Annotated in this window: 55 protein-coding genes and 1 riboswitch (2 of these 56 running past the window's edge); of the genes, 36 read left to right on the top strand and 19 right to left on the bottom strand. The window is 65.0% G+C overall.

Annotation, left to right across the window (positions count from 1 at the left end; translation table 11 throughout):
- The 5 genes from ctaD to H7828_RS13930 all read left to right on the top strand — a co-directional run.
- Positions 1-1990: the 3' portion of a cytochrome c oxidase subunit I gene (gene ctaD, locus H7828_RS13950; RefSeq protein ID WP_226781665.1), read on the top strand. The gene continues 569 nt to the left of window position 1, outside the view; 1990 of the gene's 2559 nt are visible here — the last part of the coding sequence; its start codon lies beyond the left edge, outside the window; the stop codon is at positions 1988-1990.
- Complete coding sequence (locus tag H7828_RS13945) at positions 1990-2397, top strand: hypothetical protein (RefSeq protein WP_226781664.1); 408 nt, start codon at positions 1990-1992, stop codon at positions 2395-2397. Before ctaD ends, H7828_RS13945 begins: the two co-directional genes overlap by 1 nt.
- Entirely contained in the window at positions 2394-2972 is a 579-nt protein-coding gene (locus H7828_RS13940) for a cytochrome c oxidase assembly protein (protein ID WP_226781663.1), read from the top strand. The genes H7828_RS13945 and H7828_RS13940 overlap by 4 nt, the downstream gene beginning before the upstream one ends.
- Positions 2969-4018, top strand: coding sequence for a c-type cytochrome (locus H7828_RS13935; protein WP_226781662.1), 1050 nt, complete (start codon positions 2969-2971; stop codon positions 4016-4018). The genes H7828_RS13940 and H7828_RS13935 overlap by 4 nt, the downstream gene beginning before the upstream one ends.
- Before the next feature lie 81 nt (positions 4019-4099).
- Positions 4100-4681, top strand: coding sequence for an exopolysaccharide biosynthesis protein (locus H7828_RS13930; protein WP_226781661.1), 582 nt, complete (start codon positions 4100-4102; stop codon positions 4679-4681).
- Between the two features lie 27 nt (positions 4682-4708).
- Here H7828_RS13930 and H7828_RS13925 read toward each other — a convergent pair whose 3' ends face one another.
- The gene (locus H7828_RS13925) at positions 4709-6091 is read right to left on the bottom strand and encodes an ATP-binding protein (RefSeq protein WP_226781660.1); all 1383 of its coding nucleotides are present in this window, start codon (positions 6089-6091) and stop codon (positions 4709-4711) included.
- The gene (locus tag H7828_RS13920) at positions 6088-6807 is read right to left on the bottom strand and encodes a response regulator (protein WP_226781659.1); all 720 of its coding nucleotides are present in this window, start codon (positions 6805-6807) and stop codon (positions 6088-6090) included. The genes H7828_RS13925 and H7828_RS13920 overlap by 4 nt, the downstream gene beginning before the upstream one ends.
- A 276-nt stretch (positions 6808-7083) precedes the next feature.
- Between H7828_RS13920 and H7828_RS13915 the strand changes: the two genes are divergently transcribed.
- Both H7828_RS13915 and H7828_RS13910 read left to right on the top strand, forming a co-directional pair.
- Positions 7084-8394, top strand: coding sequence for an efflux RND transporter periplasmic adaptor subunit (locus H7828_RS13915; protein WP_226781658.1), 1311 nt, complete (start codon positions 7084-7086; stop codon positions 8392-8394).
- Positions 8391-11507, top strand: coding sequence for an efflux RND transporter permease subunit (locus H7828_RS13910; protein ID WP_226781657.1), 3117 nt, complete (start codon positions 8391-8393; stop codon positions 11505-11507). The genes H7828_RS13915 and H7828_RS13910 overlap by 4 nt, the downstream gene beginning before the upstream one ends.
- A gap of 22 nt (positions 11508-11529) precedes the next feature.
- Here H7828_RS13910 and H7828_RS13905 read toward each other — a convergent pair whose 3' ends face one another.
- Genes H7828_RS13905 through H7828_RS13890 form a run of 4 tightly spaced genes read right to left on the bottom strand, consistent with a single transcriptional unit; the run spans position 11530 to position 14172 of the window.
- Entirely contained in the window at positions 11530-12186 is a 657-nt protein-coding gene (locus H7828_RS13905) for a CDP-alcohol phosphatidyltransferase family protein (RefSeq protein WP_226781656.1), read from the bottom strand.
- Entirely contained in the window at positions 12183-12581 is a 399-nt protein-coding gene (locus tag H7828_RS13900) for a hypothetical protein (RefSeq protein WP_226781655.1), read from the bottom strand. The genes H7828_RS13905 and H7828_RS13900 overlap by 4 nt, the downstream gene beginning before the upstream one ends.
- Complete coding sequence (locus H7828_RS13895) at positions 12578-13528, bottom strand: phosphatidate cytidylyltransferase (protein WP_226781654.1); 951 nt, start codon at positions 13526-13528, stop codon at positions 12578-12580. The genes H7828_RS13900 and H7828_RS13895 overlap by 4 nt, the downstream gene beginning before the upstream one ends.
- Positions 13525-14172, bottom strand: coding sequence for a lysophospholipid acyltransferase family protein (locus H7828_RS13890; protein WP_226781653.1), 648 nt, complete (start codon positions 14170-14172; stop codon positions 13525-13527). Before H7828_RS13890 ends, H7828_RS13895 begins: the two co-directional genes overlap by 4 nt.
- 263 nt (positions 14173-14435) lie before the next feature.
- On the opposite strand from H7828_RS13890, the gene H7828_RS13885 reads away from it, so the two are divergent.
- From H7828_RS13885 to H7828_RS13855, 7 genes are read left to right on the top strand one after another with little or no spacing between them, the layout of a single operon-like run.
- Positions 14436-16007: an ABC transporter substrate-binding protein gene (locus tag H7828_RS13885; RefSeq protein ID WP_226781652.1), complete on the top strand. Its 1572-nt coding sequence runs from the start codon at positions 14436-14438 to the stop codon at positions 16005-16007.
- A gap of 60 nt (positions 16008-16067) precedes the next feature.
- Entirely contained in the window at positions 16068-17039 is a 972-nt protein-coding gene (locus tag H7828_RS13880; RefSeq protein ID WP_226781651.1) for an ABC transporter permease, read from the top strand.
- Between the two features lie 10 nt (positions 17040-17049).
- Entirely contained in the window at positions 17050-18024 is a 975-nt protein-coding gene (locus H7828_RS13875) for an ABC transporter permease (protein WP_226781650.1), read from the top strand.
- Positions 18025-18029: 5 nt separating this feature from the next.
- Complete coding sequence (locus H7828_RS13870; RefSeq protein ID WP_226781649.1) at positions 18030-19232, top strand: amidohydrolase family protein; 1203 nt, start codon at positions 18030-18032, stop codon at positions 19230-19232.
- Positions 19229-20716: an amidohydrolase family protein gene (locus H7828_RS13865; RefSeq protein WP_226781648.1), complete on the top strand. Its 1488-nt coding sequence runs from the start codon at positions 19229-19231 to the stop codon at positions 20714-20716. Before H7828_RS13870 ends, H7828_RS13865 begins: the two co-directional genes overlap by 4 nt.
- Positions 20716-21696 (top strand): ABC transporter ATP-binding protein, encoded by a 981-nt coding sequence (locus H7828_RS13860; protein ID WP_226781647.1) that lies wholly within the window; start codon positions 20716-20718, stop codon positions 21694-21696. Before H7828_RS13865 ends, H7828_RS13860 begins: the two co-directional genes overlap by 1 nt.
- Positions 21693-22676 (top strand): ABC transporter ATP-binding protein, encoded by a 984-nt coding sequence (locus H7828_RS13855; protein WP_226781646.1) that lies wholly within the window; start codon positions 21693-21695, stop codon positions 22674-22676. The genes H7828_RS13860 and H7828_RS13855 overlap by 4 nt, the downstream gene beginning before the upstream one ends.
- On the opposite strand, the gene H7828_RS13850 is transcribed toward H7828_RS13855, so the two are convergent.
- Positions 22631-23380, bottom strand: coding sequence for an aspartate/glutamate racemase family protein (locus H7828_RS13850; protein ID WP_226781645.1), 750 nt, complete (start codon positions 23378-23380; stop codon positions 22631-22633). The genes H7828_RS13855 and H7828_RS13850 overlap by 46 nt on opposite strands.
- 3 nt (positions 23381-23383) lie before the next feature.
- Complete coding sequence (locus H7828_RS13845) at positions 23384-24022, bottom strand: flavin reductase family protein (protein WP_226781644.1); 639 nt, start codon at positions 24020-24022, stop codon at positions 23384-23386.
- Positions 24023-24201: 179 nt separating this feature from the next.
- On the opposite strand from H7828_RS13845, the gene H7828_RS13840 reads away from it, so the two are divergent.
- Together H7828_RS13840 and H7828_RS13835 are read left to right on the top strand one after the other, a co-directional pair.
- Complete coding sequence (locus H7828_RS13840; RefSeq protein WP_226781643.1) at positions 24202-24888, top strand: GntR family transcriptional regulator; 687 nt, start codon at positions 24202-24204, stop codon at positions 24886-24888.
- 190 nt (positions 24889-25078) lie between these two features.
- Entirely contained in the window at positions 25079-26008 is a 930-nt protein-coding gene (locus H7828_RS13835) for a LysR family transcriptional regulator (RefSeq protein WP_226781642.1), read from the top strand.
- Here H7828_RS13835 and H7828_RS13830 read toward each other — a convergent pair.
- The 5 genes from H7828_RS13830 to H7828_RS13810 form a co-directional block, all read right to left on the bottom strand.
- Positions 25996-27351 (bottom strand): lyase family protein, encoded by a 1356-nt coding sequence (locus H7828_RS13830; RefSeq protein ID WP_226781641.1) that lies wholly within the window; start codon positions 27349-27351, stop codon positions 25996-25998. The genes H7828_RS13835 and H7828_RS13830 overlap by 13 nt on opposite strands.
- Positions 27348-29174, bottom strand: coding sequence for a dipeptide ABC transporter ATP-binding protein (locus H7828_RS13825; RefSeq protein WP_226781640.1), 1827 nt, complete (start codon positions 29172-29174; stop codon positions 27348-27350). The genes H7828_RS13830 and H7828_RS13825 overlap by 4 nt, the downstream gene beginning before the upstream one ends.
- Positions 29171-30088, bottom strand: coding sequence for an ABC transporter permease (locus H7828_RS13820; protein WP_226781639.1), 918 nt, complete (start codon positions 30086-30088; stop codon positions 29171-29173). Before H7828_RS13820 ends, H7828_RS13825 begins: the two co-directional genes overlap by 4 nt.
- The gene (locus tag H7828_RS13815) at positions 30085-31002 is read right to left on the bottom strand and encodes an ABC transporter permease (RefSeq protein ID WP_226781638.1); all 918 of its coding nucleotides are present in this window, start codon (positions 31000-31002) and stop codon (positions 30085-30087) included. The genes H7828_RS13820 and H7828_RS13815 overlap by 4 nt, the downstream gene beginning before the upstream one ends.
- 69 nt (positions 31003-31071) lie before the next feature.
- On the bottom strand, positions 31072-32601 hold the full coding sequence (locus H7828_RS13810) for an ABC transporter substrate-binding protein (protein WP_226781637.1): 1530 nt from the start codon (positions 32599-32601) through the stop codon (positions 31072-31074).
- Positions 32602-32812: 211 nt separating this feature from the next.
- A riboswitch (TPP riboswitch) is annotated at positions 32813-32918 on the top strand.
- On the opposite strand from H7828_RS13810, the gene H7828_RS13805 reads away from it, so the two are divergent.
- The 4 genes from H7828_RS13805 to H7828_RS13790 all read left to right on the top strand — a co-directional run bounded on the left by H7828_RS13805 (position 32887) and on the right by H7828_RS13790 (position 36038).
- Positions 32887-33525, top strand: a complete 639-nt coding sequence (locus H7828_RS13805) for a YkoF family thiamine/hydroxymethylpyrimidine-binding protein (protein WP_342592300.1) — start codon at positions 32887-32889, stop codon at positions 33523-33525. It overlaps the preceding riboswitch by 32 nt.
- Positions 33526-33563: 38 nt before the next feature.
- The gene (locus H7828_RS13800; protein WP_226781635.1) at positions 33564-34331 is read left to right on the top strand and encodes an ABC transporter permease; all 768 of its coding nucleotides are present in this window, start codon (positions 33564-33566) and stop codon (positions 34329-34331) included.
- Positions 34318-35052, top strand: coding sequence for an ABC transporter ATP-binding protein (locus H7828_RS13795; RefSeq protein ID WP_226781634.1), 735 nt, complete (start codon positions 34318-34320; stop codon positions 35050-35052). The genes H7828_RS13800 and H7828_RS13795 overlap by 14 nt, the downstream gene beginning before the upstream one ends.
- Before the next feature lie 2 nt (positions 35053-35054).
- Positions 35055-36038 carry an ABC transporter substrate-binding protein gene (locus H7828_RS13790; RefSeq protein WP_226781633.1) on the top strand — a complete coding sequence of 328 codons (984 nt, stop codon included), beginning with the start codon at positions 35055-35057 and terminating at the stop codon, positions 36036-36038.
- A gap of 151 nt (positions 36039-36189) precedes the next feature.
- Here H7828_RS13790 and denD read toward each other — a convergent pair whose 3' ends face one another.
- Positions 36190-37170 (bottom strand): D-erythronate dehydrogenase, encoded by a 981-nt coding sequence (gene denD, locus H7828_RS13785; protein WP_226781632.1) that lies wholly within the window; start codon positions 37168-37170, stop codon positions 36190-36192.
- Between the two features lie 236 nt (positions 37171-37406).
- On the opposite strand from denD, the gene H7828_RS13780 reads away from it, so the two are divergent.
- The 5 genes from H7828_RS13780 (at position 37407) to H7828_RS13760 (ending at position 41868) form a co-directional block, all read left to right on the top strand.
- Positions 37407-37967 (top strand): TRAP transporter small permease, encoded by a 561-nt coding sequence (locus H7828_RS13780; RefSeq protein WP_226781631.1) that lies wholly within the window; start codon positions 37407-37409, stop codon positions 37965-37967.
- Entirely contained in the window at positions 37964-39241 is a 1278-nt protein-coding gene (locus tag H7828_RS13775) for a TRAP transporter large permease (RefSeq protein ID WP_226781630.1), read from the top strand. Before H7828_RS13780 ends, H7828_RS13775 begins: the two co-directional genes overlap by 4 nt.
- Before the next feature lie 45 nt (positions 39242-39286).
- Complete coding sequence (locus tag H7828_RS13770; protein WP_226781629.1) at positions 39287-40291, top strand: TRAP transporter substrate-binding protein; 1005 nt, start codon at positions 39287-39289, stop codon at positions 40289-40291.
- 68 nt (positions 40292-40359) lie between these two features.
- Complete coding sequence (locus H7828_RS13765; RefSeq protein WP_226781628.1) at positions 40360-41268, top strand: DMT family transporter; 909 nt, start codon at positions 40360-40362, stop codon at positions 41266-41268.
- A gap of 390 nt (positions 41269-41658) precedes the next feature.
- Positions 41659-41868: a hypothetical protein gene (locus tag H7828_RS13760; RefSeq protein ID WP_226781627.1), complete on the top strand. Its 210-nt coding sequence runs from the start codon at positions 41659-41661 to the stop codon at positions 41866-41868.
- Between the two features lie 68 nt (positions 41869-41936).
- Here H7828_RS13760 and urtE read toward each other — a convergent pair whose 3' ends face one another.
- From urtE to urtA, 5 genes are read right to left on the bottom strand one after another with little or no spacing between them, the layout of a single operon-like run.
- On the bottom strand, positions 41937-42632 hold the full coding sequence (gene urtE, locus H7828_RS13755) for an urea ABC transporter ATP-binding subunit UrtE (protein ID WP_226781626.1): 696 nt from the start codon (positions 42630-42632) through the stop codon (positions 41937-41939).
- Positions 42633-42635: 3 nt separating this feature from the next.
- The gene (urtD, locus tag H7828_RS13750) at positions 42636-43376 is read right to left on the bottom strand and encodes an urea ABC transporter ATP-binding protein UrtD (RefSeq protein WP_226781625.1); all 741 of its coding nucleotides are present in this window, start codon (positions 43374-43376) and stop codon (positions 42636-42638) included.
- Complete coding sequence (urtC, locus tag H7828_RS13745) at positions 43373-44605, bottom strand: urea ABC transporter permease subunit UrtC (protein ID WP_226781624.1); 1233 nt, start codon at positions 44603-44605, stop codon at positions 43373-43375. Before urtC ends, urtD begins: the two co-directional genes overlap by 4 nt.
- A 4-nt stretch (positions 44606-44609) precedes the next feature.
- Complete coding sequence (urtB, locus tag H7828_RS13740) at positions 44610-46586, bottom strand: urea ABC transporter permease subunit UrtB (RefSeq protein ID WP_226781623.1); 1977 nt, start codon at positions 46584-46586, stop codon at positions 44610-44612.
- A 59-nt stretch (positions 46587-46645) separates the two neighbouring features.
- Positions 46646-47929 (bottom strand): urea ABC transporter substrate-binding protein, encoded by a 1284-nt coding sequence (gene urtA, locus H7828_RS13735; protein ID WP_226781622.1) that lies wholly within the window; start codon positions 47927-47929, stop codon positions 46646-46648.
- A 411-nt stretch (positions 47930-48340) separates the two neighbouring features.
- On the opposite strand from urtA, the gene H7828_RS13730 reads away from it, so the two are divergent.
- From H7828_RS13730 to H7828_RS13680, 11 genes are all read left to right on the top strand, one after another.
- Positions 48341-49153, top strand: a complete 813-nt coding sequence (locus H7828_RS13730) for an urease accessory protein UreD (RefSeq protein WP_425354949.1) — start codon at positions 48341-48343, stop codon at positions 49151-49153.
- Between the two features lie 3 nt (positions 49154-49156).
- Positions 49157-49459: an urease subunit gamma gene (locus H7828_RS13725; protein ID WP_226781620.1), complete on the top strand. Its 303-nt coding sequence runs from the start codon at positions 49157-49159 to the stop codon at positions 49457-49459.
- A gap of 20 nt (positions 49460-49479) precedes the next feature.
- Positions 49480-49785 carry an urease subunit beta gene (locus H7828_RS13720; protein WP_226781686.1) on the top strand — a complete coding sequence of 102 codons (306 nt, stop codon included), beginning with the start codon at positions 49480-49482 and terminating at the stop codon, positions 49783-49785.
- Positions 49782-49931, top strand: coding sequence for a hypothetical protein (locus tag H7828_RS13715; RefSeq protein WP_226781619.1), 150 nt, complete (start codon positions 49782-49784; stop codon positions 49929-49931). Before H7828_RS13720 ends, H7828_RS13715 begins: the two co-directional genes overlap by 4 nt.
- A 14-nt stretch (positions 49932-49945) precedes the next feature.
- A complete protein-coding gene (gene ureC, locus H7828_RS13710) occupies positions 49946-51655 on the top strand; it encodes an urease subunit alpha (RefSeq protein WP_226781618.1) in 1710 nt (569 codons plus the stop codon).
- A 9-nt stretch (positions 51656-51664) separates the two neighbouring features.
- On the top strand, positions 51665-52114 hold the full coding sequence (gene ureE / locus H7828_RS13705; protein ID WP_226781617.1) for an urease accessory protein UreE: 450 nt from the start codon (positions 51665-51667) through the stop codon (positions 52112-52114).
- Positions 52098-52751, top strand: a complete 654-nt coding sequence (locus H7828_RS13700) for an urease accessory protein UreF (protein ID WP_226781616.1) — start codon at positions 52098-52100, stop codon at positions 52749-52751. The genes ureE and H7828_RS13700 overlap by 17 nt, the downstream gene beginning before the upstream one ends.
- On the top strand, positions 52748-53368 hold the full coding sequence (ureG, locus tag H7828_RS13695; RefSeq protein ID WP_226781615.1) for an urease accessory protein UreG: 621 nt from the start codon (positions 52748-52750) through the stop codon (positions 53366-53368). The genes H7828_RS13700 and ureG overlap by 4 nt, the downstream gene beginning before the upstream one ends.
- A 143-nt stretch (positions 53369-53511) precedes the next feature.
- Positions 53512-54540, top strand: coding sequence for a LacI family DNA-binding transcriptional regulator (locus H7828_RS13690; RefSeq protein ID WP_226781614.1), 1029 nt, complete (start codon positions 53512-53514; stop codon positions 54538-54540).
- 135 nt (positions 54541-54675) lie between these two features.
- Complete coding sequence (locus H7828_RS13685) at positions 54676-55698, top strand: hydroxyacid dehydrogenase (protein WP_226781613.1); 1023 nt, start codon at positions 54676-54678, stop codon at positions 55696-55698.
- A protein-coding gene (locus H7828_RS13680) for a sugar phosphate isomerase/epimerase family protein (protein ID WP_226781612.1) crosses the window boundary here: on the top strand, positions 55695-56105 show its 5' portion. Its footprint extends 405 nt past the window's final position; 411 of the gene's 816 nt are visible here — the first part of the coding sequence; the start codon lies at positions 55695-55697; its stop codon lies off the right edge, out of view. The genes H7828_RS13685 and H7828_RS13680 overlap by 4 nt, the downstream gene beginning before the upstream one ends.

Genomic DNA, 56105 nt, shown 5'->3' with positions numbered 1-56105 from the left:
GTTCATCGAGATTGCGTCAATCGCCGCCGCCGTCGAACTGATCGTCGGGGCACTGAAATGCCGCCCGCCCGGGATGCGCGTGAACATCATGCCGCTTTACGCGTGGTATGTGCTGGTGGTGGGCGGGATGATCCTGTTCGCCTTTCCGCCGCTGATCGCCGGCGATTTCCTGTTCGAGCTTGAGCGCAGTTTTGACTGGCCCTTCTTCGACCCCACCCGCGGCGGCGACCCGATGCTGTGGCAACACCTGTTCTGGATCTTCGGCCACCCCGAGGTTTACATCGTCTTCCTGCCCTCCATCGCCATCGCCGCCATGGTGGTGCCCACGGTCGCGCGCCGCCCCATCGTCGGCTATTCCTGGATCGTGCTTTCCGCTGTCGGCACCGGGTTCCTGTCCTTCGGGCTCTGGGTGCATCACATGTTCACCACCGGATTGCCCAACATCAGCCTCGGCTTCTTTTCAGCCGCGTCCGAGGCGGTGGTGATCCCGACCGGCATTCAGCTTTTCGCCTTTGCCGCCACGCTGATCGTGGGGCGGGTGAAGATGAGCCTGCCGATGCTCTGGATCGCGGGGGCGCTGGCGATCTTCACCGCCGGGGGGCTGACCGGTGTGATGCTGGCCATCGCGCCCTTCAACTGGCAGGTCCACGATACCTATTTCATCGTGGCGCACCTGCATTACACGCTGTTCGGCGGCATGGTCTTTCCGGTGATCGCGGGGGTCTATTACTTCTTCCCCTTCATCCGCAAGAAGATGCTGAGCGAACGTCTGGGTCGCTGGGCCTTCTGGCTGATCTTCACCGGCTTCAACGTCACCTTCCTGCCGATGCACCTGACCGGATTGCTGGGCATGCCGCGCCGGATTTTCACCTATCCCGACTCGGCGGGCTGGGGCTGGCTCAACCTGGTTTCGACACTTGGGGCCTTCGTGATCGCCGCCGGGTTTGCCGTTTTCGTCTGGGATCTGCTGCGCCCGAAAGGGAACCAGAAACAGGTGCCGCGCAACCCCTGGGACGCGGGAACGCTGGAGTGGAGCCATGACGTGCCCGAGGAATACTGGGGCGCGCGGTCGATCCCGCATATCACATCGCGCTATCCGCTGTGGGACGATCCCAAGCTGGTCGAGCGGATGGACGCCGGGCGCTACTACTTGCCCGACAGCCCCCATGGCCACCGCGAAACCATGGTGACCAGCGTGATCGACGCCAGCCCCGAACTGGTGCAGCGGGTGACGGGGCCGACCTGGATCACGCTTTGGGCGGCGGCCTTCACCGGTGGCGCCTTCATCTTTCCGACCTTCCACATGTATCCGCCCGCCATCGTTTCGGGGGCCTTTGCCGTGGTCTGCATCCTCTACTGGCTCTGGACCTCGACCGCGCGCCCGCCCGAACACGACATGCGCGAGGCGGGCCTGGGCCTGCGCCTGCCCACCTATGCCTCGGGGCCCAAGGCCGTCGGATGGTGGGCCGTCTGGATCACCATGCTGGGCGATGCCACGGCCTTTGCCAGCGTGGTGTTCGGGTTCTTCTTCTATTGGACGGCCCGCCCCGATTTTCCGCCCGAAGGCGCGCTTCATGCAACGCCCGGGTTGGTGGCGCTGGCCGCTGGTGCCCTTGTCGCGTCCTGGGCGCTGACGCTGGGGGCGCGTCACTGGAACGGCGCCGGGCGGGCCGGGGTGGCGCGCGCGGCGCTGATCGCCGCCCCCCTGCTGGCCGCCGGTGGCTGCGCGGCGCTGATCCTGTCGGTGCAGGCCCTTGAGCCGACACAGCATGTCTATCCGGCGGTGATCTGCGCGCTGACGGTCTGGGTGGTGGCCCACGGCGCGGTCGGGATCATCATGCAGCTTTATTGCCTTGCGGGCAGCCTGACCGGCAAACTGACCCGACGCTACGATGCCGATCTCTGGAACATCACGCTGTTCTGGCATTTTCTCTGCCTGACGGTCCTGGTGGCCGCGGCGGTGATGGGCCTGGCCCCGAGGGTTCTGTGATGCAGGACGAACGCCAACCACGCCCCGACGAGGAACGGCACGAATTCCGCGAAGAGGCCGAAAGCCTGTGGCGCATCACCCTGGCCCCGGTCGCCTGGGTGGCGCATTTCGTGACAAGCTATGGCATCGTCGCGCTGGTCTGCGCCAAGGCGCCCGGCCTGCTGGGCATGACGCGCGGGGGGCTGGGGCTGGCCACGCTTCTGGCGCTGGCGGTGATCGCCTGGCTGGGCTGGCGCGCCTGGCGGCAATGGGATTATCGCACCACGGGCGATTATACCAATGCCCGGGGCGAGGCCGAGGACCGCCACCAGTTCCTGGGCCACGCCGCCGTCCTGCTGGCGCTGATCTCGGCCATCGGTGTGGTCTATGGCGCGCTGCCGGTGCTGCTGCTGGAGACCTGCCGATGAGACCTGCGGCCCTTGTTTCAGGCCTGGCCCTGGCCGGCGCGATCTGGATTGCACCGCTGAACGGATGGTTCGGGGCGGCCTTCCCGGCCCACATGCTGCGCCACATGATGCTGGTCGCGGTCATCCCGCCGCTGCTGGTGCTGGGCGCGCCGCGCCTTGCCGATCGCCTGGCCCTGTCGCCCATGGTGGCGGCGGCGGTCGAATTCGTCGTGGTCTGGGCCTGGCACCTTCCCGGCGCCTATGGGCTCGCCTTTCTGGAAAGTTTCGGCCTTGTCGCCGAACAGGCCAGCTTCCTTGTTGCGGGGCTTGTCGTCTGGGCCGGGTGCCTGCGGGCCGAACAGCCGCTTCTGGGGGCGGGGGGGCTGTTGCTGACCTCGATGCACATGACGCTGCTGGGGGCGCTGATCGTGCTGGCGCCGCGCGATCTCTATTCCGAAATCTGCGGCCTGGCGCCCGATCTGGGCGGCCAGCAACTGGGCGGGCTTCTCATGCTGGGGATCGGAACGCCGATCTATCTGGTGGCGGGGCTGATCCTGACCGGGCGCGCCCTTGGCCGAACGGAGGAACGCATATGAAACGCGTCTTGCAGACCCTGGCGGCGCTGGCGGTGCTGGCTGGCCTTGCGGGCGGCGCGGTGGTGGGCCTTGGGCTTTACAACGTCTCGGCCCGGGTCGGACATCTGCAGGGGGTGTCCTGGGTGTTGCATACCACCTTTCGCAATTCCGTGCGGCTGCGCGCCGCGCGCCCCGCCGAGATGCCTGATCTGTCCGATCCGGCGCTGATCGAGCTGGGCGCCCGCCACTATGACACCGCCTGCCGTTCCTGCCATGCCGCCCCGGGCGAGGCGCAAAGCGCCACCATGGCCGCGATGGTGCCCGCGCCGCCGCCCATCGGCCAGGCCGTGCAGGGCTGGAAGCCGTACCAGTTGCACTGGATCGTCGCCAACGGCATCAAGATGAGCGGCATGCCCCCCTGGCCAGCGCAGCGCGAAGACGATGTCTGGCCGGTCGTCGCCTTCCTTTCATCGGTTCAGCAGGGCATGGAGGGCGCCGACTACGGCACCCTCACCCGGTTGCCCGATGAAGAAGCGCCCCTGGCCTATTGCCTCGGGTGTCATGGTGACGGGGGACTGGCGCAGGTGCCGCCGCTGAACGGGCAGGGGGCGGCCTATCTTGAGATGGCGTTGCAGGCCTATCGTGGTGGCACGCGCGCCAGCGGCATCATGGCCCAGGCTGCCCGTGAGGTGCCGCCCGAAACGATGGGCGATCTGGCCCGCTGGTTCGCGGCACAGCCCGTCGCGCCCATCCCACCACAGGACATGCCGGCCGACCTGGTGGAGCGGGGCCGCGCCCTGGTCCATGCGGACACCGGCGATCCCGATGTGCCGGCCTGCCGTGCCTGCCATGGCCCCGACCGGTCCGAGAGATCGGCGTTCTTCCCCAATCTGGCCGGGCTGCCCGCCCCCTATCTGCGCACTCAGCTTGGGTTGTGGCGTGACGGTAGGCGGGGCGGTGGCCCCCAGGCCGGGTTGATGCGCAAGGCGGCCCGCCACCTTGACGACAGCGATATCGCGGCGCTGGTGGCCTATTATGCCAGCCTGCCCGCCGAGACAGGCCAGTGATATCGCCCCGACCGAAAAATTCCGGGCCCATTTTGCCACGCGACGCGTTGGGCTTCTTTGGAAATCGCCCCGGGGTGGATCATGACTGAAAAACGCGCGCTCAGCGATGTTCTCGACCAACTCGAAGCTGCGGTCAGCGGCGAGGATATATCGGTGCAGAAGGTCATCGAGACTTTGGGCGAGAATTCCTTTGCCTCGCTGATGCTGGTGTTTTCGCTGATCTCGACCTCGCCGGCCAGCGCCATTCCCGGGGTCACGGCGTTGGTGGCGGCCATCGTGTTCCTGCTGGTGGCGCAGATGATCCTGGGGCGTCGGCACCTGTGGTTGCCCGATGTCATCACCCGCCGACGCCTGTCGGCCAAGAAGCTGTGCAAGGGCATCGAATGGCTGCGCAAGCCGCTGCACTTCGTCGAACGGTTCCTGGACGAGCGTCTGACCTTCCTGTTCCACCGGCCGTGGTTCTATCTGCCGCTGCTGCTGATCCTGGGACTGACGCTGTTCATGCCCTTCATGGAGCTGATCCCCACCTCGGGCTCCCTTGCCTCGGCGGTGATCGCGGTCTTTGCCGCGGGGCTGCTGACGCGCGACGGCGGGCTGGTGGTCGCCGCGATGGTCCTGCTTCTGGGGGTTCCGGCGCTGGTCTGGAGGTTCGGCTTCAACTGAAGGCGCGGCGTGCGGGATCATTTCCGCCTATCCCTTGGCCGTCTCCATGATATCCCGCAGCGGCAGGGTGATGCGCGCGCGCAACCCACCTTCGGGCCGGTTCTCCAACCGCACCTCGCCGCCATGGGCCACGATGACGGTGCGGGCAATGGAAAGACCCAGGCCCGCCCCTCCGGTTTCAAGGCTGCGGCTGTTGTCGCCCCTTGTGAAGGGTTGAAACATCTCGTCCAGCCGCTCGGGCGGGATGCCGGGCCCGGAGTCGTCCACCGTCACGATGGCATGGCGCTGGTCCCGGGTCAGGGTGACCACGGGTTCCTTTCCATAGCGCAGGGCATTGTCGACAAGGTTGCCGATGGCCCGGCCGATCCCGACCCGGCGGCCCATCACCTCGATCCCCGGGGCGGCCGCGCATGGCACCCCGCGATCCGCGCGAAGCCGTTCAAGAAGGACGCCCAGATCAAGCGGCACCATCTTCTCGGTATCCTGCCCCTCGCGGGCATAGCTGACAAGGCCGTCGGCCATCACGGTCATTTCGTCCAGCGTGCGCACCATGGCGTCGCGCTGTTCGTCGTCATCGACCATTTCGGCGCGGATCCGCAGGCTGGTCATGGGGGTGCGCAGGTCATGGCCGACGGCGGCGATCATCCGCATGCGCTCGGCGTCGAACCGCGAGATTTCGGCCTGCATGGCGTTGAAGGCCCGGGCCACGTCGCGCATTTCGCGGGCACCCTCTTCGGGGACGCGCGCGGCGCGGTTGCCGCGCCCGGCGGCGCGGGTCGCTTGTGAAAGCTGCCTGAGCGGGGTGGTCAGCCGGCGGGCCAGAACAATCGCAACGCCCAGGACGCAAAGCAGCGACAGGGAAAGGATGGTCAGGAAGGGCCTTCCATCCACATGGCCCGCGCGCGGCGCGGCGCCGCTTGTCACGACGTTGAGCCATTCGCTCTGCCCGTCGCGGGGCGAGAGGGGAATGGTGATGGCGATCACCTGGTCGGTCCGGTACTCGGCCTGCCGCCCGGGGGCGCCGGGTTTCACCGGCCGATCGATGATGGCCACCGAAACATCCGCGCGGCCCAACATGGTGGCAAGTTCGCTGGCGATATAGGTGGCCCGCCCTTCGGTGGGGGCCTCGGTCAGCATGGGCGCGGGTTCAACCCGCACCCGGGCAAACCGGGTCGAGGCATCCCGCGCGATCACCTGGCGCACCTGGGCGTCAACGGCATCCATCGCCGGGATGAGGGCGGCGATCCTTTCGATCTCGCGGTCTTCGCTGGCCTGCTGGTCGAAACGCTGCTGCTGAAACTTGAGAACCGCAAGGGCCATCATGTTCGCGATGACAATGGCGATGGCAAGCAAAAGCACGATACGGGCCGCCAGGGCATCGGGCAGCAGGCGTTTCAGACCGCGCATCATCCGGCGTCCGTCACATCGGCCACCAGACGATATCCCCCGCCCCATTCCGTCACCAGTATCCGCGGGTTCTTCGGGTTGGTTTCGATCTTGCGGCGCAGGCGGCTGATCTGGTTGTCGATGGCGCGGTCATAGGCCTTTGCCTCGCGTCCGGCCGCAAGGTCAAGCAGGGTCGTGCGGCTGAGGACCGCGCGGGGCTGGTCAAGCAGGATGCCAAGCAGCCGGTTCTCGGCCGTGGTCAGGTCGACGGTCCTGCCGTCCGTTCCCGAAAGGGTCATGGCATCGGGATCATGCACCCACCCGGCAAACGCACGCCGTCCGCGCGGCGGCCTGCCCGGTTCGGGCGGGGCGCGCCGCAGGATTGCCCGGGCGCGGGCCAGCAATTCGCGCGGGTTGAACGGCTTTACCAGGTAATCGTCGGCGCCCAGTTCCAGCCCCACGATACGGTCGGTCTCATCCGCCATCGCGGTCAGCAACAGAACCGGCGGGCCGTTGTGCGCCACCAGCCAGCGGCACAGGCTCAACCCGTCTTCGCCCGGCATCATGATGTCGAGAACGACAAGGTGAATCGCGGCCTCGGCCAGCACCTCGCGGGCCTCAGCGGCATGGGCGGCCAACCGCGTGCGAAAGCCGTGCTTGCGCAGATACTGGCCAAGGGGTTCGCGGATGTCGCGGGCGTCATCGACAATCAGGATCTGCGGCGCGATGGGGTCCGTCATGGCAAGTCTCCTTGGGCGCACTGGGCGCTTGGCTTTGCCCCAAAAGCTCTTGTTCGTGCGGAAAAATCAAGCGATCGGCCCGGAATCGAAGACAGGAATTGTCGCAAGATGTATCAGGCCGCGAATGTACGACACACCGCGACAAAGAAGCGGTAGCATATGACGGCCTGCCGTCGCAGTCATCGACCGCGGGGCCGGGTGCGTCTTGTTCGAAAGGGTCGGGGACAGAGTGATGACAGGTGGAATCGGTTCGGACAATACAAGGGGATTCTTCGCATGCGCACTTTTCTGACGCTGATCGTCGCGGTTGCGATCCTTGCCGGGGCCTATGTGGTGACCTATGGTCTGCCCCCCGCCATCGCCGCGATGATCGCCGAACCTGACGCCGCCGAAACGGCGACCGCAGCCGCCCCCGAGGCGCCGGCCCGCGGGCCCCGTGCGGGGGGGCGTCGTGGCCCGGGCGGCGGCGCGCGCGGAACGGTCGTCGTCTCGGCACCGCTGGAAATGCTGCCCCATGAAAGCGTCCTGAACTCCATCGGCACCGCAAGGGCCCTGCGCAGTGTCGATGTGGTGACAAGCGCGGCGGGCGAAGTCGTCGAGGCGAACCTTGCCGCCAACAGGACCGTCGAGGCGGGCGAGGTTCTGGTGCGTCTGGACGCGCGCACCCAGGTGCTGAACCTGGAGATTGCGCAGGCCCGGCTGGACCAGATCCAGGATACCGTGTCGCGTTATGAACGGCTTCGCAGCAACGGCAACTCGACAGTCACCGAGGTGACATTGTCCGAGGCCAGGATGGACCTGAGGCTTGCCGAGGCCGCCGTGGGGCTGGCGCAGGTCGCGTTGGACGACCGCACGATCCGCGCCCCGATCACAGGGCGCATCGGGCTGAGCGATGTCGGGATCGGCGACATGCTTGCCACAAACACGGCGATTGCCAGCATCGACCAGTCCGACGCGCTGATTGTCGAATTCGAACTGCCGGAAAGGGCCATTGGCCTGCTTTCGGGGGCAAGCACGGTTCTGGCAAGCACATCGACCTTCACGGGGCGGGTTTTCGAGGGCGAGATCGTGTCCTTCGACAGCCGCATCGACAGCGTGACGCGCAGCGTGACGGTGAAGGCCCGGATCGAGAACCCAAAGGGCGAGCTGTGGCCGGGCATGACCTTCGCCGTCCGCCTGATGCAGGAGAGCGAACCGCTCCCGTCCCTGCCATCCACGGCGATCACCTGGTCGCGGGCCGGGTCGGCCGTCTGGGTCGAGGAGGATGGGCTGGCCAGGCAGGTGCCGGTCACGATCCTGTTCCGGCAGGACGAACGTGTCTGGCTTGATGCCGAAATCGCGGAAGGCACGATGGTGGTGACGGAAGGCGCGCAAAAGCTGCGCCCCGGCGCCCGGATCATCGCACCGGGCGGCGAAGAGGGCCGGGGCCGCCGCCCCGCCGCAACCGAACGCGGCCCGCGCACCTCGGAAGATGCGCCCGCAGCGCGCGGTGGCGAGGCGGGCAAGGGTGGCCGGCAACCGGGTGAGGGCGGACAACGCGCGGGGGCAGACCCGCGCCCGCAACCCGCCACGGAAGAGCCGACATGAGCGCGCCATCGCACCAGCGCCGGTCGGGCCTTGCCGATCTGTTCGTCGCCCGCCCGATCTTCGGGCTGGTCATCAACCTGCTGATCCTGATCGCGGGGCTTGCCGCCCTGGTGTCGGTCGATGTGCGCGAGATGCCCGATGTCGACCGCCCCGTCCTGTCCGTGCGCACCAGCTATGAGGGCGCGGTGCCGTCGACGGTCGACCGCGAGGTCACACAGGTGCTTGAGGACGCCCTCAGCGCGCTCGAGGGCCTATCCTACATGGAATCCTCCTCTTCGACCGGGTCAAGCCGCATCACCATCGACCTGTCCGAAGGCACCGATGTCGATGTGGCCGCCAACGCCGCGCGCGAGATCGTCTCGGGCACCCTGCGCCGGCTTCCCGACGACCTTGACGACGATCCCACCGTATCGAAAAGCGACAGCAACGCCGATGCCATCATCCGGCTTGCCCTTCTGGGGGATGCCAGTTTCGATGACCTGACCGCGCTGGCCGAGGGGCCGGTCTATGACCGGCTGTCCACCATCGACGGAATTGCCGAGGTTTCGGTGCGCGGCAACCGGTCCAACGAATTTCGCGTGACGCTGGACATGCCCGCACTGCTCAGTCGCGGGCTGACCATCTTCGATGTCTCGAATGCCCTGAAGGCGCTGCGCGACGACACACCGCTGGGCAATCTGGAAACACCCTCGCAAACCGTCGCTTTGCGTGTCGGCAATGCGAATGCCACGGTCGAAACCGTGGGGCAGGTGCCGATAAACGCCAATACGCGCGTGTCCGATGTGGCCTTCGTGCGCCTGATCCCCGAAGAGAGCAACGTTCTGACCCGCGTCAACGGGCAGGTGGCCGTCGGCCTTGACATCACCCGGCAATCGGTCGGCAACACCCTGTCCATTTCGCGTCAGGTGGCTGTTGCGGTGGACGAGTTGCGCGCCGCGCTGCCCGAGGGCGTGGAACTGATCGTCGCCTCGGACGATGGCACCTTCATCGAAGGGTCGATCGACGAGGTGGTGAAATCCATCGGCCTTGCCACGGTCATCGTCGTGGCGGTGATCTTTGCCTTCCTGCGTTCGGCCCGGGCAACGATCATCCCGGCGGTCACGATCCCCGTTGCCCTGGTGGGCACCGTCGCCGCGATCTGGCTGGCCGGTTTTTCCGTCAACACCATCAGCCTGCTGGCCCTGGTGCTGGCGACGGGAATGGTGGTCGATGACGCCATCGTGGTGATCGAGAACATCGTGCGCAAGCGCAAGCAGGGGATGGGGGCCTTTGCCGCCGCTGCCGCCGGAACGAACGAGGTGTTCTTCGCCGTCATCTCGACCACGGCGACCTTGGCGGCGGTCTTCATCCCGATTTCGTTCCTGCCGGGGCAGGCGGGTGGCGTGTTCTCGGAGTTCGGCTTCGTGCTGGCCTTTGCCGTCACCCTGTCGTCGATCACCGCGCTGACGCTTGCGCCGGTGATGGCGGCATTTCTCGACCCCGGCAAGCCGGATGCGCGGGCAGCGGCCAAGGCCGGGTTGGGGTGGGCGTCGCGGGCCTTTGACCGCGTGATGGATCATGCGATCCGCGCGCCCCTGATCGTGCTTGCCGTTGCAGGCGGCTTTGCCATCATCGCGGCGGGGGCGGTCGGCAGCCTGTCCTCCAGCATCACGCCGGACGAGGACCGGGGGTTCTTCCTTGTCCAGGCGCGCGGCGCCCCCGATACCACGGTCGAATACCTGGATACCCAGGTCACCCAGATCGAATCGATCCTGGCCCCCTACCGCGAAAGCGGCGAAATCGCCGCGGTGCAAAGCATCATCGGCATCGGCGGCGGCACCAGTGCCTTCATCATCGTGCGCCTGCCCGACTGGGGCGCGCGTGACCGCACGCAATCGGAGATCATCGCAAGCATCAGCGGTGAACTTGCCATGGTGCCCGGTGTCCAGGTCAGCGCCCGTTCGACCAACAGCCTGAACATCCGGGGCGCGGGGCGGGGGTTGCAGTTTGCCGTGACGGGCCGCGATGTCGATGCCATGACCAATGCCGCCGACGACCTGGTGGCGGCCATGGCGCAGGACGGCGCGTTCGTGAACCCGCAGCTTTCGGGCGACAGCGTGCAGGCCCAGTTCGAGGTGCGCGTCGATCCCGACATGGCCAGCGTTCTTGGCCTGACCGAATCCGAGATCACGCGGACGGTCAGCGCGATGGTTCAGGGAAACGTCGCCGTCAGCGTCTTCGAGAACGATACCGAAACCGACGTGAACGTCGTGCCGGGCGGCCCGCCGATCAACGATCCTTCGGACCTTGAATCGATCTTCCTGCGACAGCCCGGCGGGGCCTATGTGCCGCTGTCCTCGGCGGCAACGCTGGAACCCGTCGTCAGCCGGTCGTCGATCAGCCGGCAAGGCGGATCGCTTGCCGTGTCGGTCCAAAGCAACCTGGGCGAGGGGGTTGATCTGGGCACCGCCATGACGCGCCTTTCGGAGCTTGCCGATGAAACGCTGCCCGACGGCATGGGCATCCTGTTCACCGGCGAGGCAGCGACGCTGAGCGACAGTCAGGCGGGCATGTACCTGGTGTTCGGCGTTGCGTTTCTGGTGGTCTTCCTGGTTCTTGCGGCACAGTTCGAAAGCATCGCCAGTGCCGTCGTCATCATGCTGACCGTGCCCTTTGGCCTTGCCGCCGCGCTGATGGCGATTTCACTGACCGGCGGGTCGCTGAACTATTACAGCCAGATCGGGTTGGTGATGCTGATCGGAGTCATGGCGAAGAACGGCATCCTGATCGTCGAATTCGCCAACCAGTTGCGCGAGGCGGGGCAGGATATCGACAGCGCGATCCGCGACGCCTTGCGTCTGCGGATCCGGCCGGTGATGATGACGATGGTATCAACCGTTTTCGGCGGTCTTCCCCTGATCCTGACCTCGGGCGCGGGGGCCGAGGCGCGCATCGCGGTGGGGTGGGTGATCGTCGGCGGTCTTGGCTTTGCCACGGTGTTCACCCTGTTCCTGACGCCGGTGTTCTACCGCTGGATCGCGGTATGGGGGGCTGCGCCCGGAATGGCATCGGCACGGCTGCGGCGCGAAACGGGCGCGGCGCGGCACCCGGTTGGCGATGCCGCGGGCACCTGACGGAGGGCCATCTTTTGGGCGCTCAGCCCTTCCACGAACGCAGAGCCGCGATCTGGCGGGCCGAGCGGCGCAGTGCGGTCAGAACGGTTCCGGCAATGGCGATCCACAGCGCAAGGGCAAGAATGGCGCCCTGGGTCAGGCCCAGCACCGGTTCGAACATGGCCAGCAGGGCGGCCAGGGTAAACAGCGCCATGCGTTGCGGTTTGCCCAAGGGGCCGGCGAAGTCCGGCGCCAGCCCGGCGGCATGGCCAAGTTCGCGGATATAGGCCGTCAGCACCGCGAAGGTGGCAGCGGCCCAGCCCAGAATCGGCAACCCCGCGCCAAGACCCGCGCCCACAAGGATCAGGATGTCGGAAAGGCGGTCTGGCGCCTCGTTCCAGAAGTAACCGTCGGCCGCGCCCTTGCCGCCTTCGACCGCGACCATGCCATCCAGCAGGTTGCACAACAGGCGAAGCTGAATGCCGATCATCGCGGCAACAAGAAGGGCGGGCCGGGCGGCGCCATCGCACCAGGCACTGGCCGCCAGGGCAAGACCGGCCAGCGCGGCAAAGAGGATGCCCAGCATGGAAATATGGTTGGGCGTCAGGGGCGTGCGGGCCAGCCATGATGCGGCGGCCCTGGCCCAACCGGTCTGACGGCTGGCCAGAGGGCGGCGGGCGGCGGGCTGTTCTTCGGTCATCGGGTCCCTTTCTGTGCCATGCGCCAGAGCGTGAAGCTGTAAAGCGCGCCATAGGTCGTCGAGGTAAGAAGCGGCACCGCAATCGTCGCCGCGATTTCCGGCGTGCCAAGTGCGGCGTGTATGGCGACAAGCAGGCAAAGCGAAACCGCGAAACAGGCCAGCGGCGGCGCCCAGAGCGCGGTTAGCCCGCGAGATCCCGCTGAAATCGCCTCGATCGCGGATTTCAGCGCCAGGGTGATCGCCGCCGACATGGCCCCCTGCGCGGCGCCCGAGATCAGCCTTTGGTCAAGGGCATGGCCGTGGTTGGCGATCATCGCCCAGCCGCCCATCAACAGGAACGCAACGCCCGCGTGGGTGGCCGGATGCCGGGCCGCTTTGCGGAAACCGGCGTTCATGTCATCGACCATCCGTAGCGGACGAGGTGAAAGAAGATCGGCGCCGAAAACACGACCGAGTCGAGCCTGTCGATGAAACCGCCATGCCCCGAGATCGTCTGCCCCCAGTCCTTCACTCCCCGATCACGCTTGATGGCCGACATGACCAACCCGCCGAAAAACCCCATGAGGGCGATCACGAAGGCCAGCAGCGTTGCACCAAGCGGGCCGAAGGGCGTGATCCACCAAAGGCAGCCCCCCAGCGTCGTGGCGCTGGCAACCCCGCCGACGAAACCCTCGACGGTCTTGGATGGCGACAGGCGCGGCGCGATCTTGCGCCGCCCCAACAGCTTGCCCCAGACGTATTGCAGGACATCGCTCATCTGGACGACCACGACAAGGAAGACGATCAGCAGCACATTCCGCCCCTCGAAGCCCGGAATTTCGAGGTTGAGAAGGGCGGGAACATGGCTGGCGCAGAAGACACAGATCATCACCGCCCATTGGGTTTCGGCCACGCGTACCAAGTAGGATTGCGTATCGCCGCGCAGGGCAACGACAATCGGGGCAAGCAGGAAGACATAGACGGGAATGAAGATCGAATAGAGCCCGTACCAGCCGATGCCGATCAGGACATATTGGACCGGCAGGACGACAAAGAAGGTGGCGGCCAGCGCCCAGTGGTCGGCCTGCCGAAAATTGGTCAGCGTCGTGAATTCGCGCAGCGCCGCGAAGGAGCACAGCGCGAAAAGAACGATCACCCCCGTCCGCCCCGCCAGAAAGGCCAGCGACAGCAGCAGAACCATCCCCCACCAGGCGCGGACCCGTTCGTTCAGGTTGGCGATGGCATCGTCCGTCCCGCCCGGTGCCACGAAGCGGCGCAGCGCCCAGCCGATGAGAGATGCGAAGACAAGGATCACGGCGATCCCGCCGATGACCTTCAGAAGGTCGGTCTGGACATCGGTCATGCGGGCTCCTCGGTGACACGCAGGTTCAGCATGGCGGCCCGGGCGCGGGCCAGGAAGGCATCCTTTTCCTCACCGTGCTTCAGATGCAGCGGCGCTCCGAAGGTCACGGTGCAGATGATGGGAACCGGCACGAATTCTCCCTTGGGCAGGACGCGGTTCAGGTTCTCGATCCAGACCGGCACCAGTTCGACCTCGGGGTGCGCCTGGGCCAGGCGGAAGAGGCCGGACTTGAAGGGCATCAGGGGTTCGGGGGTGGTGTTGCGGGTGCCCTCGGGGAACAGGATCAGGGAATCGCCGCTTTCCAGCGCCTGGGACATGATGCCGATGGCATCGGGGCCTTTCGCGTCGGGCGGCACCTTTGGCCGTTCGATCAGGACCGCGTCGAAGACATCGCGCCCGATGAATCGGCGCATGCCCGAGGCATTCCAGTAATCGGCCGCCGCGACGGGACGGGTCCGTCGGCGCAGATGGGTGGGCAGTGTCGTCCAAATCAGCACGAAATCGCCGTGGCTGACATGGTTGGCGAAATAGATGCGCTGCCGCGACGAGGGTTCGATCCCCATCCAGATGCCCCGAACCGCCGTTATCAGCCTGGCCAGGACGACGATCATCCAGCCGACGGCCTGCCCGATCATCCCGCGCATGAGTTCCCCTTCACCACTGTCTGTTCAAGTCGTACCGAGCCAAGGCGCAACACTCAACCGCTGCCCCGGGGGGGGGCGCCGCGCCTTGTCGGTTTTCCGCCCGTTCGTGCGGCAGCCGATGTTTCGGCGCCTGTTTTTTTCGCGCAGGGCGCCTGCTCCGAGGATTGTAGAGCAAAATGTTGACAAAATGATTGACAATTATGGGCGCACCTCGTTTCCTTGAGAAGAAGAGCTTGAACAATGATGATCGGGAGGAGTTACGAATGAGATTCACGTCAAAAGCCACCATCGGCGCCGCAGTGGTGTCGTGCATGCTGGCCAGTTCGGTCAGTGCCGAAACCCTGCGCTGGGGCAGTCCGCGCGACATCTATTCGCTGGATCCCTATTCCTATGGCAGCACGTCGAACCTGGCGTTCCTGAACCATATCTATGACGGCTTGGTGCGCTATACGCCCGATTTCGATATCGTTCCGGCCCTTGCCACCGATTGGGAACTGATCGACGATGGCAAGGCCTGGCGCTTCAACCTGCGCAAGGGCGTGACATTCCACAACGGCGCCGAATTCACCGCCGATGACGTTGTCGCGTCGATGAAACGGGTCAGCGACCCCAAGTCGCCCCTGCGCGGCAACATCCCGCTTTATGCCGATGTGACCAAGGTTGACGACTACACGGTGGACATCGCCGTGACCTCGCCCAGTGCGCTGTTCCTGAACGACATGACCAACATCTTCATGTTCGATGCCGACTGGCTGAAGGACAACGGTGCCGAAGAGCCCACCGACGTTGGTGCCAAGGTCGAGGGCTTTGCCACCCACAACACCAACGGCACCGGTGCCTTCGAACTGGTCAGCCGGGTTCCCGACAGCAAGACGGTGCTCAAGGTCAACGACAACTGGTGGGACGAGAAGAAGCACAACCTGGACATGATCGAATTCATGCCGATCTCGTCGCCCTCGACCCGGGTGGCGGCGCTTTTGTCGGGCGAGATCGACCTGACCGACGGCGCGCCGTTGCAGGACGTGGCCCGCCTTGAGGCGCAGCCGAACATCACGGTTGTGCAACGGGCCGAACTGCGCACGGTGCTGATCGGGATGAACCGTCGTGACACCCTGAAGGACGGGCGCGACAACTTCTTCAACGATCTGCGGGTTCGACAGGCCATCGACATGTCGATCGACCGCGAGCTGATCCAGAAGCGGGTCATGCGCGACATGTCGCGCGCCGCAGGTACGCTGATCGCGCCGGAAATTCCCGGCTATACCGAGGAACTGGACAAGCTGACCGAGGTGAACGTCGAGAAGGCCAAGGCGCTGCTTGAAGAAGCGGGGGCAACGGGGGCCGAATTCACCCTGCTGTGCATGACCGACGAAAGCGTGAACGAGGAAGACGTCTGTTCGGCGCTGATTTCGATGTTCACCCGGATCGGCCTGAAGCCCACGCTGGACATCGGGCCGCGGGCCATCCAGGCGCCCAAGCGCAACAATGGCGAAGCCGACATGTTCCTGATGGGCTGGGCCAACGAACCGACGCTGGATGCCTACTCGATCCTCAGCCAGGTGCTTTCGACCCGCGAAGGGGCGGCCGGCGTGTCGAACCGTGGGGGGTGGTCCTATCCCGAACTTGACGAGATGGTGAAGAAGGCCGCGCTGGAGCTGGACCGCGAAAAGCGCCTGGCGATCGAAACCGGGGCGATGCAATTTGCCAAGGATGAACTGATCATGCTGCCGCTGCACCAGCAGCCCATGGCCTGGGCGATGACCGACAAGGTCGAGGATGTCGCCATCGGTGCCGACAACAAGCCGCGCCACTGGCTGACCCGGCTGGCCGACTGACCCCGACGACATGCCCCGGCCCGCAACGGGCCGGGGCCCCTATCCCTGAAAGGCGGACGTATGCTTGTCTTCATCCTCAAGCGATTGTTCAACGCAGCCATGGTGATGCTGGCGGTCGCGTTCCTGGCGTTCCTGATCTTCCGTGCCGCGGGCGACCCGGTCGAGATCATGGCAAACGACCAGATGTCGATCGAGGACAAGGAGGCCCTGCGCGACAGTCTTGGCCTGAACGACAGCTTCGTCACCCAGTATCTCCGGTTCGTCGGCAACGCGGCTCGGGGCGATTTCGGCATTTCCTATCGCAACGGGCAGAAGGTGCTGGGCCTGATCGCCGACAGGTTCCCCGCGACGATGGAACTGGTTCTGGTGGCGACGATCCTTTCCCTGGTGATCGGAATTCCACTTGGGGTTCTTACCGCCATTCACCGGGGGCGATGGCACGCCGAGGCCCTTCAGTTCGTGTCGATCATCGGTGTTTCGCTTCCGTCCTTCGTTGTCGGCATCCTTCTCATTCTCGTGTTTTCCGTGATCCTGGGCATTGCCCCCGCCTTCGGGCGCGGCGAGGTGGTGGATCTTGGATGGTGGTCGACAGGGCTGCTCACGCCATCGGGGCGCGCGGCGCTGGTGCTGCCGGCGATCTCGCTGTCGCTGTACCAGATCACGCTGATCATGCGCCTGGTGCGGGCCGAGATGATGGAGGTCATGCGATCCGACTTCGTGAAGTTCGCCCGCGCCCGGGGTGTGCCGCGCTGGCGCATCCAGTTCCGCCATGCGCTGAAGAACTGCCTGATGCCGGTCATCACTATGACGGCGATGAACGTCGGCGCCCTGATCGCCTTCGCGCTGATCACAGAAACGGTGTTTCAGTGGCCGGGCATGGGGATGCTGTTCATCCAGGCGGTGACATTTCTCGATATTCCGGTGATGGCCGCCTACCTGTGCATCATCTCGTTCATCTTCGTGACGCTGAATACCGTGGTCGATATCGCCTATGCGGTGATCGATCCGCGCCTGCGCCATGCCACACGCTGAGGACGCCGCCATGCCAAGCCCCGTTTCCCGCGATACCGTCGCCAGTGCCAAACCGGCGCAGCCCATCGCCCGCCCGTCGCGGTTCGCGCGGCTGCGCCAAAGCGACCTGTGGTATTCCTTTACCCACAACAAACCGGCGATGATCGCGGCGGCTGTATTGCTCCTGGTGGTGCTGGCCGCATTCTCGGCGCCCTGGATCGCCCCCCAGGACACCTATGACCCTGCCCAGCTTTCGCTGTGGAATTCGGAACTGCCGCCGATCTGGATGGACGAGGGGCAGATGCCCTTCCTGCTGGGCACCGACACCCAGGGGCGCGACATGCTCTCGGCGATCCTTTATGGCTCGCGGATCTCGATCCTGATCGGCATCGCGTCGGTGATCCTGTCGCTGACCGTGGGCCTGACGGCCGGGCTGGTGGCCGGATACTTCGGCGGCATCACCGACAATGTCCTGATGCGCTTTGGCGACATCCTGCTGTCGATCCCCACGATCCTGATCGCCATCCTGGTCAGCGCGCTGGCGATGCAGGCCTTGCCGCCCGACCTGCGCGAGGTGGGCGCCGCGGCGGTTCTGGTTCTGGCCATCGCGCTGTCGGGCTGGGTTCAGTATGCGCGCCTGGTGCGGGCCCAGACAACCGTCGAGCGGGGCAAGGAATACGTGCAGGCGGCGCAGCTTCTGAAGGTGCCCGCGCGGCGCATCATGGTCAGCCACATCCTGCCCAATACCCTGACGCCGATCATGGTGGCGGCGACGCTGAACTTCGGCCTGGCCATCCTGACCGAGGCGACACTGTCGTTCCTGGGCATCGGCATGCCGCCAAGCCAGCCCAGCCTTGGCACCCTGATCCGCCTGGGCAACCAGTTCCTGTTTTCCGGCATCTGGTGGGTCGTTCTGTTCCCGGTGCTGCAACTTTGCCTGATCGTGGTGTCGGTCAACGTGCTGGGCGACTGGCTGCGCGACGCCCTGAACCCGAAACTGAGGTAATCGAAATGTCCGATCTTCTGATCCGCAATCTGCGGCCCATGGCGAACGATGCCTGTGACATGCTGATCGAAAACGGGCGGATCGCCCGCATTGCCCCCGGCATCGACGCACCGGGCGTGGCCATCGAGGACGGCGCCGGCGCCATCGCCATACCGGGGCTGGCCGAAACCCATACCCACCTGGACAAGACCATGTGGGACATGCCCTGGTATGACGGGCGCAAGGGCGGAACCCTGCAGGATCTGGTGGACAACGAACGCCATTCGCGCATTCCGCTGGGCATCGACGTGCACCGCCAGGCAATGCGCCACGCGATCCGCCTGATCCGCACCGGCACCACCCATATCCGCAGCCATGTGGACGTGGACACCGACCATCGCCTTTCGCTGCTTGAGGGCAAGATGCGGGCGCGTGACGCGCTGGCCGGTGCCGTCGACATGCAGATCGTGGCCTTTCCGCAATCCGGCCTGATGGTGCGCCCCGGCACGGCCGAGCTATTGGACGAGGCTCTGTCTGCCGGGGCCGACGTGGTGGGCGGGCTTGATCCGTCGTCGTTTGACCGCGACCCGAAGGCATCGCTGGACACGACATTCGCGCTGGCGGTGAAGCACGGCAAACCCATCGACATTCACCTGCACGAACCGGGCGAGCTGGGCGCCTTCACCATGGAGATGATCATGGACCGCACCGAAACCGAAGGATTGCAGGGGCGCGTCGGCATCTCCCATGCCTTTTGCCTGGGAATGCCCGATCAGGCGCGGGTTGCGGGCCTGATCGACCGCCTGGCGCGGCTCGACATGCGGATCTTCACCACCGGCGCGCCCTCGGCGACCTGCCCGTCGCTTCTGGCGTTGCGGGCGGCGGGGGTGAAGGTGGGCATCGGCTGTGACGGCATCCGCGATACCTGGGGCCCCTGGGGGCAGCCCGACATGCTGGACCGAGCCCGCATCGTGGGCATGAAGAACAAGCTGCGCCGTGACGAGGAACTGGTCGCGCTGCTGGATACCGCCACCACCGGCGGGGCGGCCGCCATCGGAATCGCCGACCACACCCTTGAGGTTGGCGCGCCTGCCGATCTGACGCTGGTTGCGGGTGAAACCCTGGCCCATGCGGTCGTCGAAACCGCGCCCCGGCCCCTTGTCGTCAAGGCGGGCCGTGTCGTGGCCCGGAGCGGCGAATTCTGCGTTGAAGGAGTATCCATGCCATGACCGACCTTTCGCAACTGACGCTGGGCGAAAGGCCCGGGGGCCGCACCGCGCTGCGCGCCGATTGGGTGCTGGGCCACGGCGACAACGGGCACCAACTGATCCGGGACGCAGAGGTGGTGATCGAGGGCGGCAAGGTTCTGTTCATCGGTCAGCGGTTCGGAGGCGAGGTGGCGCGCCGGATCGACATGGGCAGATCGCTGATCTCTCCGGGGCTGATCGACCTTGACGCCCTGTCGGACCTGGACACCACCATTCTGGGCATCGACAATCACCCCGGTTGGGCCAAGGGGCGGGTCTGGCCGCGCTCCTACGTCGAAAGCGGCCCCTACGAAATGTATTCGCCGGAAGAACTGGCCTTTCAGAAACGCTATGCCTTCGCGCAGCTTCTGCTGAACGGTATCACCACGGCGGCGCCCATCGCTTCGCTGTTCTACCGCGAATGGGGCGAAACGGTGGGCGAATTCAACGCCGCCGCCGATGCCGCGGGCGATCTGGGGCTTCGGGTGTTCCTGTCTCCGGCCTATCGCGCGGGGGGCATGGTTCTTGAGGCGCCCGACCGCATGGAACCCGTCTTTGATGAAGAACGCGGTCTGGCCGGGCTTGCCGATGCCGTCGCCTTCATAGGCGCGCAGTCGGGCCGCCATGATGGCCTGGTGAACGGGATGCTGGCCCCCGACCGGGTGGAAACCTGCACCGAAACCCTGCTGCGCCGCACCGACGATGCCGCGCGTGACCTGGGGGTCAGGTTCCGCCTGCACATGGCGCAGGGCACGATGGAACGCGACGTGGTGCAGCGCCTGCATGGCCACACCGCCCCCGGCTGGCTGGCCAGCCTGGGCCTGCTGAGCGACCGGCTGATCGCCCCCCATGCCACGGTGGCCACCGACGCGGATCTGGAGCTTTACGCAAGGCATGGTGTCAGCGTCGTTCACTGCCCGCTGGTGTCATGCCGGGGCGGCGGATCGGCGTTGCGGTCTTTCGCGGGGTTGAAGGCGCGGGGCATCAACATTGCCATGGGCACCGATACCACGCCGCCCGACATGCTGCTGAACCTGCTGGTGGGCCTGATCGCCGCGCGTATCGTGGAAGGCGGCCCGCAGGGCGCCAGTTCCGCCGACCTGTGGAACGCCGCGACACTGGGGGGCGCCGATGCGCTGGGGCGGCCCGATCTGGGGCGCCTGCATGTGGGCGGCCCGGCGGACATCTCGGTGTTCGGCCTTGACGATCCGGTCATGACCCCCGCGATCGATCCGATCACGACCCTTGTGGCCGGCGGTTCGGGCAAGGTGACGCGCGCCGTCTTCGTGAACGGCCGCCTTTCGATGGCGAACGGTCAGGTTGCCGGCCTTGACCTGGAAAAGGCCCAGTCGCGTGCGCAGGCGCAATACGACGGCGTGGTGGCCAAATACCCCGAACGCAGCTGGGGCCATCCGCCCCTGGCCGAAATCTTCCCGCCCAGCTTTCCCATGGCGAAGGACACATGATGAGCGATACCCCCGTTCTTGACGTTCGCGCGCTCAGCGTGGAGTTTCCGGGCCGCCACGGCACGCTGACGGCCCTTGACGGTATCTCGCTGTCAATCCAGCCCGGTGAGATTCTGGGCGTCGTCGGTGAATCCGGCGCCGGCAAAAGCATGACCGGCCTGGCGGTTCAGGGCTTGCTGGAACCCCCCGGTCACATCGCGGGCGGCGAGGTTCACCTGGCGGGCCGGCGGATCGACCGGCTTTCGGATCGTGATATGGAAAAGGTGCGCGGGGCCGAGATCGGGGCGATCTTCCAGGACCCTCTCACCTCGCTGAATCCCTTGTTTTCGGTCGGCCAGCAGTTGATTGAAACCATCCGGCAGCATCTGGACCTTGGACGTCGCGAGGCGCGCCAAAGGGCCGTCGAACTTTTGGCCGAAGTCGGCATTCCCGCGCCCGATGAACGGGTCGATCATTATCCGCACCAGTTTTCCGGCGGCATGCGCCAGCGTGTCGTCATTGCCCTGGCCCTTGCGGCGCGCCCGAAGCTTATCATCGCCGACGAACCGACGACCGCGCTGGATGTTTCGATCCAGGCCCAGATCACCGCACTTTTGCGCCGGTTGTGTGACGATCACGGTACGGCGGTGATGCTGGTGACGCACGATATGGGCGTGATCGCCGAAACCGCCGACCGGGTGGCGGTGATGTATGCCGGGCGTCTGGTGGAAATCGGCCCGGTGGTCGAGGTGATCGGCAATCCGCAGCACCCCTATACCGCCGGGCTCATGGGATCGATCCCCGAGCTGGGCGCGCGTAAGCCGATGCTGACCCAGATCGACGGATCGATGCCGCGTCTGGATTCGATCCCGCGGGGCTGTGCGTTCAATCCGCGCTGCCCGCATGTCATGGAAAAGTGCCGCACCGATCGCCCCGAACTGGTGGTCAGCGGCAGTGGCGCCAGCGCCTGCTGGCTGAACGACAAGGAGGATGTGGCATGACTGCTGCCCTTTCCGTTACCGACCTGACCCGCGAATTCGACGTTTCGGCGCCCTGGCTGAACCGGGTGGTGGAACGCAAGCCGCGCGCCTTTCTGCGGGCGGTCGACGACATCAGTTTCGACGTGCCCTTCGGGTCGTGCCTCAGCCTTGTCGGTGAATCGGGCTGCGGCAAATCCACTGTCGCGCGGCTGGTGACGGGCCTTTACAGCCCGACGCGGGGCAGCCTGCGGTTTTCGACCGACCCGGCGGGCAAGCCTCTGGCGGCGCAGATGATCTTCCAGGACCCCTATGCAAGCCTCAATCCGCGCTGGCGCGTGTTCGACATCATCGCCGAACCGCTTCGGGAATTGAAGTTGCGCGACGGTGACGCGGCAATTTCCGACCGGGTGTCCGACCTGCTGAGCACTGTCGGCCTGTCACCCAAGGATGCGCGCAAGTTCCCCCATGAATTCTCGGGCGGTCAACGCCAGCGCATTTCGATCGCCCGTGCCTTGGCGGGCGAGCCGCGGTTCCTGGTCTGCGACGAACCCACATCGGCGCTGGATGTGTCGGTGCAGGCGCAGATCCTGAACCTCATGCGCCGGCTTCAGGACGAAATGAACCTGACCTATCTGTTCATCAGCCATGACATGAGCGTGGTGCGCCACATGTCCGATCAGATCGCGGTGATGTACCTGGGCCGGATCGTCGAACAGGCGCCCACCGAAACCCTGTTTGCCGAACCCAAGCACCCCTATACGCGGATGCTGCTGGAAACGATTCCGAACGTACGCAACCCGCATCGCCGCCGCGAAGCACCCTCGGGCGAGGTGCCCAGCCCGCTGAACCCGCCTTCGGGCTGTGCCTTCCACACCCGCTGCCCGCTGGCCGACGCACGTTGCCAGGCCGAGCGCCCGGCAATGCTAAGCCACCCTGACGGCAGCCGCGTCGCCTGTCACCGAGTGGCCGAGGCGATGGACCCGGCCCCCGCCGCGCCGTGAGCGGGGGCCTTTGGCCGCGGAAAATCGTAGCTGCCCAGTTTCGACGTATGGAACCCGGCATGAACCAGCCCCTCGGCCATTTTCACGGCGGCGATCACCCCGTCGATGACCGGCACGCCCGTGCGCGCTGTCAGCGTGGCGCAGAAATCGGACATGCCTGCACAGCCAAGGATGACGGCTTCGGCGCGGTCCTGGTCACGGGCGGCCTCGATCTGGCGCACCAGCCGTGCGATGGCGTCTTCGCCGTCCTCTTCCAGGGCAAGAACCGGCATGTCCACCGCCCGCACCGCGCGGCAGCGGTGGCCCGCGCCGTAGCTTTCCACCCGATCCTCGATGATGGGGACCGACCGGGGCAGGGTGGTCACCACAGAAAACCGCGCCGCAACAGTCATGGCCACCTGCACGGCCGCCTGGCAGATGCCGACAACCGGACCGCGCGCCGTTTCACGCGCCGCGCCCAGGCCGGGATCGTCGAAACAGGCGATGACATGGCCTGCGATGCCCGCACGTTCTCCGGCGCGGATCAGGTCCAGCATGGCGGGAACGGACATGGCTTCGTCGGCGTGGCCCTCGATGCTGGCCGGAGTCGAAAGCGGGTTGTGCGTTTCGATCACGGTGCCGGGAAAGGCCACACGTTCGGCGCTGCGGCGGATCAAGGCGGTCATCGATGGCGTCGAATTCGGGTTGATCACGTTGATCCGCATGGCTCAGCCCTCCATTTCGGCAAGGCGGGCGCGCACCGCGTCCAGCCCCGGCGAGGGCATTTCGAACTGGCGGTCCGAGGTGATGTAGTTGTCGGCATGAAGCCGCGCAATCGGTTGATAGGTCTCGGGGTTGACGTACCGCCCCGCCGCGTCAAGGCAATCGGGGCGGACATGCATGTGCACCACTTCCCCCAGAACGATCACCCGGCGTTCGTATTCGATCAGGCGTTCGACCCGGCATTCCATCGCGCAGGGCGATTGCGCCACACGGGGGGCCGATACCTGGGTGCCGGGCCGATCGTTCAGCCCGGCCAGCGCGATTTCGTCAATCGTGGGGCCGACACCCAGGCCGCAGACAAGCATGGCATCGGCCAGGGCCATGTCCACCATGTTCACCACGAAATCGCCGGTCTGGCGGATGTTGCGCATGGTGTCCTTTTCCGCGCCGTCGGGGCGGGTCTGGATGCCCAGGATCACGATGGCAGGATCATGGGAAAAGACGTTGAAGAAGCTCATCGGCGCGGCGTTGTTCTGCCCCTCGGGCGACCGCGTGGACACCAGGGCGATGGGGCGCGGGCCGATGAAGTTCGTCAGCAGGCGATAGCGGTCCTGGGGCGCAATTGCCGTGAAGTCAAAATCCATGGAGTCCTCCGAGTCGTCGGTCAAGGCCGAAAGGAATTTCTGCTGCCGGCGACATCTTCGAAGGGCCGCATCAGTCTTGGTGTACATTATTGTCTACAATTTTGTAGTCAAGTTATATGTTGATTTTTGGTCAGAATTGCAAGAGCCTCGCCCACTCTGACCCAAGCAGGGAGATATGAATGAGCCAGGATGCACCAGCCCGCAAGGCGACCACCGCCGAGATTTGCGAGCGTATCTGGTTGTCGATCGCCGAGAACAAGCTTCGGCCCGGAACGCGGCTGAAGGAAGAGCAGCTGTCCGAGGTTTTCGGGGTAAGCCGCGCGCGGGTGCGCCAGGTGCTGACCGCCCTGGAACAGGACGGGCTTGTCTGCATCATTCCCAACCGGGGTGCCTTCGTGTCGGAACCTGATGTGGACGAGGCGCGCGACGTGTTCTTCCTGCGCAAGCAGATCGAAGAGCGTATCGTCGGACGCGTGATCGAGCGGATCACCGACGAACAGGTCGCTTGCCTGAGAAAACACACCGCCAAGGAATACGCCGCCGCCGCGCGCGCCGACAAGACCGCGGCGATCCGTCTCTCGGGCCATTTTCACCTGCTTCTGGCCGAACTGTCAGGGTCGTCCTTCCTGCGTGGTGTCCTGCATGACCTCATCACCCGAAGTTCGCTTATCACGGTCATCTATCGGCAGGCCGCCCTGCACGATTGCGGACCCGAAGAGCATTCGGCCCTTGTCGACCAGATCGAGGCCCGCGACAAGGAAGGCGCCATCGCCAGCATGCGGGCCCACCTGACCCACATCGAAAGCGATCTGGACCTGACCCGGCAGGAAAGACCGACCCACGATCTTTCGCAGATCTTCCTTTGAGGCACGGCCAAACCCCTTTCTGAAATGACCGAACGTCAGAGCATCGCGGGCCGTGCCTTTGCCGATGCGGTTGCGGGCATCGCGCCAGGGGCGGGTTGCGATGCCGCCCGCTCTGATCTCTCCTACGTTTGTTGACTGTATCGCACCTTTGCCGGTATCAATTGCACCATTCGCATCAAAGGTATGGGCAATGAATCTGAAAGGGCTGCGTCTTTTCCGATATGTGGTTGCCACCGGTTCGCTGTCGGAAGCGTCGGACAGGCTGAACCTGTCGCCCTCGGCGGCCAGCCGCCTGCTGACCCAGCTCGAGCGTCAGTTGTCGCTTTCGCTGTTCTCGCGTTCGCGGCGCAATTTGGAGCTGACGGAAGAGGGCGCGCTGTTCTATCAACAGATTTCCAACACGCTGGACGGGATCGACGAAATCCCGGTGATCGCCCGCGACATCCGCAGCCGCACCCGCAACTGGCTTTCGGTCGTCACGGCCGCACCGCTGGCCAACGGGCTGGTGGTGCCCACCATCGCCCGCCTGCGCCGCGAAGGGGTTGAGATGCAATGCACCGTCCACGTCGAAAGCCGCTTCGAGATCGAAAGCAAGGTCGCCGCGCGGGGGTATAACATGGGGCTGATCTCGCTTCCCGTCGAGAACGAGATCATCCCGATCGACATCATGCCGATCCTGCGCTCGCGGCTGTGCGTGCTGATGCCGGCGGGCCATCCGCTGGAGCGGGAGGGCGAGGTGGATATCGAACAGTTCGCCGCGCAACCCCTGGTGTCCCTGGCGGCGGGCCAGCGCTGGCGCGACCGCCTGGAAGAGGTGATGGGAACGGCCGGCCTGCGCCCCGACATCGCCTTCGAGACGGGGTCAACCATGGTGACGGTTGAAATGGCGCGGCAGGGGCTTGGCCTGACCCTGATCGACGCGATGGTCATGACGCCGACAACGATGCAGGGCATGGCGCTTCGCCCTCTGGCGGGCGAGCACTGGATCACCTACGCCAGTGTTCACGCCAAGGGGCCAAGGGCCGAACTGGCCGAGGTGTTTCTTGACGGGATCGCCGCCCATGTGGAGGCCCGCCGCGCGGCGGAACCCGGCATCGCCGAAAGCGTCTATCTGATCTGACCGTCCTTCGCCCCCGCCAGCCCGGCGGCCAGATCGCGGGCCAGCACGGCAGCCGCGCGTGCAATGCGGGCGCTGTCGCCGCAATACCCAGCCGGGTCCAGACCTTCGCAAATCTCGTTTTCCGTCAGATGGCTGCGCAATGCGTCATGGGCCAGCAGGGCGTCTTGCACCGATTGCCCCGATTGCCGGTGGTCAAGCGCGTGGTGGATCATGTCGTGCGCTTCGGCCCGCCCGACCCGGGGGGCCAGCATCATCATCAACCGTTCGGTGGCGATGGCGCCGCCGCTGGCCTGTGCATTGCGGGCCATGCGCGGCGCGTTGACCGAGATGCGGCGCAACAGGGCGTCGAAGCCTTCGCTCAGGGTCCAAGCCAGGGGCACTGCACGGTTCAGGACGGCGTTGACCAACTGGTTGCGCACCGCGTCCCCCTCGTGGCTGGAGGCGCCGGTTTCCAACGCCGAGGCCGCAAGCCCGCGCAACTCGGCGGCTTCGGCCAGAACGCCCACGACGAACTTGGGGTTCACCTTGTGGGGCATGGTGGAAGACCCGACCGTGCCGGAATCGAGCGTTTCGGAAATCTCTGCTATTTCCTCGGTCATCAGCAGGTAAAGTTCCGAGGCGATGCGTTCGATGGTCATGGCCAGCAGCGACAGTTGCACGACATGATCGGCGAAGATGTCGTTGATCGCGCGGCCCGGAACCAGAAGCTGCCCCAGCCCAAGACGGGCGGCAAGGCGGGCGTTCAGGTCTTCGCCATCGGGGCCGAAGGCATGCATCGCGCCCACCGCGCCCCCGAAGGGCAGTACGAAAAGCCGCCGGCCGCCGTGATCCAGCCGATCGACCGCGCGCGACAGTTCCTCGATCCAGCCGGCAACCTTGAAGCCGAAGGTCATGGGCAAGGCGTGCTGACGGTTGGTGCGCCCGACCATCAGGGTTTCGGCATGGGTGGCGGCCATATCTGCCAGTTGATCCAGGGCCTGTCCAAGGGCGCGGCGTATGGCAATGTCGGCCCTGCGGATCAGCAGGATGCGCCCCGTCTGAACGACGTTCTGCGTGGTGGCCCCCCAATGCACCCAGGCGCCAGCCTCGCCCGCCGCGCGGGCCAGAAGCCGCGTCAGGGACAGCACCGGCGCATGGGTGATGCGGATGTCGGCGGCAAGGGCCTCGATCCCGATGATGTCAAGCCGGGCGGCGGCGCGGATGCCTTCGGCGGCGGGGCCGGGGATCATCCCCATCTCGGCCTGCACCTCGGCCAGGGCCGCTTCGATATCCAGCCAAGATTGCCACAGGGTTTCGCGCGCGAACAGGGTTGCGGGGGTCAGGTCGGGATGGGCGATCTTCATTGCGCCACCTCCGGCACCGGGGCATCGTTGGCAAAGCGGGGCGCGGCGGCCAGAAGGCGGGTCGTGTAATCGTGGGCAGGGTTGGCCAGAACGTTGCGGGCCGGGCCTTCCTCGACGATCCGGCCCTGGTACATCACCGCCACCCGGTCGGCGACCTGGTGAACCACGGCCATGTCATGGGTGATCAGCAGGCAGGTCAGCCCCATTTCTGCGCGCAGGTCGTCAAGAAGGTTCAGGATCTGCGCCTGAACACTGACATCCAGCGCCGAGGTCGGTTCGTCGCAGACAAGGGCCTTTGGCCGGGTGACAAGGGCGCGGGCAATGGCCACGCGCTGTCGCTGGCCGCCCGAAAGCTGCGAAGGATAGGCGTGCAACAGGCGCGCGGGCAGGCGCACCAGGTCCATCGCCTCTTCCACCGCGCGCTTGCGGGCGGCGGCATCGCCATCGCCGCGCAGGACAAGCGGGCGGGCGATGATCTCGGCCAGGCGGCGGCGCGGGTTCAGCGATGAATAGGGGTCCTGGAAGACCGGCTGCACGAAGGATGCGCGCTCGGTCCCCGAGATTTCGGAAACGGGCCGCCCCAGCATCGTCACCTGGCCCTGGGTGGGCACCGAAAGGCCCAGCATGATCCGTGCCAGGGTGGATTTGCCCGACCCGCTTTCGCCGATCAGCGCCAGGGTTTCGCCACGCCGAAGCGACAGCGAAACATCGTCCAGCGCGCGGATCTCGCGTTTGGGGCCGAACAGGCCCTTCCGCGTCTGGAACACCTGCGTAACGTGCGAGGCCGCGATCACGTCTTCGGCCCCGTCGACGGCGCCGCTGCCGATCAGGGGGTCGCTTGTCAGGCGAACCTGCGGCGGGTGATCCAGCGTGCAGAGATAGCGGTGGGTGTCGCCCGTGCCACGCAGGGGCGGGCGCGCGGTGGTACATTCCGGCAAGCGGTGGGCGCAGCGCGGCGCAAAGATGCAGCCCCGGGGCGGATGCAGCAACGACGGAACGGTGCCGGGAATGGCCCCCAGCCGCCCCGGAGGCCCCCCGAGGTGCGGAATGGCGCGCAGCAGGGACTGGGTATAGGGATGGGCCGGTGCGCGCAGCACCTCGGCCGAGGTGCCCTGTTCGATGACTTCGCCGCCGTACATCACGGCAACCTTGTCGCTGCGCTCGGCCACCACGGCAAGGTCGTGGGAAATCAGGATCATTCCCATCCGGCGTTCGCGGCGCAGATCGTCGAGCAGGTCAAGGATCTGCGCCTGCACCGTCACGTCCAGCGCGGTTGTCGGTTCGTCCGCGATCAGAAGGTCGGGGTCCAGCATCAGGGTCATGGCGATCATGACGCGCTGGCGCTGCCCCCCCGACAGTTGGTGCGGGAACTGCGCCAGCCGCGCCTCGGGGTCGGGAATGCCGGTGCGGTCCAGAAGGTCGATCGCCTTCTTGCGGGCGTCGGGCCCGGACAGCATTCCGCGCGCGATGGCGGCTTCGGTCATCTGGCGCCCGATGGTATAGACCGGGTTCAGCGAGGTCATGGGTTCCTGAAAGATCATCCCGATCCGTGGCCCGGCGATGTCGCGGGCGAAGGCGGCATCCGACAGGGCGGGCAGATCCTGCCCCTGGAACTGCATCCGCGTGGCGCGGCAATCGGCGGCGCGGGGCAGCAGCCGCATCAGCGCCAGCGCGGTCAGCGATTTGCCCGACCCGCTTTCGCCGACGATGCCAAGTGACTGGCCACTGTCCAGCGACAGGCAGACATCGCGCACCGCGCGCAACTGTCCGTCGGGAATGTTCAGCGAAACATGCAGATTGCGGATATCAAGAAGCGTGCTCATTCGTTGCGGCCCTCCGGCGAGGTGATGTCGCGCAGCCCGTCGCCCATCAGGTTGGCGCCGATGACCAGCAGGAACAGGCAGATGCCCGGCAGAACCACAAGCCAAGGCCGATAGAACATGGCCTGCTTGCCCTCGGCGATCATCAGGCCCCACGAGGGTGTCGGGGGCTGGATGCCGACCCCAAGGAAGCTGAGCGAACTTTCGGCAAGGATCGCGATGCCCAGTTCGAAGGTGAAGATCACGATGATCGAGCTGAGCAGGTTCGGCATGATCTCGTGCCAGATGATCTGGCGCGGGCTGGCGCCCGAAGCCGAGGCCGCGGCCACGAAATCCTGGCTGCGGATGCGCTGTGTGGCGGCGCGGGTGACGACAAGGTAATAGGTCCAGTGCAGCACGCCGACGATACCGATCACCACCCAGATCGACGGCCCGATGATGAAGACCAGCGCCATGGCCAGAAGAAGCCCCGGCAGGGCCAGTTGCGCGGTCAGCAGGAAGCTGATGGCGTGGTCGATCCAGCCGCCGAAATACCCGGCCATGACGCCCAGCGTGACGCCGATCAGCAGACCGACCGTGGCGGCGCCAAGGCCGATGGTGATGGAAACCCGGGTGCCATAGATCAGGCGGCTGAGGTAATCGCGCCCGTTCTGATCGGTGCCCAGCAGGTAATCGGGATTGCCCCCGTCCGACCAGACGGGCGGCAGCATCCGTGCCGACAGCGATTGCGCATAGGGATCGTGGGGGGCCAGCAGCGGCGCGAAGATCGCGATCAGGACGATCGCCAGGATCAGCCCGGCCCCGATCAGGAAACCGGTATGCCCGAAGATCCGACGGCGGAAGATCTGGCCGGGCGTCAGGGCGAAGGTCGTGCCGTCTTCGGGGTCGGCGGTGAAGGTCTGGTCTGTACTGGTCATCCGATCCGGATCCTTGGGTCAAGCGCCGCATTCAGGATATCGGCGATAAGGTTCATGACGACGAAGACGATGGCGAAGACGAAGATCAGCATCTGCACGGTCGGGATGTCCGCGCCGAGGATCGATTCAAGTGCCAGCCGCCCCAGTCCGTTGATGGCGAAGATCGATTCCGTGATGACCGATCCGCCGAATTTCTGGCCAAGCTGCACCGCCAGCACCGAAATCACCGGCAGCAGGGCGTTGCGCATGGCGTGGCGGCGCAGCAGCGGCCAGCCGCGAAACCCCTTCGAGCGGGCGGTGCGCACATAGTCGGCGCCCATCACCTCGATCAGGCCGGTGCGCGTCAGCCGCATGACGGCCGGAACGGAGGAGGCGCCCAGGACGAAGGCGGGCAGCACGAAGTGTTTCCAGCTGTCATCGCCCGAAACGGGGAAGATCGGAACCATGACGCCGAAAAGGATGATCATGATCAGCCCCAGCCAGAAGTTGGGAACCGCCTGGGCCGACACGGCCACGCCCAGGGCAAACCTGTCGATCCAGCTGTTGGGGTTCAGCGCGGCCATGGCGCCCAGCGGAATGGCGATGACGATGGTGACGGCCAGCGCGGAAAGGGCAAGGGTGATGGTTTCATCGGCCCGGTCGGTGACCAGTTCCGCCACCGGCTTGTGCCAGTAATAGCTTTCGCCGAAGTCGCCCGTAAGAACGCCGCCCAGCCAGTCGAAGTAACGCACCGACAGCGGCCGGTCGAGCCCGTAGCGGGCGCGGATCGCTTCGATCACGTCGGGGGTGGCGTCCTCGCCGGCGATGGCCTGTGCGGGGTCCGCGGCCACGTTCAGCAGAAGGAAGGCCGCAAGCGAGACGGTGAAGGCGACAAGCAGGGCAAGCAGGCCGCGCAGGGCAATGTAACGCAACATGAAACGGTGGTCCTTTCTGGCGCGCGGGCGCCGGTGCGGGGGCCCGGGATGGCCCCCGCGGGGAAGGTGTCACTTCCAGGCGGAATTCTGAAGCCGCGGAAGCCCGTCGGGGTCGAGCGGGAAATCCAGTTGCGGTGACACCAGGTAGTTGGCCGAGTAGGAGAACAGCGGCGCCCAATAGGCCTGGTCTGCGATCTTGCCGATCGCTTCCGAATAGATCTCCTTGCGCTTTTCCTGGTCGGCGGTCTGTTCGGCCGAAAGGACAAGTTCGGCCAGATCCTTGTCGCCCGACATGTCGCGGTCGGATTCACCCGAGAAGTGAATGCGCGCAATGGCGGCGGTGTCGGCGGTTCCGCCCGAGCCCCAAGTGCCGAAATAGGCCGGGATGTCACGCGCCGCGCGGGCCTGGTTCAGGCTTTCCAGCTTGACGTAGCGCAGGGTCACGTCGATGCCCGCCTTTGCCAGGTCCGACGCGATCGCCTCGGAGGCGGCCTTGTCGCGGTAGGCCCAGAGCTCCAGCGGGAAACCATCGGGATACCCTGCCTCGGCCAGAAGCTCCTTTGCCTTCTCGGGGTCATAGGGATAGGCCACCGCCTCCTGATCGCAGCCGAACTGCGCGGGATGGCAGGCGGTGTGGATCGCCTCGGCCGAGCCGCCGATCAGGTATTCGGCCATCTCGGGCGTGTTCAGGGCATGGTTTATGGCCCGGCGCACCAGAACGTTGGTCAGGGGGCCGTCCGGGTCGGTATAACCGCCCGCGTCCAGCACCAGGAAGCCGACACGCAGATCGGGGCCGCTCAGGTGGGTGGCCATGGGCGTTGCGCCAAGGCTTTCGGCCAGGTCCAGCGGCACCTTGAACATCCAGTCGATGCCGCCCGACATCAGTTCGGCCTGCTGGGTGCCCACATCGGGAATGTTGCGCACCACGATATTGCCGATCTCGGGGGCCTCTCCGAAGTAATCCCCGAACCGCTCCAGCACCAGTTCGGTGCCCGGTTCGAAATTGACAACCCGGTAAGGCCCGGTGCCGACAAGATCGCTGGACATGGCGTCTCGGTTGATCTTGCCGTCGGGGTCATAGGTGCCGGCCTTGCGGATCATGATCCGGTTGGCCATGTCGCGCAGGACCAGCGGATAGACCGATTTCAGGTGGAACCGCACCGTATTGGGGCCTGTCACCTCGGCGTTGTCCAGCCAGCGTTCGACCACGCCGGTCGCGTTGGATTCGCTTTCGGGGTTCGCGATCCAGTTGTAGGTATAGGCGACATCCTCGGGCGTCAGCGTGCTGCCGTCGTGGAATTTCACATCGTCGCGCAGGGTCACGTCCAGCGTCATGTCGTCCTGCCATTTGTACGCGGTGGCGATCGACGGGTTCACCTCTTGCGTTTCGGGGTCGAGGTTGAACAGCGTGGCGTCTGTCAGCTGCGCGAGGATGATGTATTCGCGCTTGGTGGTATAGTTGTAGTCGAGGTTCAGGATCTCTTCGGCCATGGCGGCGCGGAGGGTATCGTCCTCGGGGCCGGCATGAGCGGGAGCGAAGGACGTGGCAAGTGCGATGGCACTCGCGGCGCAGAGGCTGCGCCAGCGTTGAACTTTCATTGGTTCCTCCCTTGTTGTGATCCCAACTCTAACGCGGGTCGCCAGATGTAAAAATTGCAAAAATGAAAGGTTTGATTGCATTTTCTGCACCTAATGGCGGTGAAGCCCAGTTGTATCAGCCTTGCTTGAAGGTTTCAGCCCGTTCCCCTTTCCCGTCTGCCGGTTCCGCCGACCGGGTTGACACCGATCCTCAGCCCGCCATAAATGCCGACATCATGACCAGGGGTGCCCCAAGCGGGGCTGAGATGCGCAGGCCGCGCGAACCCTTCACAGCTGATCCGGATAATGCCGGCGGAGCGAGGGAATATGTTCATAGGCGCGCAAGTGTCACTCTATCCGATGACCTCACGTTTCGTGGAGGTCATCACATCGGCGCTTAGCGCCCTGGCCCCCTATCAAGGCGAATTGCGGATCGAGACCGACGATATCTCGACCCTCATGGTCGGCGCCCCCGACCCGCTGTTCGACGCGATCCGCGATCTTTTCGCCGCGGCCGCGCGCCAGCCCGATCACGTCACCATGCATGTCACCCTGTCACGGGGATGCCCGGGCGAACCCGATGACCCGTCCTGCCATTGCGAAACACTGGTGCGGGCGCAGGATCAGACGCTTGCAGAAAGGACGGCACAGGCGTTGAAGGCCGTCGGTGCCGCGCCCGCCGCCGGGGTGGTGGTGGACATCCAGTTCTCGCTCTACGTGCTGGGGCAGGACCGGCACATGGACGAAATCTATGGCTGCATCGCCTTCCTGAAGGATTCGGGCACCTTCCTGAAGTCCAAGAACTTCTGCACCCGGTTGCGCGGCGACGCCGGCGCGGTCTTCGAGACGGTCCGCCAGGCTTTCCTGCGGTTCGGCCCCGCCGAGGGCCATGTCACCATCGACCTGACCGCTTCGGCCAACAGCCCCAGCGCCTCTCCCGTCTGATTGCGACGCTGCGCGGTTGCCGCGCGCCCGGAGATTCCATGCCGCTTGTGAAATCCATCCTGCCGACCCTGTTGCTGGGCGCCGCGTTTCTTCTGACGTGGCAGCTTTATTGCGCCATGGCGGCCGTTTCGCCCCTGATCCTGCCCGCGCCAACGGATGTGCTGCGCGCCCTTGTGGTGGAACGCGCGGCCCTTGCGCCCCATGCCATCAGCACGATCGGGGTGGCGACGCTGGGTTTTTCCACCTCGGTCGCCTTCGCCTTCGTTGCGTCTGTCACGCTTCACTTCAGCCCGTGGTTGCAGCGCGGGTTGATGCCGCTGCTTGTCGCCAGCCAGACCATTCCGCTGGTCGCGCTGGCGCCGCTGATGATCCTGTGGTTCGGCTTTGGCATCCTGCCCAAGGTGCTGCTGGTCATCCTTGTCACCTTTTTTCCGATCCTTGTCAGCCTGCTGTCGGGCTATGGCCGGGTACCCCAGGCCTATCTTGACCTGTTGAAGGCAATGCGGGCAGGGAGTTGGGCGATCTTTCGGCGCGCCACCCTGCCCACGGCGCGGCCTTCCTTCTTTGCCGGTCTGAAGATTTCGGCGACCTATGCCATCGTCGCGACCATCTTTGCCGAATACGCGGGCGCACGGCAGGGGTTGGGCATCTACATCCTCACGGCGAAGAACAGCTTTCGGGCCGATCTGGTTCTGGCGGCTGTCGTGGTTTCGGCCGGGCTTACCCTGTCGTTGCTGGCGGCGCTGCGCCTGATCGAAGGCCTGACCGACCCGGCCCAGCGAAAGAGCCGCAATGCTGAGGGTTGAGGGGCTGACGCTGTCGGTGAAGGGGCGCGCCCTTGTCACCGATTTTTCCTGCACCCTTGAGGTGGGGCAGATCACCTGCCTGATCGGGCCTTCCGGTTGCGGCAAGACCTCGGTCCTGAAATGGCTGGCCGGTATCCTGGCCCCCGGGATCGACGCCGAAGGTGCGCTTCTGCTTAACGGGCAGGCAATTCCGCGCCCGCATTGCGCCCTTGCCTATCAACCCCAAAGCGACGCCCTGTTTCCCTGGCTGACCATCGCGGGCAACGCCGCGCTTGGGCTTGAGGTGGCGGGCACAGGCCCCGCCGCCGCGCGGGCAAAGGTGCGGCCGTTCTTCCCCGATTTCGGCCTTGAAACCTGCGAAGACCTGTACCCCGACCAGATTTCCGGCGGCATGCGCCAACGCGCGGCCTTCCTGCGCACCATTGTGCAGGACAGCCGGTTCATTCTTCTGGATGAACCCTTCTCGGCGCTGGATGCGGTGACGCGGCTGAAAATGCAGGGCTGGCTTTGCGACAGGTTGGCCCGGGTGCCGCGCGGTGTGCTGATGGTCACCCACGACCTGCACGAAGCGACACAGATGGCCGACCGCCTTCTTGTCATGTCGGCCGGCCCCGGCCCCCTGGCGGCCGACATCCCCATCACCACCCCCCGCCAAAACCGGAGCGAGGCCGCCCTGGCCGAGATTCGGACCACCCTGAAAAACCTGCTTCTGGAGACCTGACCATGACATTTCGCAGCCTGATCCTGGCCCTCTGCACTGCCCTGCCCATATCCGCCCAGGCGCAGGACCGGGTGACCATCGCGCTGGACTGGACCCTGAACACCAATCACGTCGGCCTGATCGCGGCCCGTGACCGTGGGCTTTACGAAAAGGCGGGGCTGGAGGTGGAAATCCTGCCCTATTCCGACACCAGTTCCACCGCGCTTCTGGCCTCGGGTGTTGCGGACTTCGCCTATATGACAGCCCTGGGATTCATGAGCGCACGGGCAGCCGGCACCGACCTGACGGCGCTTTGGGCGACGATGCAGCACGAAACCGGGCGGCTGGTCTACAACAGCGACAATGCCGAAATCACCCGGCCCGCCGATCTGTCGGGCAAGACCTATGCAGGCTTCGGCAGCGCCTGGGAAGACGCCTTGATCCGTACCATGATCGACCACGACGGCGGCGATCCGGTCTATGACACCGTCACGCTGGGCGCCGGCGCTTACGAGGCCCTGGCGGCCGGGCGGGTCGATTTCACCCTTGAAGTCGCAACATGGGAGGGCGTGAACAGCGAGCTTCTGGGCCGCGATCAGTCTTCGTTCACCTATGCCGACTACGGCGTCCCCGATCAGCAGAACGGATATATCGGCACCCGAAGCGACGTTCTGCGCGCGGATGCGGAACGGGTGGCGGCCTTCATGTCGGCAACCCAGGCCGGTTACGAATGGTCCGAACAACACCCCGACGAGGCGGCGGATCTGCTGATCGCGGCGGGCGACTTTCCCCGCCCCGAACTGGTGCGGGGCTCGATGACCAAGATCGTCGAAGGCGGCTACATGAAAGAGGGCAGCACGCCGATGGGCACGATAGATGCAGACCGTTTCGCCACGATGGCGAAGTTTCTGTTCGACAGCGGCGTTCTTCGCGACACAAAGGGCAGGGCGATGGAATGGCCGGGCGAGGTTTCGGGCTGGTTCAACCAGACCTGGATGGCGCGGTAGGCCGGAAATGGCCGGCCCCCCGGTGCCTAGGCGACAGCGCGCGATGCGAACATGCCCGCCATGCCAGGGCTGGCGGAACCGGGCGCGCCCTTGGGCGGCCGGTTCCTCTCTGGGGCTGTCGCGATCTTTCCCGCGCTGTGGCGGGACTTTCTCAGCCGGAAATTGACGCCTGGTTGTCCAACTCGTCCTCGATATGGGCGCGGATGATCTGCTGGAAATCGGTTTCGGCGGCAAAGCCCAGGGCATGGGCGCGGGTGGCGTCATAATCGCTGGCCCAGCCCTCGACGATGCCGGCCACCAGCGCGTCGGGTTCGGGGCGGATCAGGTCGACCGCCGCCTGGCCCGCCACGGCGCGCAGGGCCTCGATCTGCTCGGCCACGGTGGCCGAGAGACCGGGCATGTTCAGGGCACGGCGATGATCCAGCGGCGCCAGATCCATCGTTGCCGCATGAAGAAAGAACCCCGTGGCACTGCGCGGACTTGCAAACCAGTGGCGCACGCTGTCCGGCACGGGCAGCACGGCCTCTTGTCCGATGAGGGGTTCGCGCAGGATGCCCGAAAAGAAGCCCGAAGCGGCGCGGTTCGGCTTGCCCGGGCGGATGCAGATGGTGGGCAGGCGCAGCGATACGCCCTCGACCATGCCCTTGCGCGAATAATCCGAGATCAGCGATTCGGCCATCAACTTCTGGATGCCATAGCTGGTGCGCGGGGTCGGGGCAAAATCGTCGGGAATGCGGGCGGGGAAGGGGGGGCCGAACACGGCCAGTGATGAGGCGAAGACCAGCCGGGGCATGTAGTCCGGGGTAGTGCGGATGGTTTCCAGCAGGGCGCGCGTGCCGTCGAGATTGACGCGATAGCCCTTCTCGAAATCCACCTCGGCCTCGCCCGATACCACGGCGGCAAGATGAAAGATCACGTCGGGCCGGTCGGCCAGCAGCCGCGCTGCCGTGCCGGGATCGCCAAGATCGACGGCCAGCGCCGTGGCCGGGGCCCCCGCGGGCACAACGGGTTCGATCACGTCGGCCAGCAGCATGTGATCGACCCTGCCTCCGCCGATCCCGCCCTGATCGAGAATCGCCTGGGTCAACTTGCGGCCGATCATGCCGGCGGCGCCGATAACGAGAATTTTCATGGGTTGTGTCCTGCGGGTTTCTGACTGGCGATGCCAATCCCTAACCCCGGCGCGCGCCGGTTGAAAGCCCGCGCGCCGCGCCGGTCGGGATCGCCGGTGCAAAATCCCGGTCAGAGGAGGCTGCTGTTGGCGTTGCAACCGTGGCGCGAACCTGTCAGAAAAATGCCAATGACCGCACGGCCTTGGGGAGGACACCTGGTGCAGGACATCAAGACACAGGTTCATCGGAGTCGGCGATGGAACGGCTGACCCAAGCCTTGGTACGCATGATCGAGGCGGTTCTTGTCCTGCTTCTTGTGGGAATGGTCATCATGGTGTTCGGCAACGTGGTGCTGCGCTATGCGTTCAACTCGGGGCTGAATTTCTCGGAAGAGATGTCACGGTATTTCTTCGTCTGGCTCACCTTCACCGGCGCCGTTCTGGCCTTTGGCGAACACGGGCATATCGGGGTGGAAACCATGGTGCGCCTGTTCGGGCGGCGCGGCCGGCTGGCCTGCATGGCGGTCAGCAACATCGTGGTGCTGATCTGCATGGCGGTCTTCTTCTGGGGCACCTGGAAACAGCACGACATCAACGCCTCGATGACGGCGGCGGTGGTGGGCATGTCGATGATCTGGGTCTTCGGTGTCGGCTATTTCACCTCGCTCGGAATCGGGCTGATTGCCGTTATCCGGTTGTTGCGCATCGTCACCGGCCGGATGAGTGAGGCCGAGATCGCCCGCTTCGCCGGCGAGATCGACCCCAATGAACTGGTGCCCGAAGACCTGCGCAGCCCGAAGGAAGAGGTGACGCGATGACCATCGGCGTTTTTCTCGTCACCCTGTTCGGCACCCTGGCCTTCGGCGTTCCGGTGGCCTTTGCGCTGATGTTCTGCGGCATCGTCCTGATGGGCTATATGGGTATCTTCAACACCCAGATCGTGGCGCAGAACATGATCTCGGGGGCCAATACTTTTACCTTGCTGGCCATTCCCTTCTTCCTTCTGGCGGGCGAACTGATGAACGCCGGCGGGCTATCCAAGCGGATCGTCGGCTTCGCGGTTGCCTGCGTGGGGCACATCCGCGGCGGGCTGGGGCTGGTGGCGATCTTTGCCGCCGTGATCATGGCCAGCCTGTCGGGTTCGGCCGCCGCCGATTCGGCGGCGCTGGCGGCGATCCTGATTCCGATGATGCGCGATGCAGGATACAACGTGCCGCGTGCCTCGGGGCTGATGGCTGCGGGCGGGGTGATCGCCCCGGTGATTCCGCCCTCGATCGCCTTCATCATCTTCGGCGTGGCGGCCAATGTATCGATCACCGGCCTGTTCATGGGCGGCATCGTGCCCGGCCTGATGATGGCCACGGCCCTGATTGCCATGTGGACCTTCGTTGCCCGCAAGGAAAAGGTAAAGACGCTGCCGCGCCAGTCGGGCAAGGCGCGCGGGCGCGCCGCCTTCGATGCCATCTGGGCGCTGTTCATGCCCGTCATCATCCTGGGGGGCATCCGGTTCGGCATCTTCACGCCCACCGAGGCCGCGGTGATCGCCGCCGTCTATGCCCTGTTCGTCGGCATGTTCATCTATCGCGAACTGAAGATCCGCGATCTTTACGGCGTCTGCGTCACGGCGGCGAAGACCACCTCGATCGTGCTTTTCCTGGTGGCCTCGGCGCTGGTCACATCTTGGCTGATCACGCGGGCCAACATTCCGGCGGAAATCGGCGGGCTGATCCAGCCGCTGATCGACCGGCCGCGCCTTCTGATGCTGGTCATCGTCCTGCTGGTGCTGGTGATCGGTACGGTTCTTGATCTGGCGCCGACGATCCTGATCCTGTCGCCCGTCCTGATGCCCCTGGTGCGCGAGGCGGGGATCGACCCGGTTTACTTCGGCGTCATCTTCGTGATGACCACCTGCGTCGGGCTGATCACGCCGCCCGTGGGGGTGGTGCTGAACGTGGTCAGCGGCGTGGCCCGGGTGCCCCTGGGCCAGGTGATCTATGGCGTGGCGCCCTTTCTCTTGTCGCAGGTGATCGTGCTGATGATCCTGATCGCCTTTCCCCAGATCGTCCTCGTGCCGCTGGAATTCCTGCGGTGACAGGGTGAGAACCAGAACCAAACAGAACATGTGGAGGAGACCAACATGAAGACCCTAGCCAACCTCAGTCTGACGGCCATCCTGGCCGCCGGCGTTGCCCTGCCGGCCATGGCCGAGGTCCAGGAACGCACCCTGACCCTGTCCAACGGCGTGTCCGAAACCCACCCCGTCGCCGACGGCGTGGCGGCCATGCGCGAATGCATCGTCGACAAGACCGACGGCAAATGGACGCTGAACGCCTTCTGGTCCTCGTCGCTGGGCGATGACCTTCAGGCCACCCAGGCGCTGCGCTCGGGCACCCAGGAGATGGTCATCACCTCGACTTCGCCGCTGGTTGGGATCGAACCGGCCCTTGGCGTGTTCGACCTGCCCTTCCTGTTCGCCGACGAATCCGAGGCCGACGCCGTGCTGGACGGCGATTTCGGTGACATGATCTCGGGCAAGATGGAAAATTCGGGGCTGATCAACCTGGCCTACTGGGAGAACGGTTTCCGCAATCTCACCAACTCGCTGCACCCGGTGACCAAGCTGGAAGATTTCGAAGGCATGCGCGTGCGCGTGATGCAGAACAACATCTTCCTCGACACATTCCAGAACCTCGGCGCCAATGCCATGCCCATGGCCTTTGGCGAGGTGTTCACCGCGCTGGAAACCAAGACCATCGACGCGCAGGAAAATCCCTATGTCACCATCGATACCTCGAAGTTCTACGAGGTGCAGGATTACCTGTCGGCCACGCGCCACGCCTACACGCCGTTCATGCTGCTGTTCTCCAAGCCGATCTGGGACAGTTATTCCGATGAAGAGCACGCGATCCTGAAGGAATGCGGCGCCGTGGGCCGAGACGCACAGCGCGCCGCAAGCCGCGCCCTGTCCAGCAAATCGCTTGCCGCGGTGCAGGAGGCGGGTATGTCCTTCAACGAGGTCGATCCGGCCGAGATGGAGCGCATTCGCGAAGCCGTACAGTCTGTCTATGAAAAGCACGCGGAAACCATCGGCTCTGACGTGGTCGAGGCGATCCGCGCGAAGCTGGACGAAATCCGCGGCTGATCGCCGACCCAAACCCCGATTGCGGCGTCCCCTCGGGGGCGCCGCCCGCATGTGAGGCTTGCCGATCCATGAGTACCGCCACCGTTTCCGCCCCCAGCTGGTGGCGTCTTTCCCCAGCACTTCTGGGCGTCTCACTTATGCTGGTCGGGATGTTCCTGTTTGCCGCCAATGACACCATGGGCAAATGGCTGGTTGCCACCTATTCGGTTGGCCAGGTTCTTCTGGTGCGCAGCGTCGTTGCCCTGATCGTTCTGGCGCCGATCCTCTGGCGTTTCGGGCTGAGGCGGCTGGTGCGGGTGGAACGGCCGGGAATTCAGGCGCTGCGCGTGGTCTTTTCCACGCTTGAGGTGTTCTGTTTCTATTGGGCGGTGCGGTTCCTGCCGCTGGCCGATGTGATGACCTATTGGCTGGCCGTGCCGCTGCTGGTTGCAGCGCTTTCGCCCTTCCTGCTCAAGGAACCTGTGGGCTGGCGCAGCTGGTCATTCATCGCCATCGGCTTTGTCGGCGTGGTGATCGCGCTGGACCCGGCGGGGGTGATCGACCCATGGCCAATGATCGTCGCGCTGATCGGCATGGCCAGCTTTGCCGGCATGATGATCACCGGGCGAAGCCTGCGCGGCACGCCCGACACGGTGCTGGTGTTCTGGCAGATCGTCGGCGCGCTGGTCGCGGGGCTTGTCCTTGGCCCCGCCACATGGGTGGCGCCCACGGCCCCCGATTTCGCGCTGCTGGGCTTTCTGGGAGTGGTGGCGATGCTGGCGCATGTCTGCGTCAACCGCGCGCTGAAATTGGGTGATGCGGCGCTTATCACGCCATTTCAGTACACGATCCTGCCATGGGCTGTGGTCATGGGGTGGCTGGTGTTCGGCGATGTTCCCGACGGCGCGATGATCGCCGGAGCCGCCGTGATCGTCGGGTCGGGCATCGGGCTGATCTGGCGCAAGAATGCCCGCGCACTGCCCGACATCCCCGGATGAGCCGGGTGGCCGGGGAGAACCGATCAGGTCGGCCAGAAACCCGATGAGGCGGTTGGCGGCATTGGGCATCACCCCGCCGTAGGTGCCGGAATGCACATCCAGACGTGCAATGCGCACCTGAGCGCGGACGTGCAACATACCGCGATTGCCGAAAACGATCTGCGGGCAGGTCGGATGAATCGACGCTTCGTCTGCGATGAAGCACAGATCCGCGCATGAAAGCATCAGGCTGTTGAAGGCATGACCGAAGTTCTTGCTTGTGGAGTCAAAACCGGAAGGACCGACAGAAGCAGAAATCAATGAACGCCATGCCAAGATTGGGAGGCTGGCGGTCGAGAACAGATTTTTGCCCGAAGGGCAGAAGCGGTGCGCCCCGTGAAGAAACGCGCGATGAGCAAACTGGATGACCCTGAACTGGGCATCAGTCGGCAAGGCAAGCTGGATCGGCTCAGCCGATCCGCGTTCTACGACACGCCGGTCGGTGTTGAGGCGGACAGGCATTGCGGCCCGGGGTCCGGCGGGTCCATGGCGTTGGAAAGATCTGGCGGCAATTGCCATGGGAAGGTTCTGGCCCCGCCCGCCGCACGAATGCCCGGTTGATGTAAAGCATGGGCAATCAACGCATTATACGGGCAAGCCGCCTGGTTTGCAGGCCACCAAGGATCGGGCTAGACCGAAACGCCAGCCAGCAATTCACCGCGTGTAATGGTGTCGCGGTCTCCGTCGAGGATCATGCGCCCGCCTCGCAGCACCAGGAACCGGTCGGCCAGGTCGTAGGCCACGTCGAAATACTGCTCGACCAGGACGATGATCATGTCGCGGGTGTCGCGCAGGTGGCGGATGACGTCGCTGATCTGCTGAACGATGTTGGGCTGGATGCCCTCGGTCGGTTCGTCCAGCAGCAGCAACCGGGGCTTCAGGATCAGGGCGCGGGCGATGGCCAGCTGTTGCTGCTGCCCGCCCGAAAGATCGCCGCCGCGCCGGGACTGCATCTGCCTGAGCACGGGGAACAGCTCGTAGATCTCGTCTGGAATGACGTGTTCGTCCTTGGGCAAACAACTGAACCCGGTCTCGAGGTTTTCGCGCACGGTGAGCAGCGGAAATATCTCGCGCCCCTGCGGGACATAGGCCACGCCCTTGTTCGCCAGCACATGGGCGGGCAATTTGCCCAGCGGTTCGCCATCAAGGCTGACACCGCCGCCCGAACGGGGGTGGGTGCCGGAAATGGCGCGCATCAGGCTGGTCTTGCCAACGCCGTTGGTGCCCATCACGCAGGTGATCTTGCCGGGTTCCGCCCGTAGCGAAATGTCGTAAAGGATCTGACTGTGGCCGTAGTGCAGGGTGAGATTGTCGATTTCCAGCATGATTCAGCGTCCCAAGTATACATCAACCACCGCCTGATTGGCGGTGACGTGGTCCAGGCTGCCCTCGGCCAGGACCGAGCCTTCGTGCAGCACCGTGACCTTGCAGTTCAGCCGCCGCACGAAATCCATGTCGTGCTCCACCACGACAACCGCGCGGGTCCGGGCGGCTTTCACCAGGATGTCGGTGGTCTTTTCCCTCTCCTGCGGCGTCATGCCGGCAGCAGGCTCATCGATCAGCAGAAGCCGGGGGTCCTGCGCCAGCAACATGCCGATTTCCAGCCATTGTTTCTGTCCGTGCGACAGTTCACCCGATTTGCGCAGCAGATGATCGGCCAACCCGATTTCACCTGCCCATTCCGCCACGCGGTCCAGATCGCGATCCGACGGGCGATAGAACAGTACGCCGAACACGCCGCGCTTGTTCTTCAGGGCCATCAGCAGGTTTTCCTGCACGGTCTGATCCTCGAACACGGTGGGTTTCTGGAACTTTCGCCCGATCCCCATGCGCGCGATGCGGGCCTCGGACAGACCGCGCAGGGATGTGCCCTCATCGCCCCATGAAATGCGGCCCTCGTCTGCCCTGGTCTTGCCGGTGACGATGTCCATGAACGTTGTCTTGCCGGCCCCGTTCGGCCCGATCACGGCGCGCAATTCTGTCTTGGCGATCCGGAAGCTGAGGTTGCTGATGGCGCGGAACCCGTCAAAGCTGACGGAAACGCCGGATACTTCGAGAAGCGTGCTCATTCCGAGGCCTCCTGTTCACGCAGCGCACCCGCACTTGGCCCCAGATCCGCGCCGTGGCGGTCGGGGCTTTTGCGGTGGACCCAAAGATCGACCAGACCGCCGATGCCCTTGGGCGCGAAAAGCGTCACCAGAACGAAGGACAGCCCAAGTACGATCAGCCACCAGTCGACCCACTTGATGGTATAGAACCCCAGCGGCACGTCAGGGGCCTGACCGCCAGTGAACCACGACGACACAAGGCTGACGAAGGCCGCGCCGATCACCGCGCCGTAAAGCCGGCCGCGCCCGCCGATGGCCACCCAGACCGCGAGATAGACCGAGGCAATCGGCGCGATCTCGGCGGGGTTCACGATGCCGGCCTGCGGGTAATACAGCGCCCCCGCGATACCGGCGATGCAGGCGGTCAGGGTAAAGACCACCAGTTTGAAGGTTTCGACCGAGTAGCCGAGGAACCGCACGCGGGCCTCGTTGTCACGGATCCCGCGCATGACCGACCCGAACTTTCCCGACACCAGCCAAGCGGCCAGCAAATACCCCAGCGCCAGCGCCAGCGCCGAGCCCCAGAGGAACCAGACCGACACCACCGACTGTGGCACCTGGTCCAGCCCCGGCAGGTTCTGCAGGCCGGACAACCCGTTGTTTCCCCGCAGGCCGCTGTCATTCTGGAACAGATACAGCGACAGGGCCAGCGTCATGGCCTGTGTCAGGATCGACAGATAGACACCCGCGACCCTGCTGCGGAAGGCCAGCCAGCCAAACACCAGCGCCAGCAGCCCGGGAACCAGCACGACAAGGGCCAGTTGCAGGAACAGGCTGTCGGCAAAGTACCAGATCAGCGGAAAATCGGCCGACCCGACCACGCCGAAGATCTGGTTGGCGATGGCATCGGTGATGTCCTGCGGGGTGGGGGGCAGGGCGCTTTCGGCCATCGACGCCACCACGATGTCATGGGTGCGGCGATACATCAGCCACATGCCGATCATGTAGCCGCCCAGGCCGAAGAACGCGAAATGGCCCAGGCTGAGGATGCCGCAATATCCCCAGACCAGATCCATCGCCAGCGCGACCAGGCACAGGCAAAGGGTCTTGCCCAGGGTCTTGACGAAGGATGTTGAAATCGGCCCGACGCCAAAGGCATCCGAGAAGATCGTGACCAGAAGAACCGTTATGGCCAGGATGCTGATGAACACCAGGGCCGAAGGATTGCGGGCGAAGAACGAGCGTTGCATGGTCTTAATCCCCCGCCGCGCGGCCCTTGAGGGCGATGATGCCCCGGGGCTTGAACTGGATGAAGATGATGATGAACACGATCATGTAGGTCTGGGCCGCCAGGGTGTTCGAGGGGTTGAACCACTCGATCCCTTTCTGGGTGAATCCGATCATGACAGCCCCGGCCAGCGTGCCCCAGATGTTGCCGACGCCGCCGACCACCACGGTCATGAAGCTCTGGACGATATAGCCGCCGCCCATTTCCGACGTGACCTTGGCAAACAGCCCGATCGCAACACCCGCGATCCCGGCGATGCCCGACCCCAGCCCGAAGGTCAGCATGTTCACCCGCGCCGGGTTGATCCCCATGGATGCGGCCATGCGCGGGTTCTGCGTGACGGCGCGGGTTTCCAGGCCAAGGCGCGTGCGCTTCATGATGAATAGGAACAGCGCAAGGAACAGCAGCGCCAGCACGAAAATCGCAATGCGGATGAAGCTGATCGACACGACGTCGTTCACGACCCAAGCGCCGTCAAGCCAGGCAGGCGCCGTCAGCGGACGGGCCTGGGTGCCGAAGATGTTCTTGGCCAACTGCTGCAATACGATCGAGACACCGAAGGTGGCCAGCAGCGATTCCAGCGGGCGCTGGTACAGGTGCCGGATGATTAGCCGCTCCAGCGCGACGCCGGCCATGAAGGTGACGGCGAAGGCCGCCGGGATCGCCACGATGATCGACAGGGTGTGCCCCGGCACCACCTGTTGCACGACATAGCCGGTATAGGCACCCATCATGATGAATTCGCCATGGGCCATGTTGATCACGCCCATGACGCCAAAGGTGATCGCCAGTCCGATTGCCGCCAGGAAATAGATCGACGCCAGCGACAGTGCATCCAGCCCCAGATCCAGCGCCTGATTGGCGCCGACCTTCAGGGCGATCCGCGTCAGCGCCGCCTGCGCCGCTTCGGTGACGGGCGCGGAAGGTTCAAGGTATTCATCGTAAAAGCTGTGGCTTTCCAGTGTTCTGGCCTGTTCCTCAGCCGGGACATACCCTGTCACAAGGCCCGCCGCCGCCAGATTGGCATAGGCCTGATCGCGCTTTGCCTCGCTGTTCAGCTGCACCAGAGGAACGCCGCCGACCTTGCCCTTTTCGATATGCTGTTCCAGCGCGGCGTTGCGGTCATGGGGAGTTTTCAGCGGCGCTGCCAGCCCGGCCTGCACCAGCATCGCCCAGGCCTCGGCCCGGGGCAAGGCGTCGGTGCCTGGGGTCAGTTGGCGCGCAATGTTCAAGCCCTCGGGCACGGCCCCCGCGGAGACCGCGCGCCGGGTGGCGACCAGTGGGTTCAGCGTGGCGCGCAGATCAAGGCCCAGATCGCTGCCCGCCGCATCGATCGCAGCAACGCGCGCGGCATCATCGGGGTCGAATGCCATGGTCAAAAGCGCTTCGAGCCGCTTTTTCTGTGCCAGCAGGGCGGGGTCGGTTTCACCGGGAATCGACGCGCGCAGCGGGGCCAGCATCGACGCATCGGCCCTGCGCGCCATCGTGGCCACGGCATCGGCACGCAACGCCGGATCGGGATCAGAGAGCTGAAACTGCACCAGCGCCGCACCGATCAGCGCGCGGATACCCGAGTTCGGCTTGATCTGGTCAAGCGCGTTCTTGTCCGCACGGCCAACTGTTTCGCCGCTGTCGAAGTCGGTCAGGGTATAGCTGCCGTCGGCTTTCTGCCCGGCAAAGAACAACCCGTCTGACTTGCGCTGCCACATATCCTTGGCCTGCCATGCCTGCAGGACGGCCTGGGCCTGGGGCAGGCCGCTGTTGGCCAGCGCGTCGATGACAGGGCCGATGGTGGTGCGCGAACCCTGCTCGATCAGCAGGCGGTTCTCCTGCAGGATGGTTTGCACCGGTTCAAGGCCGTCTGGCGCGGTTCGGGCGGTCTGTGCGGCAACCGACCCGCAGGCCAGCCCCAGCACGAGGGCGGCCAAAACTCTGATTTTCATGATGTTTCCTATCAGGCGACGGGGGGCAGGCCCCCCGTTCCCGTTTCGTCAGGTTTTGATCAGTAGTTGGATTTGATCTGGACGCAGGTCTCGGTTTCGGTGTTGTACATCCCGCAGCCAAGCTCCATCCAATCCGATTTCAACACCGCCGAGGCAGGCAGGAAATCGGTCCAGGCGTCGCCCGCAACCACATCGGTCTGGCTGACGATGTCGAACTGACCGTCTTCCTGAATCTCGCCGATCAGGACGGGTTTGGACAGGTGGTGGTTGCCGTTCATCACCGCGGTGCCGCCTGTCAGGTTGGGATATTCCTGCCCGTACATCTTGGCGCGCACGGCATCCACTTCGGTGCTTTCCGCTGCCGTCACCGCATTTGCCCACATGTTGAAACCGATATAGGTGGCTTCCATCGGGTCGTTCGTGACACGCTTTTCGTCACCGATGAATGCGTGCCAGTCCTTGACGAATTCGGCGTTCTCGGGCGTGTCCGATGACATGAAGTAATTCCACGCGGCCAGATGCCCGACAAGGTTGGTGGTATCCAGACCCGACAGTTCCTCTTCGCCCACCGAGAACGCGATGACGGGGATGTCGTCGGCATTGATGCCCGCAGCGGCAAGTTCCTTGTAGAACCCGATATTGGCATCGCCGTTGATGGTGGAAATCACCCCGACCTTCTTGCCGTCGGCACCAAGAGCGACGACATCGGCCACGATCTTCGACCAATCGGAATGCCCGAACGGTGTGTAGTTCACGAAGATATCGTTCTCGGATACGCCCTTGGACGCAAGATAGCTTTCCAGAATGTTGTTGGTCGTGCGTGGGTAGACGTAATCGGTGCCCAGAAGCGCGAATTTCTCGACGCCCAGTTCGTCCAGGAAGTAATCCGTCGCCGGGATTGCCTGCTGGTTCGGCGCGGCCCCGGTGTAGAAGACGTTTTTCGAGCTTTCCTCGCCCTCGTACTGCACGGGATAGAACATGAGGCCATTCAGTTCCTCGATCACCGGCAGCACCGATTTGCGCGACACGCTGGTCCAGCCGCCAAAGATGACATCGACCTCTTGCACGCTCAGCAGTTCGCGGGCCTTCTCGGCGAACAGCGGCCAGTCGGAGGCGGGGTCAACGACCACCGGTTCGATCTGACAGCCAAGAAGGCCCCCGGCCTTGTTCTGCTTGTCCACCAGCATCAGAACCGTGTCTTTCAGCGTGGTTTCGGAAATCGCCATCGTGCCGGACAGGGAATGCAGGACACCCACCTTGATCGGGCAATCTGCGGCCCAGACAGGTGCGGAAAATGCGGCAAGGGCAATCGGGGCCGCAAGTGTGGTTCTCAGGAAATTCATCTGGTTCTCCCCGCAGGGCGGGGGTCGGCCCTTGCGGCATCGCACCGTCGACCATACCCTTACCCTGCAACTTCTGTTGCATCCGTGTGGCGGCTGGTCTGAGGCTCAATTCACCCAGTCGTCACACACCCACTCATTCATTCAGAGTTGGCAGGGTCATCGTTTCTGCGATGCGGCGGCGGATACAACTTTAACAGCCAAATAATCGGCGCGTTGCCGTGTGTTGCCTGTTTTTTGTGCGTTGCGCAGGTTTTCACCTGATCTTTGGGCAATCCGCCAGCCAGCGGGCGCTGTTGCGGCGGAATGGGCTGGCCTGTTCGCGTGAACATGGTGATGAGCAAGGGGCCACCGCAAAGCACACGGACCCCGACCATTCTTGTTCAACAGCCTCCTTTGGCCCCCACGGCCCCGATGCCCACGGTGCAGGATCAACCGCGCGCGCGGGGGGCTGTCGTTCTGTCGGCCAAGACCGGACCGCGCGGCACCTGCCTGGCGGGGCTGCGGCAATCCGGATCTCTCAAATGCCTGTTTCCGCGTGCCGACCCGCCGAACATGCAGGCGGTTCTGGTCAATACGGCGGGCGGGATCACCGGCGGCGATGCCTTTTCCATCGATCTGCGCGCCGAAGCGGGCACCGATCTGACCGTCACCACCCAGGCGGCCGAGCGTGCCTATCGTGCGCAGCCCGGCCAGGTGGGGCAGATGCACAGTCGCGTTTGCCTGGAGGAAGGTGCGCGGCTGAACTGGCTGCCGCAGGAAACGATCCTGTTTGACGGCTGTGCACTGAACCGGACGCTGACGGTCGATCTTGCCGCCGGTGCGTCGCTGCTGCTGACCGAGCCGCTGGTCTTCGGGCGTACCAGCATGGGCGAAGTCCTGCGCCGCGGGCAATTCTCCGACCGAATCGAGATCTGCAGCCGGGGCCGGCCGCTTTACCTGGATCGGATCGCCCTGGAGGGCGACATTGCCGCGCATCTGTCGCGGCCCGGCGTAGCGGCAGGCGCCAGGGCAATGGCGACGCTGGTATACTTGGCGGATGACGCTGCCGCCCATCTGGATGCGGTGCGGGCGCTTTTGCCCGAAACAGCGGGGGCCAGCCTGATCCGTGACGGCCTGATGGCCATTCGCATTCTGGCCCCTGACAGCTTTGTCCTGCGCCAATCGCTTGTCCCCGTGTTGAACCGTCTGAACGGCGGCACGCTTCCCCGAACCTGGATGATCTGACCCATGCAACTGACCCCCAGAGAAAAAGACAAACTGCTGATCGCCATGGCCGCCGAGGTGGCGCGCAGGCGCCTGGCCCGCGGCGTGAAGCTGAACCACCCCGAAGCCATCGCACTGATCACCGACGCGGTGGTCGAAGGCGCACGCGACGGGCGCTCGGTCGCCGACATGATGGAGGCGGGCGCGCAGATCGTCACTCGCGAACAATGCATGGACGGCATCCCCGAGATGATCCCCGAAGTTCAGGTCGAAGCGACATTCCCCGATGGCACCAAGCTTGTCACCGTACACAACCCGATCCGCTAAGGAGCGATGCCATGAAACAGTTGATTCCGGGTGAGATCCTGACCGGTGAAGGCCAGATCACCCTGAACGCGGGTGCCGTGCCCATCACGCTGATGGTGGCCAATACCGGCGACCGGCCGGTTCAGGTCGGCAGTCACTATCACTTTGCCGAGTCCAACCCGGGGCTGGAGTTTGACCGCATCGCCGCGCGTGGCATGCGCCTTGACATCGCAGCCGGCACAGCCGTGCGGTTCGAACCCGGCCAGCGCCGCGAGGTGCGGCTGATCCCGATTGGCGGCGCGCGGCGGGTGTTCGGATTCAACGGTCAGGTCATGGGGGATCTATGAAAACGCATCCCCGCAACCCGGCCCCTGGACGGGGCAAGGCGCCATGGGGTCACATGATCGCCGCGGTGAACAGCGTGACAGCCCTGTCGAAACCCGTCGATGGAACCTTCCTGAAGAAACACGCCGTCCGGGCGAACGCGGCTTGAAAGTGGATTAAGACATGCCTGCACAGATTTCCCGCTCCGACTATGCCGCCATGTACGGCCCCACCACCGGCGACCGTCTGCGGTTGGCGGATACGGATCTGATCATCGAGGTCGAACGCGATCTGACCACCTATGGCGAAGAGGTGAAATTCGGCGGCGGCAAAGTGATCCGCGACGGCATGGGCCAATCGCAGGTCACGCGCGCGGGCGGCGCGATGGATACCGTGATCACCAATGCGCTGATCGTCGATCATTCAGGGATCTTCAAGGCCGACGTGGGCCTGAAGGACGGGCGCATCGGCAAGATCGGCAAGGCGGGCAACCCCGATACCCAGCCGGGCGTCGACATCATCATCGGTCCGGGAACCGAGATCATCGCAGGCGAAGGGCGCATCCTGACCGCCGGCGGTTTTGACAGCCACATCCATTTCATCTGCCCGCAACAGATCGAGGATGCGCTGCATTCGGGTGTCACCACGATGCTGGGCGGCGGCACCGGCCCGGCCCATGGCACGCTGGCCACCACCTGCACCCCGGGCCCCTGGCACATCGGGCGGATGATGCAGGCCATCGACGATGTGCCGATGAACATCGGCCTGTCGGGCAAGGGCAACGCCTCGCGCCCCGAGGCGCTGGTGGAAATGGTGAACGGTGGCGCTTGTGCGCTGAAACTGCACGAGGATTGGGGCACCACCCCCGCCGCGATCGATTGCTGCCTGTCGGTTGCCGACGACATGGACGTGCAGGTGATGATCCATACCGACACGCTGAATGAATCCGGCTTTGTCGAACATACCGTCGCCGCGATGAAGGGCCGCACGATTCACGCCTTTCATACCGAGGGTGCGGGCGGCGGTCATGCCCCCGACATCATCAGGGTCTGCGGTGAGGAGCACGTCATTCCCTCCTCGACCAACCCGACGCGCCCCTTCACCGTTAACACGTTGGAGGAACATCTCGACATGCTGATGGTCTGCCACCATCTGGACAAGTCGATTCCCGAGGACGTGGCCTTCGCCGAATCCCGCATCCGCCGTGAAACCATCGCGGCCGAGGATATTCTGCACGACATGGGGGCCTTCAGCGTCATCGCGTCGGACAGTCAGGCGATGGGGCGGGTCGGCGAACTGGTCATCCGCACATGGCAGACCGCCGACAAGATGCGCAAGCAACGCGGGCGGCTGACCGAAGAGACGGGCGACAACGACAATTTCCGCGTCCGCCGCTATATCGCCAAGTACACCATCAATCCGGCAATTGCGCATGGGGTATCGCGCGAGATTGGCAGCATCGCCGAGGGCAAGCGCGCCGATCTGGTGCTGTGGAGCCCGGCATTCTTCGGGGTGAAACCGGAAATGGTGTTGATGGGGGGCATGATCGTCTGTGCCCAGATGGGCGATCCCAACGCCTCGATCCCGACGCCGCAACCGGTTTACTCGCGCCCCATGTTCGGTGCGATGGGGCGGGCCGTCGGGCATTCGGCCGTGACCTTCGTGTCGGGCGCGGCCCACGCGGCCGGCATCCGCGCCACGCTGGGCTTGGCCAAGCAGACCGTCCCGGTGCAAAACACCCGCAACATCGGCAAGAAGGATCTGATCCTGAACAACGCCCTGCCGCAGATCGAGGTGAACCCCGAAACCTACGAGGTGCGCGCCGATGGCGAACTGCTGACCTGCCAACCCGCCGAGGTTCTGCCCATGGCGCAACGCTATTTCCTGTTCTGAGGTATGACCATGACCCTTCCTGCATCGCGCCGGATCCGGCATGCCGGCCACTGGTCCGGTGCCGCCGACCATGTGTCGCTTGACTATGACGGGCGTTTCCTGCGCCGCAAGGTGCTGCACACCGACAGCGGCGGCAGGTTTCTGGTGGACCTGGGCCATACCACCTCGCTTGATCACGGGGATGCGTTCGAACTGGAGGATGGCCGCCTGATCGGGGTCATTGCCGCGCCCGAGGAATTGCTGGAGATCACCGGCGACCACCTGACCCGGCTGGCCTGGCATATCGGCAACCGTCACAAGCCCTGCCAGATCGAAGCGCGCCGCCTGCTGATCCAGCGCGACCACGTCTTGCACGACATGCTGGCAACCCTGGGCGCAACCCTGCGCGAGGTAAGCGCGCCCTTCACACCGGAAGGCGGCGCCTACGGGATGGGGCGGACCCATGACCACGCCCACTGACCCGGGCATCCTGACGCTGGCGCAATGGCTGTCGCCTTCCTATCCCGTGGGGTCGTTTGCCTATTCACATGGGTTGGAGGCCGCCGTGAACCGGGGCGAAGTGGTCGATGCCGACAGCCTGGCGTCGTGGTTGCGCGACGTGTTGCAGGCCGGGGCGGGGCGGTTCGATGCCCTGTGCCTGGCGGCGGCCTGCCGCGCCGACACCAGGGCGCGCGTTCACGAGATCGACCAGACCGCCCGCGCCTTTGCCCCGTCGGTGGAGCGCCTGCGCGAGACGGATTTGCAGGGCGCCGCCTTTTGCGATGTCACCCGCGCCGTCTGGGGCCTTGATCTGCACGCGCTGACCTTTCCGGTTGCGGTGGGTCGCGCCATCGGGCTGGCCGGGCTGGACCAGGTCACCGGATCGCTGATGTATCTTCAGGCCTTCATTAGCAACCTTGCGGCGGCGGCGCAGCGCTTGCTGCCCCTTGGTCAAACCGACGCGCAACGCCTTATCCACGATCTGGCCCCGCTGTGCCGCGAGATCGGCCAGACGACGGCAGACGGCGATCTGAACGACCTGTCCGGCACCGCATTCCTGACCGATATCGCGTCGATGCATCACGAAACCCAGTATTCCAGGATATTCCGCACATGACTGAATTCAACGGCCCCCTGCGCATCGGTATCGGCGGCCCCGTGGGCGCAGGCAAAACGACGCTGACCGCGGCCCTGTGCGAGGCCCTGCGCGACAGCCATTCCATCGGTGTGATCACCAACGACATCTACACGCAGGAGGACGCCGAGGCATTGATGCGGATGCAGGTGCTGGCCGGCGACCGGATCATCGGGGTTCAGACCGGCGGCTGCCCGCATACAGCGATCCGCGAGGATGCCTCGATCAACCTTGCCGCGGTGGCCGAGATGGAAAAACGCCACCCCGGGATCGAGATCATCCTGATCGAGAGTGGCGGAGACAACCTTTCGGCGACCTTCAGCCCGGAACTGGCCGACCTGACGATCTATGTCATCGACGTCGCCGCGGGCGAGGAAATTCCGCGCAAGGGCGGCCCCGCTGTCACGCGATCCGACATCCTGGTGATCAACAAGACCGACCTTGCCCCCCATGTGGGCGCCAACCTCGACGTGATGGACCGCGACGCAAAGCGCATGCGCCGCGACCTGCCCTACCTTTTCGCGCAACTGAGAAACCGGCAAGGCGTGGGCGAGATTATCCGGCTGATCACGCAGATCGGCGGGATCCGGATGTCCTGAAACGCACTGATTGCTCCGCCGCCCGCGCTCTGGAGAGCTGCAGATCGTGCAAATCATGCAAGATACTTGCATCGCGGCGCTGTTCGGTGAACAACGGTGGGGCGATTGCCGTTTCAGGGTGTCGCAGGGCAAGTGGGGGCAGGGTGCGACAGCCAAGGATCAAGCAGGAAGACATTGCGCGCGCGGTCGGCGTGTCGGTTTCAACGGTGTCGCGGGTATTGTCCGGCGCCCCCGGTATCAGCCCCGCCACAACGGCGCGTGTCCTGCGGGCGGCCTCGGATATGGGCACCCAGGTGCCTGGTCCGCTTGGTGCGAAACAGGCGGCGCGGGGCCACGGGTTGAAACGCGCGCTGTTGTTCCTGAACCAGGTGGATACCAACAGCGGCTCGGCCTCGATCTATCATTTCGTGACCGCGGGTCTGCGCAAGGCCGCAAGGGAGGCCGACCTGCCCATCGAATTCTCGCTGCTGGGGGATGACGGCGACATTCCCGACCTGATCCTGGGCGGTGCGGAAACCGGTGTTCTTCTGGCCGGGGTCGATCCGTCGCAGCGGCTGATGCAGCGGCTTGTGGCCGGGGGGCATCCGGCGGTGATGGTCAACGGGCTTGACCCGACGATGACGCTGGATCACGTCGCGCCCAACAATTTCTTCGGCGGACGGATGGCGGCCGAATACCTGATCCGCAAGGGGCACAGGCGCATCCTGCACCTGGGCACCAGCCGCCGCTGGACCCTGCGCGCCCGCACCGATGGCTTTCGCCAGGCGATCGAGGATGCGGCGCCAAAAGACATTCATTGCGATTACGTCACCATGGCCAACGTGACTGAACGCGAGGGATTGCAGGCCCTGGCGCCCCTGCTGGACCAGCGGCCCTTTCCCTATACGGCGATCTTCTGCGCCGCCGACAACGTCGCGCTGAGCGGAATGCAGGCGCTGCGGTTGCGTGGTTTCGATGTGCCGGGCGACGTGTCGTTGCTGGGATTCAACGGGTTGCCGCATTCGGAAATGTCCTCGCCCCTGCTCAGCACCATGGCCGTCGATTGGGAGTATCTGGGGACCGAGGCGATTCGGCTTTTGCTGTTGCGCCACGCGGAACCTCGCCGACCTACGCAAAAGACAGAGACCGAAGTTCTGCTGAAGGATCGCAACTCCGTGGCCGATGTGAATTGAGGTAACCGCTTCAATGACTTGGCGGGTATGGTTGTGGCCATTTGCCGGTTTTGTGCAAGAAATTGCAAAACTTGCGCGTTAGTGCAAGTCATGCAACTTTCACCCGCAAGCGCAGATGCGTGCCGGGAGGAAGACTTGCGATACCGTTCACTGATCCAGCTCAAGCCACAGCAGTTCGACATCCATTTTCCGCCCTCCTGCCGCGATGGCCACCTCTCGGCCCTCGCCGCGATGACCGAACTTCTTGCGCCCGGCCCGGTTGCCGACCTGCGCGCGCCCGAAATTGACGGTGCCCTGTCGCAGGTCGATATCCTGATCACCGGCTGGGGGTCGCGGCCCGTGGATGCCGACCTGCGCCGCCGGATGCCCAACCTGAAACTGATCGCCCATCTTGCGGGCACGGTAAAGGCGCTGCTGACGCCCGAAATCGCCGACAGCGGCCTGCGGGTGGTCAATGCCGTGGCGGCCAATGCGCGCCCGGTGTCGGAATTCACCGTCGCCCATATCCTGTTGCACCTGAAGCGGGTCGAGGATTGGCGCCGCATCTACCGCGAACGGCGCAGCGCCATGTCCACCCGCACCGACCCGATGCAGGCCCTGGTGGGCAACCGCGGGCGCACCGTGGGGATCGTCGGGGCATCGCGCATCGGGCGGCTGGTGATCGGCCATTTGCGGCGGCACCAGATTTCCGTGCTCTTGCACGATCCGTTCCTCAGCGAAGACGAGGTGCGCGACCTGGGTGCAACGAAGGCGACCATGGAGCAACTGCTGACGCAAAGCGATGTGGTCAGCCTGCACCAGCCGCTTCTGCCCAACACGGAACGGTCGTTCGGGGCTGCCGAATTCGCCAGGATGCGCGACGGCGCCCTGCTGATCAACACCGCGCGCGGACGGATCATTGATACCGCCGCGCTGGAAGCGGCCATGGCCGACGGGCGCCTGCGCGCCGTGATCGACGTGACCGACCCCGAACCGCTGAACGACGATTCCCCCCTCTGGGACATGGACAACGTCCAGCTTACCCCGCATATCGCCGGGTCCTTCGGGCACGAGGTGTGCGACATGACGCAGCTGGTGCTGTCGGACATCGAAAGGTTCTGCCGGGGTGAGCCGCTTCAGAACGAAGTGGCCTTCGGCGATTGGGAGCGTCTGGCATGATCCGCCCGGGTCTCTGTTCCGTGACCTTCCGCGACCTGTCGCCCGACGCGGTGATCGACCTTGCCGCCGAAACCGGTGTTGCCGCGATCGAATGGGGTGGCGACGTTCACCTGCCCCCCGGCGACATGGGCCGCGCCGCCGCGATCCGTGCGGCGGGCGCGGCGCGGGGAATCGACTCGTGTTCGTACGGGTCGTACGTGCGCGCAGGCAACGAAGGCGCGCGCGTGGATTTTGAAACCGTGCTGAAGTCGGTGGCCGCCCTTGGTGCGGGAAACATCCGCGTCTGGGCCGGGACGGCACGGCGCGACAAGGCGGGCGAGGATGCCTTTGCCACGGCCGCCGGCGACCTGGCCCATATGGCCGCCCTGGCGCAGGACAGGAACATCACCGTCAGCGTGGAATACCAC

It is taken from the genome of Oceaniglobus trochenteri, assembly GCF_020529025.1.
In the GTDB taxonomy this organism is placed as follows: Bacteria; Pseudomonadota; Alphaproteobacteria; order Rhodobacterales; family Rhodobacteraceae; genus Oceaniglobus; species Oceaniglobus trochenteri.
Note: the sequence above shows the minus strand (reverse complement) of the source record. Positions and strands in the feature narration are given on the sequence as shown.

Coding starts and splice junctions, on each gene's coding strand:
- H7828_RS13945 (WP_226781664.1), top strand. CDS start 1,990: ATGCAGGACGAACGCCAACCACGCCCCGACGAGGAACGGCACGAATTC.
- H7828_RS13940 (WP_226781663.1), top strand. CDS start 2,394: ATGAGACCTGCGGCCCTTGTTTCAGGCCTGGCCCTGGCCGGCGCGATC.
- H7828_RS13935 (WP_226781662.1), top strand. CDS start 2,969: ATGAAACGCGTCTTGCAGACCCTGGCGGCGCTGGCGGTGCTGGCTGGC.
- H7828_RS13930 (WP_226781661.1), top strand. CDS start 4,100: ATGACTGAAAAACGCGCGCTCAGCGATGTTCTCGACCAACTCGAAGCT.
- H7828_RS13925 (WP_226781660.1), bottom strand. CDS start 6,091: ATGATGCGCGGTCTGAAACGCCTGCTGCCCGATGCCCTGGCGGCCCGT.
- H7828_RS13920 (WP_226781659.1), bottom strand. CDS start 6,807: ATGACGGACCCCATCGCGCCGCAGATCCTGATTGTCGATGACGCCCGC.
- H7828_RS13915 (WP_226781658.1), top strand. CDS start 7,084: ATGCGCACTTTTCTGACGCTGATCGTCGCGGTTGCGATCCTTGCCGGG.
- H7828_RS13910 (WP_226781657.1), top strand. CDS start 8,391: ATGAGCGCGCCATCGCACCAGCGCCGGTCGGGCCTTGCCGATCTGTTC.
- H7828_RS13905 (WP_226781656.1), bottom strand. CDS start 12,186: ATGACCGAAGAACAGCCCGCCGCCCGCCGCCCTCTGGCCAGCCGTCAG.
- H7828_RS13900 (WP_226781655.1), bottom strand. CDS start 12,581: ATGAACGCCGGTTTCCGCAAAGCGGCCCGGCATCCGGCCACCCACGCG.
- H7828_RS13895 (WP_226781654.1), bottom strand. CDS start 13,528: ATGACCGATGTCCAGACCGACCTTCTGAAGGTCATCGGCGGGATCGCC.
- H7828_RS13890 (WP_226781653.1), bottom strand. CDS start 14,172: ATGCGCGGGATGATCGGGCAGGCCGTCGGCTGGATGATCGTCGTCCTG.
- H7828_RS13885 (WP_226781652.1), top strand. CDS start 14,436: ATGAGATTCACGTCAAAAGCCACCATCGGCGCCGCAGTGGTGTCGTGC.
- H7828_RS13880 (WP_226781651.1), top strand. CDS start 16,068: ATGCTTGTCTTCATCCTCAAGCGATTGTTCAACGCAGCCATGGTGATG.
- H7828_RS13875 (WP_226781650.1), top strand. CDS start 17,050: ATGCCAAGCCCCGTTTCCCGCGATACCGTCGCCAGTGCCAAACCGGCG.
- H7828_RS13870 (WP_226781649.1), top strand. CDS start 18,030: ATGTCCGATCTTCTGATCCGCAATCTGCGGCCCATGGCGAACGATGCC.
- H7828_RS13865 (WP_226781648.1), top strand. CDS start 19,229: ATGACCGACCTTTCGCAACTGACGCTGGGCGAAAGGCCCGGGGGCCGC.
- H7828_RS13860 (WP_226781647.1), top strand. CDS start 20,716: ATGAGCGATACCCCCGTTCTTGACGTTCGCGCGCTCAGCGTGGAGTTT.
- H7828_RS13855 (WP_226781646.1), top strand. CDS start 21,693: ATGACTGCTGCCCTTTCCGTTACCGACCTGACCCGCGAATTCGACGTT.
- H7828_RS13850 (WP_226781645.1), bottom strand. CDS start 23,380: ATGCGGATCAACGTGATCAACCCGAATTCGACGCCATCGATGACCGCC.
- H7828_RS13845 (WP_226781644.1), bottom strand. CDS start 24,022: ATGGATTTTGACTTCACGGCAATTGCGCCCCAGGACCGCTATCGCCTG.
- H7828_RS13840 (WP_226781643.1), top strand. CDS start 24,202: ATGAGCCAGGATGCACCAGCCCGCAAGGCGACCACCGCCGAGATTTGC.
- H7828_RS13835 (WP_226781642.1), top strand. CDS start 25,079: ATGAATCTGAAAGGGCTGCGTCTTTTCCGATATGTGGTTGCCACCGGT.
- H7828_RS13830 (WP_226781641.1), bottom strand. CDS start 27,351: ATGAAGATCGCCCATCCCGACCTGACCCCCGCAACCCTGTTCGCGCGC.
- H7828_RS13825 (WP_226781640.1), bottom strand. CDS start 29,174: ATGAGCACGCTTCTTGATATCCGCAATCTGCATGTTTCGCTGAACATT.
- H7828_RS13820 (WP_226781639.1), bottom strand. CDS start 30,088: ATGACCAGTACAGACCAGACCTTCACCGCCGACCCCGAAGACGGCACG.
- H7828_RS13815 (WP_226781638.1), bottom strand. CDS start 31,002: ATGTTGCGTTACATTGCCCTGCGCGGCCTGCTTGCCCTGCTTGTCGCC.
- H7828_RS13810 (WP_226781637.1), bottom strand. CDS start 32,601: ATGAAAGTTCAACGCTGGCGCAGCCTCTGCGCCGCGAGTGCCATCGCA.
- H7828_RS13805 (WP_342592300.1), top strand. CDS start 32,887: ATGCCGGCGGAGCGAGGGAATATGTTCATAGGCGCGCAAGTGTCACTC.
- H7828_RS13800 (WP_226781635.1), top strand. CDS start 33,564: ATGCCGCTTGTGAAATCCATCCTGCCGACCCTGTTGCTGGGCGCCGCG.
- H7828_RS13795 (WP_226781634.1), top strand. CDS start 34,318: ATGCTGAGGGTTGAGGGGCTGACGCTGTCGGTGAAGGGGCGCGCCCTT.
- H7828_RS13790 (WP_226781633.1), top strand. CDS start 35,055: ATGACATTTCGCAGCCTGATCCTGGCCCTCTGCACTGCCCTGCCCATA.
- denD (WP_226781632.1), bottom strand. CDS start 37,170: ATGAAAATTCTCGTTATCGGCGCCGCCGGCATGATCGGCCGCAAGTTG.
- H7828_RS13780 (WP_226781631.1), top strand. CDS start 37,407: ATGGAACGGCTGACCCAAGCCTTGGTACGCATGATCGAGGCGGTTCTT.
- H7828_RS13775 (WP_226781630.1), top strand. CDS start 37,964: ATGACCATCGGCGTTTTTCTCGTCACCCTGTTCGGCACCCTGGCCTTC.
- H7828_RS13770 (WP_226781629.1), top strand. CDS start 39,287: ATGAAGACCCTAGCCAACCTCAGTCTGACGGCCATCCTGGCCGCCGGC.
- H7828_RS13765 (WP_226781628.1), top strand. CDS start 40,360: ATGAGTACCGCCACCGTTTCCGCCCCCAGCTGGTGGCGTCTTTCCCCA.
- H7828_RS13760 (WP_226781627.1), top strand. CDS start 41,659: ATGAGCAAACTGGATGACCCTGAACTGGGCATCAGTCGGCAAGGCAAG.
- urtE (WP_226781626.1), bottom strand. CDS start 42,632: ATGCTGGAAATCGACAATCTCACCCTGCACTACGGCCACAGTCAGATC.
- urtD (WP_226781625.1), bottom strand. CDS start 43,376: ATGAGCACGCTTCTCGAAGTATCCGGCGTTTCCGTCAGCTTTGACGGG.
- urtC (WP_226781624.1), bottom strand. CDS start 44,605: ATGCAACGCTCGTTCTTCGCCCGCAATCCTTCGGCCCTGGTGTTCATC.
- urtB (WP_226781623.1), bottom strand. CDS start 46,586: ATGAAAATCAGAGTTTTGGCCGCCCTCGTGCTGGGGCTGGCCTGCGGG.
- urtA (WP_226781622.1), bottom strand. CDS start 47,929: ATGAATTTCCTGAGAACCACACTTGCGGCCCCGATTGCCCTTGCCGCA.
- H7828_RS13730 (WP_425354949.1), top strand. CDS start 48,341: ATGCCCACGGTGCAGGATCAACCGCGCGCGCGGGGGGCTGTCGTTCTG.
- H7828_RS13725 (WP_226781620.1), top strand. CDS start 49,157: ATGCAACTGACCCCCAGAGAAAAAGACAAACTGCTGATCGCCATGGCC.
- H7828_RS13715 (WP_226781619.1), top strand. CDS start 49,782: ATGAAAACGCATCCCCGCAACCCGGCCCCTGGACGGGGCAAGGCGCCA.
- ureC (WP_226781618.1), top strand. CDS start 49,946: ATGCCTGCACAGATTTCCCGCTCCGACTATGCCGCCATGTACGGCCCC.
- ureE (WP_226781617.1), top strand. CDS start 51,665: ATGACCCTTCCTGCATCGCGCCGGATCCGGCATGCCGGCCACTGGTCC.
- H7828_RS13700 (WP_226781616.1), top strand. CDS start 52,098: ATGACCACGCCCACTGACCCGGGCATCCTGACGCTGGCGCAATGGCTG.
- ureG (WP_226781615.1), top strand. CDS start 52,748: ATGACTGAATTCAACGGCCCCCTGCGCATCGGTATCGGCGGCCCCGTG.